Raw genomic sequence first — 49,818 nt, forward strand, 5'->3', positions numbered from 1 at the left:
TGTGGGACTCGACCTTGAAGGTGACCGCGTAGCCCTGGCCGACGTCGAGCACGCCCGCGTTCTCACCGATGCCGGCGAGCATCTTGCCGGCCGGGGTCTCCTGGGGGATCTCGCTGAACTGCTTCAGGTGCACCTTGGAGGACTTGTAGGAGCAGTGCTCCGACCACATCACCGAGTACATCGCCAGCTCCGCGCCGGTCGGCCGGCGGCCGAGGATGCGCCTGATCTCGGCGTACTCGTCCTCCTTCAGGCCGAGCTCGGCCCAGGGCTGCTCTCGGTCGGGGTCACCGGCAGCGTGGTGCACGGTGTCCAGGAGCGGAAGATCGGACGCAACGGCAGCGGACGAAGTCTCGGTCACGGGCAGAAATCTACGTCAGAAGTGCCCAATCCCCTTAGTCGTCAGCGGGGCAGCCCGCGCCACTCCCGCAGGTCGCGGATCTGACCGAACTCGTGGAGCGCCTGCCGAGCCACCTCGCCGTCCCCGGCGTAGGCGGCGACGCTCCAGCCGTGACCCTCCACCATCTCGGCGGTGACCCAGGAGGCCTCGCCGTGCGGGGTGGGCAACCGGCGCGGGCGCCAGGAGAGCGACATCGCGCCGTCGAGGCGCTGCTCGATTCTCGGCGTCGAGCCGGTGGCGGCGTACTTCCTCTGACCGGTCCGCCAATCGCCCCAGTAGGCGTAGTGGAGGTAGACCTGGGAGCCGCGCCAGGACATCGAGCACTCCACGAAGAGGTCACGCGCCTCGGTCTCACCGGGGGCGCACTCGGCGCTCCGGGCAGCGTCCTCGTAGCCAGGGAAGACCCACTTCATGCCATCCGCGCCGCGCGGGTCCGGGCACCGGGTCAGGGAACCGGAGCCGTTGCCGTCCCAGCAGACGTAGGGCGTGTTGACCTGCTTGGTCGTCGAGCTGACCTGGTCGGCGACCGCGAACGGCCCGATCACCTCGCCGCCGTGCGCGACATGGATGATCCCGGCGACCGTCAGCGCGAGCATGACCGTGATCGCGAAGAGGACCGGCGTCACCCGATCGCGTCGTCGCTGCCGCACAGGCCCCCACCCCCTTGGCGATCCATTCCTTTACCAAGGTAACGCCGCCAGGCGGGTTTGGTTAGGGCCCATATATACCGGGACCAACGTCCCGTCGCGTCCGCCGACCGAGACCTCTGCCCACCGGCTGGACCAACCTCTAGTCTTCTATTCGTAGTTATTCACTAAAGAAAGGCCATTCGGTGTCCTCCCCCAGCACGTTCAGCCGACGCAGCCTGCTCGTCACCGGGGCCGGCGCGGTCGCCGCCACCGGCCTCGCCACCCCCGCCAACGCAGCCGCCGAGACTCCGTTCAAGGCCCGCAAGGTCAACCGGCCCAAGCGCAAGCCCAACCTCCTGGTCATCCTGGGCGACGACCTCGGCTGGGCCGATCTGTCCGCCTACGGCTCCCCGGACATCAAGACTCCCCACCTGGACCGGCTCGCCGCCTCGGGCGTGCGGTTCACCGATGCGTACTCCGCCTCCTCGGTCTGCTCGCCCACCCGCTTCGGCCTCTACACCGGGCGCTACCCCGGTCGCCTCGCCGGCGGCCTGCCGGAGCCGATCAGCTCGCCCAACGAGCTGCACGGCATCCCGCTCGACCACCCGACGCTGGCCTCGCTGCTCAAGGACCAGGGCTACCGGACCGCGCTGTTCGGCAAGTGGCACTGCGGCTACCTGCCCTGGTACAGCCCGACCAGGGTCGGCTGGGACGAGTTCTTCGGCAACTTCTCCGGCGGCCTCGACTACTTCTCGAAGGTCAACCACAACGGCGACCACGACCTCTACGAGGACGAGGTGGAGGTCGAGGACCTTCGCTACTACACCGAGATCGTCACCGAGAAGGCCGTCAGCTTCATCGAGCGCGACCACGACGCCCCCTGGCTCCTCAACCTCAACTTCACCACGCCGCACTGGCCCTGGGAGGGCCCTGAGGACAAGGCGGTGAGCGATGAGCTGACCGCCCGGCTCGAGGACGGCGAGAAGGGCGTGCTCTTCCACCACGACGGCGGCTCGCTGGCGACGTACAAGACCATGGTCGAGGACCTCGACCAGTCGATCGGCCAGGTCATCCGTGCGCTCGAGCGCACCGGCCAGCTCCGCGACACCGTCGTCTTCTTCGCCAGCGACAACGGCGGCGAGCGGTTCTCCAACGTGTGGCCGTTCACCGGAGCGAAGTCGGGCCTCAACGAGGGCGGCATCCGGGTGCCCACCATCCTCAGCTGGCTCGGCACCCTGCCTGGTCGCCAGGTGAGCGACGAGCCCGCGGTCACGACCGACTGGACCGCGACCTTCCTGGAGCTCGCCGGCGCCACGCCGTCGCCGGAGTATCCGCTGGACGGCACCAGCCTGGTGCCCCTCCTCTTCGGCGGCCGCCCGCGCGAGACCCAGGACCTCTTCTGGCGCATGCGCGGTCAGCGGGCGCTGCGCCGCGGCTCGCTGAAGTACCTGCAGCTCGACGGCACCGACCACCTCTACGACCTGAGCGAGGACGTACGCGAGCAGGCCGACCTGGCCCGGAAGCGGCCCGAGGATCTGGCGGAGCTCCGTGCGGCCTGGGAGAAGATCGACGAGACCCTGCTGGCGTACTAAGGACGTACGCCTGGCGAGTCCACTGGTAACTGAGTGACGGTTGTGACTACCGTGACGAAATATGGGGGACTTCACCAGGTTCAAGTACGTCAGACGGGCGCTCGGCGCCGGCTTGATCTCGGGCGTCGTCGGCGTCGCGGGGCTGGCAATGCCCAGCCCCGCGGCCGCCGCGAACCGGGTCACGCCGGGCAACTTCACCGGCTATGGCTTCGACCAGTGCCAGGCGCCTTCGCAGACTGCGATGGACCGCTGGTGGAGGCACTCGAACTTCGGCGCGGTCGGCATCTACATCGCCGGCAACTCGCGCGGCTGCCGCAACCAGACCAACCTCAGCTCGACCTGGGTGCGCACCCAGCTGGCGCGGGGTTGGCGGCTGCTCCCGATCACACTCGGTCCGCAGGCATCCTGCAACCCGCACTTCCCGCGCTACCGCGACGACCCGCGGATCAGCGCCAACTCGACCAACCAGTACGCCACGGCGAAGCGCCAGGGCATCAACCAGGCCAACGCGACCGTGGACGCCGCCAAGCGCTACGGCATCGCCGCCGGGAGCACGATGTTCTACGACCTCGAGGGCTTCGACATCGGCAACAAGCGCTGCCGTGAGTCGGCGATGTGGTTCGTCTCGGCCTGGAGCCACCGGATCAAGGCGCTCGGCTACCGACCGGGCATGTACTCGAGCGCGTCTTCCGGCATCAAGGCGATGTACGCCGTCTGGCACGCCCAGCCGCGCGGCTTCGTCTACCCCGCGGACCTGTGGATCGCCGACTGGGACGGCCGCGCCGGCACCTCGACCCGCTACATCCCGGACACCCCCTGGAACCCGCACAAGCGCGTCAAGCAGTACCGCGGCCCGCACAAGGAGACCCACGGCGGCACCACCATCGAGATCGACTCCAACTTCGTCGACCTCGGCCGGGGCTCCTACGCACGGCCGGTGACCCATTGCGGCGGCGTGCCGGTCAGCTTCACCAGCTATCCCGCCCTGAGGCCGCGCACCAGCTCCTACACTCCCTCACCGATCTACACCAAGGCGCTCGAGTGCATGCTCCGCGAGCGCGGGAACTTCGGTGGCGCCATCGACGGGACGTACGACCGAGGGCTGGTGAGCTCGATCAACGCCTGGCAGCGCTCGCACGGCCTGACGGTGCGGAAGACCTGGACGCAGGGCGCTTGGAAGACGCTGTGGGCCGCCAACAGCCGCCCGCTCCTCAAGCGCGGCTCCGCCGGCGAGAGCGTCCGCGACCTCCAGCGCGCCCTCAGTGCCACCTCCGCGCCCGAGCGTCCGAAGATCACCGGCGTCCTGGACTGGAACACCCAGGTCGCCCTCGTCGCCTACCAGAAGCGTCTCGGCCGCACCGCGAACGGCATGGCCACCGAGGTCACCTGGTACGACCTGGCCCACGGCCGCTGACCCGGCGCAACTGTCTCAACCACGACCGCCGAGTCGGCGGTTCCACGCGGGACTGTTGCGCCGAGTCGGCGGTCAGGAGAAGGGGTTGGGGAGGGCGCCGGGGAGGTCGGCCAGGAGCTCGCGGGCACGGGCGGCGACCTTGTGCTCGACGAGGACCTCGTACTTGGTCGGCACGATGACCTTGACGCTCGAGAAGTCGCGGGTGCCGCGGGTGGCGGCATAGCCGATCATCGACCAGATGAGGCCGAACACGACACCGAGTAGCACGGTCGAGAGCAGGATGAAGAGGAAGTTCTCGTTGCCGAAGAGCGACATGATCAGGCCGACGAAGACACCGAGCCAGGCGCCGGAGAGGACGCCGGCGAGGGCGACCTTGCTCCAGGTGAGCCGGCCGGTGATCCGCTCGATCTGCTTCAGCTCGGTGCCGACGATCATGCAGTTCTCGACCGGGAACTCCTTGTCGGAGAGGAAGTCGACCGTCTTCTGCGCGGCGGCGTAGTCGTCATAGGTCGCGAGCGACTGGGGAAACTCCAGCTTCAGCGGGCTCCGCGGGCCGCTGACCGGCGAGGTGAAGGACATACGCCCAGTGTGCCCCAGGCGAGGTCAGTTCTTGAGGACGCCGTTCGCGATGACATCGAGCATGGGACGTACGTCCTTGGCCTCGAGCGAGGAGTGGTCGGCCATGGTCGCGACGCCACCGAGGAGGCGGCACACGTCGAGGTTGTCGACACCCTCGCGGAGCACGCCGTGCTCGGCCATCTCCCTCAGGACGCTCTCGTTGGCGTCGGCGTAGGTCTGGCACTTGGTGCGCAGCGGGGAGTCCTGGCAGCCCAGGGAGGCGGTGATCTTGGCGGCGGCGCCCTGGTGGCGGGTCAGCAGCGAGACGTACTCCTCGAACCAGGCGAGGAGCTTCTCCCGGCACCCGCCCTCGGTCGCCATCGCCTTCTCGACGTGGGCGGCGACCTCCTCGATCCAGGTGGCCATGATCGCCTCGTGGAGCGCCTCGCGGGTCGGGAAGTGGCGGTAGAGGGTGCCGGGACCGACACCCGCACGCCGGGCCACCTCGTCGAGAGGTGCGTCGAGACCGCGCTCCTTGAACACCGCGTGGGCGACCTCGATCAGCCGCTCGCGGTTGCGCTGCGCGTCGGCTCTCATCCGGACCTCCTCAGTCGCTCCCGCCTCGCTGCGGGCGCCTCAGGTTAACAGCAGCCTCCGCCACAGCATCTAAATGCATTGCTAACCGGAGACACTCTCCGGTAGTGTCTTCATCAAGCGGAGACTTCCTCCGCTTTACTGTACTCCTTTTCCGTCTCCAACAGGAGCTCTCGCATGACATCCACCGTGGCACCACCCAAGCCACCTGCGGCCACCAAGGCCGCTGCCGGCGCCGGGATCGCCCTGGTCCTGGTCGCCCAGCTGATGATCGTCCTCGACGCGGCGGTCGTGAACGTCGCGCTCCCCCGGATCGCCGACGACCTCGAATTCACTCCGGCCGCACTCACCTGGGTGCTCAACGGATACACGCTCGCCTTCGGCGGGCTGCTCCTGCTCGGCGGTCGCCTCGGCGACGTCTTCGGCAGGCGGCGCGTGTTCGTGGCCGGCCTCTCCGTCTTCACCCTCTTCTCCCTGGCCGGCGGACTCGCGCCGACCGACGACCTGCTGGTGATCTCCCGCGCGCTGCAGGGCTTCGGCGCCGCGATCGCCGCACCCCAGGTGCTCGCCCTGCTGACCACGTCCGCGAAGGACGAGGGCGGCCGGGCCCGGGCGATCGCGCTCTTCTCCGCGGTCTCCTCCAGCGGCGCCTCGATCGGACTCATCCTCGGCGGCATCCTGACCGACATCGCTTCGTGGCGCTGGACGCTGTTCATCAACGTACCGATCGGGCTCGTCGTGCTCGCCCTCGTCGGCCGTCTCGTCGCCGAGACCGCCCCGCGACCGGGGCGCTTCGACATCGTCGGCGCCGTGACCGCGACCGGCGGCGCGGCCGCGATCGTCTGGTCGCTGATCGGCGCCCCGGAGCACGGCTGGACCTCCGCGCGCACCCTCGGCGGAATCGCGGTCGGCCTGCTCCTGCTGGTCGCCCTCGTGCTCACCGAGCGCCGGGTCGCCCACCCGCTGCTGCAGCTCCACCTCTTCAACAGCCACCGCCGCGTCGCCGCGTTCATCGCCGCGGTCGGGCTGGTCGGGGCTCAGTTCGCGACGTTCTACCTGACCGTGATCTACCTGCAGGGCGTGCTCGGCATGGGGCCGCTCGCCTCCGGGCTGGCATTCCTGCCACTGACGCTGATGATCTTCGCGGTGTCCCGGGTGGCGCCTCGCATCGCGGCCCGGATCGGGATGTCTCGGGTGCTGGTCCTGGGCGCCACCGGTCTCACCCTGTCGTTCGTGTGGCTGAGCACGCTGACGGAGACGAGCACGTACGCCGGCGCCGTGCTGGCTCCGTTCCTCCTCAACGGCGCGTTCGCCTCCCTCGTCTTCACCTCCACCACGGCTCTCGGCCTGGAGGGTGTCGACGCCGCCCACGCAGGCTCGGCCTCGGGCCTGGTGCAGACGATGCAGCAGCTCGGCGGCTCGATCGGACTGGCCGTGATCGCCTCGGTCTACGTCGCCAACGGCACCCCCGGCGAGGTCGTGCCGGGGATGCGCGAGGCCTTCTATGCCGCGGCCGCCTTGGGCGCGCTCGGCATCATCGCCTCGCTGAGCGTGGTGCTCCGGCGCCCCCGGACAGCCCGTTCGTACGTCGGACGAGCAGTGGCCGAGATCGACTGAGGTCGTCACGCACGACAACCGGAGGTCCTTGGACTCTCGACGCGAGTCCAAGGACCTCTGCCATCCGAGACGACACTCTGATATCCAGACACCATGGGGGGTATCACAACGTTTCGGCACGCCCGGCGAATCCTCGTCGTCGGCGTCACCGCAGGCATCATGGCTGTCGCGGGGCTGGCTTCGGCCGGTCCCGCGACAGCCGCAAACCCGGTCACTCCGGGCAACTTCACCGGCTTCGGCTTCGACCAGTGCCAGGCTCCGTCGCAGACCGCGATGGACCGCTGGTGGGCGGACTCGAACTTCACCGGCGTGGGCATCTACATCGCAGGCAAGTCGCGTGCCTGCCGCACCCAGACCTACCTCTCGGCGACCTGGGTGCGCAACCAGCAGGCCCGCGGCTGGCGGCTCCTGCCGATCACGCTCGGCCCGCAAGCATCGTGCAACCCGCGCTATCCCCGCTACGGCGACGATCCGAAGATCAACCCTGACCCGGCCGACGGGTACGCGGCGGCGAGGCGTCAGGCGATCAACGAGGCCAACGCCGCAGTCACCGCCGCCAAGGGCTACGGGATCGCGGCCGGCAGCACGATGTTCTACGACCTCGAGGCCTTCGACATCGCCAACCGCGTCTGCCGCGAGTCGGCGATGTGGTTCATCTCCGCGTGGAGCTACCGGATCAAGGTGCTCGGCTACCGCTCGGCGATGTACTCCAGCGCCTCATCGGGGATCAAGGCGATCTACGACGTCTGGCGCGCCCAGCCGAGCGGGTTCACCTTCCCCTCGGATCTGTGGATCGCCGACTGGGACGGCAAGGCGAACACCTCGACGACGTACATCCCGGACTCGGTGTGGAGCGACCACGACCGCGTCAAGCAGTACCGCGGCGGCCACGACGAGACCCACGGCGGCGTCACGATCAACATCGACTCCGACTATCTCGACGTCGGCCGCGGCTCCTACGCCCCGCCGGTGGTCCGGTGCGGTGGCGTACGCGTCGATTTCGACTACTACCCCGATCTCCGCCCGGCGACGTCGACCTACACGCCTCCCGCGGCGTACGTGAAGGCGCTCAAGTGCATGCTCAGTACCCGCGGCACCTTCGACGGCGTGATGAGCGGCTACTACGGCTCCGCGCTGCGCGCCGCTGTTCACAACTGGCAGCGCAGCCACGGCCTGGCGGTTCGAGACCTGTGGACCCGAGGCGCCTGGAAGACGCTGTGGGCCGCCAACCGCCACCCGATCCTGAAGCGCGGCTCCGCCGGCGACCAGGTCCGCGACCTCCAGCGCGCGCTCAACTCCACCACCCGCACCGAGGAGCGGGTCAAGGTCACCGGGGTCCTCGACTGGACCACCCACGTCGGCCTGGTCGCCTATCAGCGACGCCTCGGGCGCACGCCCAACGGCATGGCCACGGCCGTCACCTGGTACGACCTGTCGCGGGCGCGCTGAGGTGTTCCTCCGTCAAGGCGGTGTCCTGAGCCTGTCGAAGGGTATGCAGCCGAAAGCACACATCCCTCGCGGAATTCCGCGAGGGATGTGTGACCTGACCTGCATACCTTCCCGAAGGAACCGCCTCAGGCGAAGGCCTTCTCAGCCAGCGAGGTGAAGAAGCCGAGCCCGTCGGTGCCGGAGCCGGTGAGGGTCTCCACGGCGTGCTCGGGGTGGGGCATCAGGCCGACGACGTTGCCGGCCTCGTTGGTGATGCCGGCGATGTCGTTGACCGAGCCGTTGGGGTTCACGTCGAGGTAGCGCGCAACGACGCGACCCTCGTCCTCGAGCCGCTTGATGGTGTCGGCGTCGGCGACGTACTGCCCCTCACCGTTCTTCAGCGGGACCACGATCTCCTGGTCCTGGGTAAAGGCGGAGGTCCAGGCGGTCGAGGTGTTCTCGATGCGCAGCTTCTGGTCGCGGCAGATGAACTTGAGGTGGTCGTTGCGCAGCAGGCCGCCGGGGAGCAGGTGGGACTCGACGAGCATCTGGAAGCCGTTGCAGATGCCGAGCACCGGAAGGCCCTTCTGAGCGCCCTCGATGACCTCGGTCATGATCGGCGCGAAGCGGGAGATGGCACCGCAGCGCAGGTAGTCGCCGTAGGAGAAGCCGCCCGGCAGGATCACCGCGTCGACACCCTGCAGGTCGTGGTCGCCGTGCCACAGCGCAACGGCCTCGTTGCCGCCGACACGGACGGCGCGCTGCGCGTCGACGTCGTCGAGCGTGCCCGGGAAGGTGATGACCCCGATCTTCACTTCGCGGTCTCTTCCACGCGTACGACGTAGTTCTCGATCACCGTGTTGGCCAGGAAGGTCTCGGCCAGCTTCTCGATCTGGGCCAGCGCGTCGTCGGTGACCTCGGGGATCTCCAGCTCGAACCGCTTGCCCTGACGGACCTCGGTGACCCCGGTGAACCCGAGCCGCGGCAGGGCGCCGAGTACGGCTTTCCCCTGCGGGTCGAGAATCTCGGGCTTGGGCATGACGTCGACGACAACGCGAGGCATGGCTGCAGTCTAGGTGGGCCATACGCCGCTCACCTAAACCGTTGGCACCCGCCCGGTCCGGTCTTTACGCTCGCTCCTCGTGCGCCAGCTGCTGATCGACATCACCCCGTTGCGTACGTCTCCTGCTTTCCGCCGTTTCTTCATCGGGCGGGCGGTGTCGGGGCTCGGTGGGCAGATCTCGGTGGTCGCGGTGATGTACCAGGTCTGGGAGGCGACCCACAGCCCGTTCTGGTCCGGCAGCGTCGCGCTCGCCCAGCTCCTCCCGATGCTCACGATCGGGCTCTGGGGCGGCGCGGTGGCCGACCGCGCGGACCGGCGCTCGATCCTGCTGGCCACCAACCTCACCCAGCTCGTGCTGGCCCTGCTGCTGATGGCGCAGGCCCTCTGGCTGGGCACCTCCCCGTCCTCGCTCTGGCTCGTCCTGGTGCTGGTCGCGCTCATGGCCGCAGCGGGCTCGGTCGCCGCTCCAGCGGGCATGGGCGTGATCCCGCGGCTGCTCGCCACCGACCAGGTCGCCGCCGGGCTGGCCCTCAACCGGCTGAGCTTCCAGGGCTCGATGCTCCTCGGCCCGGCGCTGGGCGGGCTGATCATCGGCTACGCCGGCCTCGAGATCGCGTACGCCGTCGACGCGGCCTCCTTCGCCGCCGGGTTCCTCGGTGTCATCGGCCTCCCCGCCCTCGCGCCGGCGACGAGGACGACCGGCGGCGGCATCCTCGAAGGCCTGCGCTTCGCGGCCACCCAGCCGGTCGTACGCGGCGTGCTCCTCGTCGACCTGGCGGCCACCATCCTGGCCATGCCGGTCAGCCTGTTCCCACTGGTCAACGAGGCCCGGTTCGGCGGAGACCCACGCACCCTCGGGCTGTTCCTGACCGCGATCGCCGTCGGCGGCGTGGTGGCCTCCCTCTTCTCGGGTTCGTTCACCAGACGCAGCCGGCCGGGACTGATCACGATCGGCGCCGCCGCCGTATGGGGCGCCAGCCTCGGCGCCGTCGGGCTGGTCACCTCACCATGGATGTGCCTCGCCCTGCTCGCGGTCGCCGGCGCCGCCGACTCGGTCAGCGTCGTCACCCGCGGGACGCTGATCCAGCTCGCCGTACCCGAGGACCTGCGCGGCCGGACCGCCGCGGTCGAGATGATCGTCGGCGCCGGCGGACCGGAGGTCGGCAACCTTCGCGGCGGCGCCGTCGCCCAGCTCACCTCGGGCACGTTCGCCCTGGTCAGCGGCGGCATCACCTGCCTGCTCGCCCTGGCCGCGGTCGGCGCCACCTCCCGTCCGATGCTCACCTTCCGGACCGGTGAACTAGCGCTTGAGCGCCCGTAACAGCTGAGTCACCGCTTGCTGTGCGAGCAGCCGCGATCCTCCCCCGGCGACCAGAGCCTGCACGATCTCGTAGTGAGTCGTCAGCTCGATCGGGCGGGCGTCGGGCCGCAGAAGACCGGCGCCCGAAGCCTGCAGGAAGGCCTTCTCGGCAACGGCGAGCACGCGGGCACGCCATCGTGTGGCCACCTCGACCTGCTCGCCGGTGGGGACGCAACGGGCATCGGCCTGGGCATTGGCGAGGATCCGCAGGATGGTCCCCAGTCGATCCAGCGGATCCTGGATCCGTTCGGCCCTGACGATCTCCGTCCACAGCAACGCGGCGCTGCGGTCGGCCACGGCCTGTTCCATCTGTCGCCGGTCGCCCAGGTGACGTTTCACCGTCGCCGCACCGAGCCCGACTCCTGTGGCGACACGAGGGATGGTCACTCGCTCGCCCAGCAGCGCGAGTCGGCGGGCCTCCTCGATGACGACGGCCCGGTTGCGGCGCGCGTCGACGCGCCTGATCTGACCTGGCTCGCGCCCGTACTGGCTCACTTCGCTCCTATCGGGAGTCGTCGCCGAAGGGTCTCCCGTTCTCCGGATGCAACCACTCCCGCAGCGGGATCCTTCCCGGTGCCTATCGCCTCGAAAGGCAACACCATGCGTACCGTCCGATTTCATAGCTACGGCGGGCCTGACGTGCTCGTCGTCGACGATGTCCCCGTCATCGACCCGGCCCCGGGGCAGGTCCTTGTCGACGTGGCAGCGGCAGGGGTCGTTGGTGGAGAACCGGCCATCCGCGCCGGGCGTTATCGCCTCGTCATGCGCCGACCGCTTCCTTCGGGGACCGGGGTCGACTTCTCCGGTACGGTCGCGCAGATCGGTGCCGGCGTGGACCACGTCACGGTCGGTGACCACGTCTGGGGAGTCATGCCCCACGGCACGTTCGGGGCTGCCGCCGAGCAGTTGATCGTGCCGGTCGAGCGGTTGACGCGAGCGCCGTCGAGCATCGACCTCGTCGATGCCGCAGCGCTGCCGGCGGCGGGCACGACCGCCCTTCGCGCGCTCGAGGGCCTGCAGCCAGGTGCGGCACTCCTGGTCCGCGGCGCCGCGGGAGGTGTCGGCAACGTCGTCCTGCAGCTTGCCAGCGCGCAGGGCGCCCACATCACAACTCTTGCGAGCGCGCGCGATGCCGACTGGCTCCGCACCTTGGGTGCGGACGAAACGGTGGACTACCGGACGACGAGAATTCGGGACCTGGCTCGGTTCGACAGGATCATCGACCTCGTCGGAACCGAGCTTCCGACGTTGCGGCGCCGATTGCGGGCCGGCGGCACTCTCGTGGCTTTGGCCCTCGCTGCGCGCAAGCCACTCCGGACGCTCGCGACGATCCTCGGCGGGAGGTACGGGTCCAGACGGATCGTGGCATTCAGCAACAACCCGTCAACCGACGATCTGAGACGCCTCACCCGGCAGGTGGACGCAGGCCACCTGCAACCGGTCGTGGCGGGCCGACGCCCACTCGAGGGCGCGGCTGACGCGCACCGCGACCTCGAGCGCGGCGGAGTGCGCGGGAGAATCCTCCTCATCCCGGCCTGACTCGAAGATCGCAGCCACCGGGTGACTGCGATCTTCGACCTTATGGGGCAGAGTCCGCCGGGCACGCCGAGCAGGGCGCCACCTCGCCTGACCAGCCACCACGCCTGAGCAGCTCACTGATGCGAGCAGCCGTCCGGCACGGGTCGCCGAGCACCTGGCCATAGGTCAGCCGAACGGTCCGAAGGTTACGGACGACGGTGGCCTCCAGGTCGCGAGCATGGTCGGCATCCCGGGCGGCAGCGCTGCCATGGAATGCGCGGCCGTCGAGCTCCACCACCAAGCCGTACGCCGCATAGATGACGTCCCGCTCGACGGTGGCTCCCGCGATCGAGTCGGCGACCTGTCGCTCGCCTGCGGGCAGACCATGGGCGCGCTCGACGCGGCGGAGGTACTCGCGCTCGAGCACCGAGCACGCGCCGTCGTTGAGATCCTCGAGCAGTTCACCGAGGAGGCGCCGGTCGCGCATCCGAGGGCGACGGCGCAACGCTTCGACCAGTGCCGCGGCCCGTACGGCCTTGGCCTGGACGAGGTCGGCGAGCAGCGCGAACGCCTCGTTGACACCACCCGCCTCCGAGGCCGCGTCGATCGCTGCTTCCGCGAGGAGCTGCCGGGGCGGGTACGCGGACCAGTCGACGTATCCGTCGAATCGTGCGCGACGGCGAACGATCACGCCCGCCGGCGCGCTGATCGTCCGGCTCATCGGGATCATGACCTCGATCGGCGCACGCTCCGGCGGCTTCGGCAGCGCCGACCTCCCGCTCAGTGCCGCCGGCCAGCACGCCAGCACCGCCGCCCACGCACGCTGACCCCAGGTCGGAATACCGGTGTGACCGACGTAGACCCCCGGATGGATCGCGGTGAGCTCACGGTTTCGTACGAGGCGACGGATGTCGTGGTCCTGTGCGTGCAGGTCACGCAGCTGTCGCCGCGAGACGACACCGCCCTGGATCTCGTCACGCAGTCGCACCATGCCGTCATGGTCGAACGGCTGCTTCGCGTCCCCCGAGTGCTCCACGAAACCGTTCTACCCCAGATCAGGCCCACGTAAACTCGAAGATCGCAGCCACCGGGTGACTGCGATCTTCGAGCTACGGCTGCCGCCGGCGTACGGAATGTCCTACTTGAGCTCGCGCTTGAGGATCTTGCCGGTGGCGGTCATCGGCAGGGCGTCGACGATCTCGACGATGCGCGGGTACTTGTAGGCCGCCATCTGCTCCTTGCTCCACGCGACGATCTCCTCGGAGGTCGCGGAGGCGCCGGGCTTGAGCACGAGGACCGCCTTGATCTCCTCACCGTGGGAGTCGTGCGGGACGCCGATCACGGCGGCCAGCGAGACCGCCGGGTGGGTCAGCAGGACCTCTTCGATCTCACGCGGGTAGACGTTGAAGCCGCCGCGGATGATGAGCTCCTTGGCACGGTCGACGATGTAGTACCACCCGTCCTCGTCGCGCTTGGCGAGGTCGCCGGAGCGGAACCAGCCATCCTCGGTGAGCACCTCGGCGGTCGCCTCAGGACGGTTGTAGTAACCCTTGAAGATGTTGTGGCCCTTGATCGCGATCTCGCCGATCGCGTCGGGGGTCCACTCGATGTCGTCCCACGACGCCGGGTCGATCAGGCGCATCTCGACACCGGGGATCGGGACGCCGATCGAGCCCGGGCGCACCGGCTGGCCGTAGAGCGAGAACGACGCCACCGGCGAGGTCTCGGAGAGGCCGTAGCCCTCGAGGATGGTGACACCGAAGCGCTTCTCGAACTCCTTGTGGATCTCGACCGGGAGGGCCGAACCACCGGCGGCGGCGACGCGCAGGTTCTTGGCGAGCGTGTCCACGTCGATGTCCTCGGAGAGGGCACCGAGCAGGCCCCAGTACATCGTCGGTACGCCGGCGAAGAACGTGACGCTCTCCTTGAGCATCGTCGCGAGCGCGGCAGCGGCGTCGAAGCGGGGCAGCAGCACGACGGTGCCACCGAAGGCGATCGCGCCGTTCTGCACCACGGTCTGACCGAAGGCGTGGAAGAGGGGCAGCACCGCGAGGTAGGTGTCGGGCCGCTCGGCCGAGGCGCCGAAGAGGTCGGCGCCGGCCAGCGCGTTGTCGCGCATGTTGCGGTGACGCAGCTCGGCGCCCTTGGGCTGCCCGGTGGTGCCGGAGGTGTAGAGGATGACAGCGGTGTCGTCCTCGTCGGTGGCCACGGTGTCGAAGGTCGGCGGCTGGGTCCCGATGCCCTGGCCGAGCGTGGTCACGCCCTCGATCGGCGACGCGGCGGCGGGGTCGACGGTGATCACGAAGAAGTTCTCGACCCCGGCCTCCTGCGCGCCGGCGTGCGCCTCGGCGCCGATGGCGAGCTCCGGCGTGCCCTCGAAGGCGAAGAGGGCCTTCGCGTCGGAGTCCTTGAGGTGGTAGGCCACCTCGCGTCCCTTGAGCAGCACGTTGAGCGGCACGACGGTTGCGCCGGCCTTGAGGATGCCGAAGTAGACCATCGTGAAGTAGGGCAGGTTCGGGCTCATCAGAGCGACCCGGTCGCCCGCGCCGATGCCCTTGCTCGCCAGCAGGTTCGCGACCTGGTTGGCGGCACCGTTGATCTGGGCGTAGTTCAGACGGATGTCTCCCAGCACGATCGCGGTGCGCTCGGGATAGTTCGCCGCGGAGTCTTCGAGCAGCGAAGCGAGGTTGTACGTGGACACATGGCCTCCAGTGGTGTGCGTGTTACGCGTCACAACCTACCCGCAAGTAGCCCCCCAAGAAACACGGTCCGCGTTTTTTAGTGCGACACGTGTCTCAGAATCGGTGACCGGTGAGCTTCTCGTACGCCTCGACGTACTTCGCCCGTGTGCGCGCGACGATCTCCTCGGGCAGCTCCGGCGGCGGACCACCGGCGGCGCGGTCCCAGCCGGACTCGGGCGAGAGCAGCCAGCGCCGGATGACGTCCTTGTCGAAGCTGGGGATCGCGCTCCCGGGATGCCACTGACTCGCGTCCCAGTATCGGGAGGAGTCCGGAGTGAGCACCTCGTCGGCGAGCACGATCGTGCGGATGCCCAAGTCGTCCTGGCGTACGCCGAACTCGAACTTCGTGTCGGCCAGGATGAGGCCGCAGCCGCGAGCGATCTCGTCGGCGCGCTGGTAGACCGCCAGGGTCAGCCGGCGCACCGCGGCGGCGTCGTCCTCGCCGATCAGCTTGGAGACGTACTCGTAGGTGACGTTCTCGTCGTGGTCGCCGAGCTCGGCCTTGGTGGCCGGGGTGAAGATCGGCGGGGTGAGCCGGGAGCCGTCGACCAGACCGGCCGGGAGCCGGATGCCGCAGACCTCGCCCGTCGCCTCGTACTCACGCAGGCCCGACCCGGTCAGGTAGCCGCGCGCGACGCACTCGACGGGCAGCATGTGGAGCTTCTGAGCGACCACCGCCCGACCGGCCACCGACTCCGGGACGTCGGTCGAGAGCACATGGGTCGGCACCAGGTCCTCGAACTGCTCGAACCACCAGAGCGAGAGCTTCGTGAGGATCTCACCCTTGTCCGGGATGACCGTGTCGAAGACGTGGTCGAAGGCCGAGATGCGGTCGCTGGCGACCATCAGGAGCTGGCCGGCGTACGGACCCTCCTCCAGCTCGTAGAGGTCGCGCACCTTGCCGGAGTGGAGGTGCTTCGCGCCCGGGATCGCCGGCGCCGGAGGGATGTTGAGTTCAGCCACGGGATCAGCCTAAGAGATGGGGCGGCGCGAGGTGTAACACGTCGTTCGGAGTACTACTCGCCCTATCGGAACGACCGGATAGTGCTACGAACAGCGTGTTACACCGCCGCTCGCTGTGGCATCGTTCGAGCCATGGCCGAGACAGCTGATCAGATCTACGCCCGAGTCCAGGCCGGCGGCGACCTGCCCGCACCGAGCGTGACCGAGTGGGACATCTTCCCGTGGGTCGTACGCGACGGCGAGATCGCCCCCAAACCGCTCGCTCCCCCGGCTCCCGAGGAGCCGCGCAGCGGCGAGGACGGGGTGGACTGCACGCTGTGCGGCACCGACCTGCCGGGCGTGATCTGGCAGGACGAGAGCTGGCGGGTGAAGCACCTGAAGCAGTCCGGGCTGCCGCTCGTGCTGATCCTCGAGCCGCTCGAGCACTACGACCTGCCCGATCTCGACGAGCACCAGGCGGCCGAGTTCGGGGTCCTCACCGTGCGGCTCGCCAGGATCGTGGAGAGCCTGCCGAACATCGCCCGCTGCCACGCTATGCGGATCGGCGACGGTGCCGAGCACCTGCACATGTGGTTCCTGGCCCGCACGAAGGACCTGCTCTCCGTACGCGGCAGCTTCTCGCCCGACTGGGACGACATCCTCCCGCCCGGCCCCGAGGAGATCTGGCGCGCCGACCTGGCCGAGGTCGCCCGCAAGCTCGCCACCCACGGCGGCGAGGCGCTGGTCTGATGGACCTGACCGACGAGGCAGACGTACGCCGCCTGCTGGACGTGATCGAGCAGGAGATCGTCCCGCTGACCCGTGCCGGCGTGGCCGCGGGCAACAAGATCTTCGGTGCCGCGATCGTGCGCCGCGCGGACCTCTCGACGGTGGTCGCCGAGACCAACAACGAGACCGAGAACCCGCTGTGGCACGGGGAGATCCATGCCATCAAGCGCTTCTTCGAGCTGCCGGCGGAGGACCGGCCGGCTCCCGCCGACTGCCTGCTGCTGGCGACCCACGAGCCGTGCTCGCTGTGCCTGTCGGGGATCGCCTGGTCAGGGTTTCCCGAGTTCGCCTATCTCTTCAGCCACCAGGACTCGGCCGACTCCTTCGCGATCCCCTACGACCTGGCGATCCTGAAGGGCGTCTACGCCGTCCCCGACCCCGACCGCGACGAGGTCGCGCCGGGGCGAGATCTCTACAACCGCACCAACGCCTACTTCGTCAGCACCGGACTCGCCCCGCTCGCCGACCCCGACCAGCTCGCCCGGATCACCCGGGCCTACGACGAGCTCTCGGCGACGTACCAGGAGAGGAAGGGCGGCGGCGCGATCGCGCACCCTTGACTCGGTCAGTCGCCGCTGCGCCAGCGCAGCAGACCGGCCACGGCGGAGAGCACCGCGACGACGGCGCCGTAGACATAGGTCGTGGTCGTGAGACCGATCTGCGGCGTCAGCAGCCCGGCGACCACCGCCGGGATGCCGAAGGCCAGGTAGGACACGATGAAGATCACCGCGAAGACCTCCGCCCGCTCATTCGCAGGGAGGAGCGGCATGATCGAGCGCAGGATGCCGAAGAAGGCGGTGCCGAAGCCGGTGCCCGCGACGACCACCGCGACGAGGTACGCCGTCACCGAACCGGCCAGGAGTGCGGCCAGGCTGAGCACGGTCCCGGTGGCCAGCGCGGCCGTGCCGTAGAGCGTCGTCGTCCGTGCCGAGCGGTGCCGGAAGACGTACGACGCCAGCCCACCCGCGCCGGCGAGGGCGCCGATCGCCAGCCCCTGCAGGATGTGGTTGGTCACGCCCAGCTCGGAGCGCACGATCGCGGCACCGAGGGAGAGGAACAGCCCACCGGTGGCCCAGCCGGCGAAGATCGCCGGGGCGCTGCGGGCGAGCAGGCCCCGGATCGCCGGCGGCACCGCGATCCGCGGACGCAGCGAGGCCACCAGGCCCTCGTGGCGGGGCGCGGTCTCCGGTACGAGCCAGACACCTGCCGCGAGCAGCAGGGAGAGCAGGATGAGGGCGTCGAAGACGAGCAGCCGCGCGTCGCCGGCCATCTCCATGGCCACGCCGGCGACGACGGCGCCGACCGCCAGGCCGGCCATCGGCGCGACGGCGTTGACCACCGCGGCGGACCCGGGCCGCGACGGCCGCTCGAAGTCGGCCACGGCGGCCGACAGGGTCGAGAGCAGCAGCCCGCTCGCGACCCCTTGCAGGATCCGCGCCTCGAAGAGGGCGGCGGCGGCATCGGCGCCGCGGAAGAGCAGGAAGCTGGCCGCCAGGAGGACGAACCCGACGGTCACCACCAGGCGTCGCCCGACGTGGTCGGAGATCGAGCCGAACACCAGCAGCGTGCCGAGCAGGGCGACGGCGTAGACGGCGAAGATCGCCGTCATCACCCAGGGCTGGAGCCCGAGGCCGACCTGGAGGTCGGGGTAGAACGGCGAGGGGGCACTGGCCCCCGCCATCATCAGCACGACCGCCCCGAGAGCCACCCCGGCCCCGAGCCGCCGCCCCGAGACGGCGTCCGTCGTCACACCGCTCACTGCCTCTGCCGACATCACCACTCCATCCATCGTTCGAATTATTTCGAACCTTTCGTTCGAGAGTACGTGCCTTCCGTCGACTGTGCAACTATTATCGAACCATGAGTTCTTCCCCGGACCTTCCGCATCCTGAGCGGTCGGAGATCTCACTGACGACCGTCCTCTTCGCGCTCAGCGACCCCGAGCGCCTGGCGATCGCCCGTCAGCTGGTCGACGGACCGCTCGACATGGCGGAGTGCCACCTGAGCAACCCGGACGTGCCGAAGTCGACCAAGTCGCACCTGATGAAGGTGCTGCGTACGTCAGGTGTGGTCCGCAACGAGGCCAACGGCCGTGGCCGACGCCTCTCGCTGCGGCGCGAGGATCTCGATGCCCGGTTCCCCGGGCTCCTCGACGCGGTGCTCTCCGCCGACGACGGCGGCGCGAAGCCCTAACCTCGGCGCCAGGGCGCCGGGCGGCCGTGCAGGAACCACTCCATGTTGCGGGTGATCCACGGCAGCCCGAAGTAGGTCATGAACGGCAGTGTCACGACCATCACCCCGAGCACCTTCAGCGGCAGCGCCCACTCCGCGACCAGCGGGCCGAGCAGCCAGTTGGCGAGCAGGCTGACCGGGTAGAACATCAGGAAGATCGTGATCGTCTGCTTCCACCGCGGCGGGGCCGTCGCGACCCCGGAGACCTGCTCGACGTCGTAGGTGCTCGGCGGGTCGAACCAGCCCTCGATGCCGGTGCGCCGCTCGATCCGGGTCTCCTCGACGAACGGCTCGCCCGCGCCGAGCCACCAGCCGCGCTGCCGGCTGTTGTCCCAGCTGCCCAGGGTCTCGTGGGAGTCGAAGCGGTAGAGCAGGTGCCACTGGTCGGAGTCCGGTGACGGCCGCACCCAGCCCGCTCCCAGGAAGCCGGGGAACTCGCTGGCCAGCCGGATCCCCGCCTGCATCCAGGCGACCATCTCGTCGCGGCGCTCCACGGAGACTCGACGGGCGATGGTCACGGTTACCGGCTCGGACATGCCGTCCATCGTCGCAGGCACGTACGCCGCCTCCCCAGCCCTCGCATAGGTTTGCGGCATGTCTGTGGTGAAGATCAATGCAATCCAGGTTCCAGCCGAGGCGGGCGCGGAGCTCGAGAAGCGGTTCGCGGCGCGGGCCGGTGCGGTCGAGAAGTCGCCGGGGTTCCTCGGCTTCCAACTGCTGCGCCCGGTCGCAGGTGACGACCGCTACTTCGTCGTCACCCACTGGGACTCCGAGGAGTCCTTCGCGGCCTGGCGCGACGGGGATGCCCGCGCCGCGCATGCGACTCCCCCGGGTGAGGCGCCGCGCAAGCCCGTCGCCACCGGCGCCGATCTGCTGGAGTTCGAGGTCGTGCTGGACGTCAAGCCGGCGTGACGTCGGAGACGCCGGGAATGCTGACGCCACCTCGGCGCACCAGCGCCTGCTCACCCTGCTGGACGACCTTGTAGAAGTGCTCGCTCCGCCCGCGCAGCAACGGCGTGGACCCGAGGATCGAGAGGCGGCCGTGGGCGAGCCGGCTGGCGGTGCGTACGGCCTGCCATCTCCTCTCGGCGGCAGCCGACCACGGGATGCCGTAGTGCTCGCGGACCAGCGCCGGCAGGCTGCCCTGGACGACGGTCCGGAGCGTCTCGGAGGTCGGCGGCCCGCCAGGGAGGTGGTAGCCGGCGGTGCCGGCGATGTGCCGGCCTACCAGGCGCGCCTCGTCCACGAGATACGGCTCGTCCGAGGCGAGCCAGGCGTCGAAGCGGCGGCGGAAGTCGGGATAGGACGCCGGCGCGGCCGAGGCCGGCATGCCGAAGAGACCGGCCCAGGTCACGAACCCGTCGAAGAGCTCCTCGCGCTCGTCCGGGCCCAGCGGGCGGACCAGGGCGTCGTACATGAACTCGACCGAGTCGAGCGCGAACGCCGCCGTCCACCACATCAGCCCGGGGTCGGCGGCCGAGTAGGGCGACCCCTCGGGATGCGCGGGACCGCCGGGGACCTCCATCGTTCCCTCGACGGGCACATGCCGCTTCGCCGTGAAGGCGAGCGCCCGGTCGGCCTCCTCCTTGGTGCCGAGGAAGACCGTCTCCATCAGCCGAGCGGTCAGCGCGAGCCGGGTGTAGGGCGTCGCCCGATGCACCGTGTGCTGGGCGGTGCCCACGAAGAGCCGTGGGTGCAGGCCCCCGATCACCAGCGCCCGCTGTCCCCAGCTCAGCCCGACGACCCGCTGACGCATGGCACGGACGACCATCGAGTCGGCGGCGAAGTACCCGGGCACGCCAACAGTCTGACACCGCGCCGCGACCGGCCGCGACGGTTCAGGCAGGTTCGAGCGCAGGGACGACGTACTCCCTGGTCAGCGGGGCGAAGTCGGCTCCGCCGGTGATCTCAGCAAGCGTCGCCCAGCGCAGCTCCGCGATCTCGGCGGCGGCGTCCGGGAGCACCTCGCCGGCCCAGGTGAAGACCGTCGAGCGCACCAGGTGACCCGGCTCGTTGGCGGCGTCCGCCTCGAACTCGCCGAGCAGCGCCAGATCCTCGACCCGAAGCCGTACGCCGAGCTCCTCCGCCACCTCGCGGACGGCCGCCTCCGCGGCCGACTCCCCCGGCTCCAGCTTTCCGCCGGGGAGCATGAACTTAGTGGTGCCGTTCTTGCGGACGGTCAGCATCCGCCCGTCACCGTCGCGGAAGACGACCGCCGCGACGGTGATCACGGGACTCAGAGGATCTCCCCGGGCACGTAGGCGGCGGCCTCGGGGTGGCGGGCGGTGACGGCCTCCACGCGGCGTACGACCTCCTGGACCTGCGCGACGGCGGCACCGGTGAACTCGATCGGCTCGGCGACCAGCGACTGGATCTGGTCCTCGGTCAGACCGAGACGGGAGTCGGCGCCGAGCTTGGCGAAGACGTCGTTCTCGGCCTGCCCCTTGCGCATCGAGAGCGCGGTGCCGACGGCGGCCTCCTTGATCGCCTCGTGCGCCTCCTCGCGGCCGACGCCGTTGCGGACGGCGGCCATGAGCACCTTGGTGGTCGCCAGGAACGGCAGGTAGCGGTCGAGCTCGCGCTGGATCACGGCCGGGAAGGCGCCGAACTCGTCGAGCACGGTCAGGAAGGTCTGGAAGAGACCGTCGGCGGCGAAGAACGCGTCCGGGAGCGCGACGCGGCGCACGACGGAGTCGGAGACGTCGCCCTCGTTCCACTGGTCGCCGGCCAGCTCGGAGATCATCGAGAGGTAGCCGCGGAGCACCACCGAGAGGCCGTTGACCCGCTCGGTGGAGCGCGAGTTCATCTTGTGAGGCATCGCGGAGGAGCCGACCTGGCCCTCCTTGAAGCCCTCGGTGACCAGCTCGTTGCCGGCCATCAGCCGGATCGTGGTCGAGAGGTTGGAGGGGCCGGAGACGAGCTGGACCAGCGCCGAGACGGCGTCGAAGTCGAGGGAGCGCGGGTAGACCTGGCCGACGCTGGTGAAGACGTTCTCGAAGCCGAGGTGGGCCGCGACCCGCTCCTCGAGCACGGCCAGCTTGTCGGCGTCACCGTCGAGCAGGTCGAGCATGTCCTGCGCCGTGCCCATCGGGCCCTTGATCCCGCGTAGCGGGTAGCGGGCGATGAGCTCCTCGACCCGCTGGAGCCCGACGAGCATCTCGTCGGCGACCGTCGCGAACCGCTTGCCGAGCGTCGTCGCCTGAGCAGCGACATTGTGCGAACGGCCGGCCATGACGGTGGTCTCGTGCTCGGCCGCAAGCCGCGCCAGGCGGGCCAGCGTCGCGACGGCACGGTCGCGGATCACCTTCAGGCTCGAGAGGACCTGGAGCTGCTCGACGTTCTCGGTGAGGTCCCGCGAGGTCATGCCCTTGTGGATGTGCTCGTGACCGGCCAGCGCGGCGAACTCCTCGATCCGCGCCTTCACGTCGTGGCGGGTCACCCGCTCGCGGGCCGCGATCGAGTCGAGATCGACGTCCTCGACGACCTTCTCGTACGCCTCCACGACCCCGTCGGGGACGTCGATGCCGAGATCCTTCTGGGCCTTGAGCACCGCGATCCAGAGCTGACGCTCCAGGACGATCTTGTGCTCGGGACTCCAGATCCCGGCGAGGTCGGCCGCGGCATAGCGGTTGGCGAGAACGTTGGGCACCACAGTCACGGCGGACATTCTCCCATGCTCCGTGCCCACCCCCACTAACGTGGCGGTATGGCCCTGCGGATCCTCGCCAGCCGGCCCGATCCGGCGATCTACACCCTGCCCTGGTCATTTCCCCTGGAGGACTGGCCGGATGATGTCGTGGTGCCGCTGGCCCGCGGGCTGAGTCGCCATGTCGTACGCATCGTGCGGGTGCGCAACAACATCTACGCGGTCAAGGAGACCCAGGCCGACATCGCCCGGCGTGAGTACAACATGCTGCGCGAGCTGCAGCGCCTCGGCCTGCCGACCGTGGTCGCCAAGAGCGTGGTCACCGGTCGCAAGGACCGCGACGGCAACGACCTCGGCGCAGCGCTGATGACCGAGCATCTCACCTACTCGCTCCCCTATCGCGCGCTGTTCGAGCGGGGCCTGGCCGCCGACCGGCTGCCGGCGCTCATCGACGCGCTGGTCGTCCTGCTCGTACGCCTCCACCTGGCCGGCTTCTACTGGGGCGACGTGTCCTTGTCGAACGTCCTGTTCGTGCGCGACGCGGCCGGGTTCGCCGCCTACCTGGTCGATGCCGAGACCGGGGAGCTGAAGCCGGAGCTCTCCGACCGACTGCGGGAGTACGACCTCGACGTCGCCTACCAGAACATCTACGGCGAGCTTCTCGACCTGCAGGCGAGCGAGTCCCTGCCCGAGGCCTTTCCCATCGATGCGATCGTCGAGCGGCTGCAGAGCCGCTACGACGCGCTGTGGCGCGAGCTCACCGAGGAGCAGGTCTTCTCCGCCGAGGAGATGTGGCACATCGAGCAGCGCATCGAGCGCCTCCACGACCTCGGCTTCGACGTCGAGGAGCTCGACATCACCACCAGCGAGGACGGCGACACGGTGGCGTTGCGGCCGCGGGTGGTCGAGCTGGGCCACCACCGCCGCGAGCTGCGTACGCTGACCGGCCTGGACGTCCAGGACGCCCAGGCTCGGCGGATCCTCAACGACATCTCCGCCTTCCGCGCCACCCGGGAGCTCGGCGACCAGCCGATCGAGGTCGCCGCGAGCCGCTGGCTGCGCGAGGTCTACGAGCCCATCGTCGCGATGCGCCCGCCCGGTGCCGCAGCCAAGCTGACCCCGGCGCAGATGTTCCACGAGATCCTCGAGCACCGCTGGGTGCTCTCCCAGTTCGCCGGCGAGTGGGTCAAGCTCATCAACGCCGCCGAGTCCTACTACGAGGACGTCATCGAGCACCGCCCTGACGAGGCCGTCACCCCGCCCGCCGAGGACGTTCCCTGATCCCGTCGAGTCGGCTCGTTCTGACGAGCCGACTCGGCGTCTCCTGGACGTCTCATGCCCGCCGGATGGTGACCCGGCCGGCCTTCAGGTCGACCCCGTGGGGCGGGTCGTCGCCGTCGGGTGACGGGATCACGTGACCGACGTTGTCCTGCTCCTTGAGGTCGCGCGCGGCGCGGGCGTTGCCGGGATCGAAGACGTCGATGAAGTTGCCGAGGCCGTCGCCGAGACCAGAGGAGGCCCCTCGCCGGGAGGACCGCAGTGCCTTGTGGCACGCGGCGATCATCAGGCCGAGCACGGCGACGACAGCGATCCCGAACACGACCCAGGTCATGTTCGGCAGACTACGCCGATGCTCAAAGCAGCGAGGCGCCCTCGACGACGCCGAGCGGCTCGGCCGCGATGTCGGAGCGCCGCTGGAGTCCGTCGAACGTGATCAGGTCGGCGGCTGCGTACGCCCGCGAGCGCGCGTCGTCGATGTCGTAGCCCTTCGCGCGGACGGCCAGCACCCGGCCTCCTGCGGTGACCAGGTGACGGTGGTCGGGCTCCTCGGGCGTGGAGGCGTCGACGATCGCCGTGCCGGCGTGGATCACGTCCACGTCGTTGATCGAGTTGGCGTTGCCGGCGCCGGTGATGACGTCGCCCTTCGAGGACGACTCCGGGTAGCCGGCCGAGGCCAGCACGACGGTCACCGAGGCACCGTCGGAGAAGGTCGGCGCGTCGACGGTGTCCAGCGCGCCCGTGGCCGCCGCGAGGAGCAGGTCGCCGAGGGAGGACTCCAGAAGCGCGAGGACCGGCTGGATGTCGGGGTCACCGAACCGGCAGTTGAACTCGATCACCTTCGGACCCTTGGCGGTCAGCGAGAGCCCGACGTAGAGGCACCCGACGAACGGAGCGCCGCGCTTCTCCATCTCGACCAGGGTCGGCTGGACGACGGTCGTCAGCACGACGTCGGCGAGGTCCGGCTGCGCCCACGGCAGCGGCGAGTAGGCACCCATCCCGCCGGTGTTGCCGCCCTTGCCGCCGTCGAAGATCCGCTTGAAGTCCTGCGCCGGCTGCAGCGCGTAGGCCCGCGTCCCGTCGCAGATCGCGAAGAGCGAGACCTCGGGGCCGTCGAGGAACTCCTCGATGACGACCCGCGCGCAGGCGGCCGCGTGGGCCAGCGCCTCCTCACGGTCACGGGTCACGACGACGCCCTTGCCCGCGGCAAGGGCGTCGTCCTTGACGACGTACGGAGCGCCGAACTCGTCCAGCGCGGCGGCCGCCTCCTCGGGCGTGGTCGCCACCCGCGAGCCCGCGGTCGGCACGCCGGCCACAGACATCACGTCCTTCGAGAACGCCTTGGACCCCTCGAGCTGTGCGGCAGCCTCCGACGGCCCGAAGACCGCGATGCCCGCCTCACGGACCGCGTCGGCGACCCCGGCCACCAGCGGCGCCTCGGGCCCGACGACGACCAGGTCCACGCCCAGCTCGCCGGCCAGGGCGGCGATCGCGGGACCGGACATGATGTCCACGTCCCGGAGCGTGGCGAACGCCGCGATCCCGGGGTTGCCGGGCGCGGCGTACACCTCGTTCCCCTCCTGGGAGAGCTTCAGCGCGAGCGCGTGCTCACGACCACCGGTGCCGACGACGAGGATCTTGCGAGAAGTCACGCGCCAACCTTAGGTCAGCGAGTTGATGATGACCGTCTCGTCGCGGGCCGGGCCGACGCCGATGACCGACATCGGAGCGCCGGAGATCTCCTCGACGTACTTCACGTACGCCTGGGCGTTGGCCGGGAGGTCGGCGAACGACCGCGCACCCGAGATGTCTTCCTTCCAGCCCGGCAGCATCTCGAAGATCGGCTTGGCGTGGTGGAAGTCGGACTGGTTGACGGGCATCTCGTCGTGACGGACGCCATCGACGTCGTACGCCACGCACACCGGGATCTCCTCGAGGCCGTCGAGCACGTCGAGCTTGGTCAGGACGAAGTCGGTGACGCCGTTGACGCGGGCCGCGTAGCGGGCGATGACCGCGTCGTACCAGCCACAGCGACGCGGGCGTCCGGTGGTCGTGCCGAACTCGTGGCCGTTGTCGCGCAGGTAGTCGCCCGACGCGTCGAAGAGCTCGGTCGGGAACGGCCCCTCCCCCACGCGGGTGGTGTAGGCCTTCACGATCGCGACGACCCGGTCGATCCGGGTCGGCGGGATGCCGGAGCCGGTGCAGGCGCCGCCCGAGGTGGCGTTGGAGGAGGTCACGAACGGGTAGGTGCCGTGGTCGACGTCGAGCAGGGTCGCCTGGCCGCCCTCGAGGAGCACGGTCTCGCCCCGGTCGAGCGCCTGGTTGAGCAGCAGGCCGGTGTCGCAGACCATCGGCGCGATCCGGTCGGCGTAGGACAGCAGGTCCTCGACGACCGCGTCGACGGTGAAGCCACGGCGGTTGTAGACCTTGGAGAGCAGCTGGTTCTTCAGCTCCAGGGCACCCTCGACCTTGCCGCGCAGGATCGACTCGTCGAAGAGGTCCTGGACGCGGATGCCGATGCGGTTGACCTTGTCGGCGTAGGTCGGCCCGATCCCGCGGCCGGTGGTGCCGATCTTGCGCGAGCCGAGGAAGCGCTCGGTGACCTTGTCGAGCTGGCGGTTGTAGTCGGCGATGACGTGGGCGCTGGCGGACAGCTTCAGCTTGGAGATGTCGACGCCGCGCTGCTCCAGACCGCTCAGCTCCTCGAAGAGGACCGCGAGGTCGACGACCACGCCGTTGCCGATCACCGGCGTCACGCCGGCGGTCAGGATGCCGCTGGGCAGCAGGTGGAGGGCGTACTTCTCCTTGCCGATGACCACCGTGTGGCCGGCATTGTTGCCGCCGTTGAACTTCACGACGTAGTCGACGTGCTCACCGAGCAGGTCGGTCGCCTTGCCCTTGCCTTCGTCGCCCCATTGGGCGCCGATGATCGTGATCGCGGGCATGTGTTGCTCCTTCGCTCCGGACGGAGTCCCTCCGCCCTGCGGCGGCTGCTCAACGCACCATTACCTAGTGTGTGCTGGATCCATCAAATGCAGAAAGCCCTGGCAAGACCAGGGCTCTTGCGACCACACGCTAGCAAATTCGGACTCGTACGTCACAGCCAGGCTCGCCGTGCGGCCTCCACACCCGCCTCGAACCGTGAGGTCGCACCGAGCTCCTCGAGCAGTTCGGCGACCCGTCGCCGGACCGTACGCAGCGAGACCCCCAGCCTTCGGGCGATCTGCTCGTCCTGGGCCCCGCTGGCCAGCTCGGCGAGCAGCAGGCGGCGCTCGGCGCTCGGCAGGTCCTCGAGCTCGGCCGCCGGGAGGGCGCGGCGCCACAGCTCCTCGAAGTAGCTGGTCACCACCTCGACGATGCCCCGCTGGCGTACGTTGATGATCGGCTGCTCCACCGGCCCGAGCGGGTCCGGGAACATCGCGTGCGTGCTGCCGACCACCATCAGGTGGGTGCCGACGCGTGGCAGGATCCGGATCTCCTCGCCGATCTCGACCCGCATCCGCAGCACGTCGGGTGAATGCTTCAGCGCGGCCACCGGGTAGATGCCACGGCACCGGCGACCCGACTTGATCGTGGACTCGATGACCGAGATGAACCGCATCTCCGAGGGATGCACGGTCACCGCCGGGCGCAGCCACATCATGTCGCCCGAGGTCGCCGAGACCAGCCGCTCGAACGTCTCCGGCGTGAACTCGGTCGCGATCACCTCGCCCTCGATCGGGTGCTCCTCGCCGATCTGGGCCGGGAGGCGCGCGGCGGTGCCGGCGACGTACGGCACCGACTGGGAGATCTTCAGCAGATGGTCGTGGGCGTCCTGGGCCCTGGTCGCGGCCCGCTCCAGCATGTGGGCGACCACCGCTGTCGGGCTGAGCACGGTCAACGTCTCGCCGCAGCTGATGACGCCGCTCTCTATCAGCGGCGCGGCCTGCGCCTTCAGGTCACCCTCGGACGAGGACAGCGTCGCCGCGACCACCATGCACGGCCATCCGGTGAGCGGGAGGAGGCGACTGTAGAGCTGCGCCGCGCTCGGGTCGAACCCGAGCGCGGTCATCAACGTCTCCGACTGGCCGTTCTCCATACCTGGCACTTTAGTACCGGATACGGCGGCAGACCTTTGATCAAGGACGAGCCGCCGCCTCAGGCCTCCGGCTTGAGCAGCGGGAAGAGGATCGTTTCGCGGATCCCCGCGCCGGTGAAGAGCATGATCGCCCGGTCCAGGCCGAGCCCGAGGCCACCCATCGGCGGGGCGCCGTACTCCAGCGCGCGCAGGAAGTCCTCGTCGAGCTGCATCGCCTCGGGGTCGCCGCCGGCGGCCAGGAGGGACTGGGCGGTGAGGACCTCGCGCTGCACGACCGGGTCGATCAGCTCGGTGAACCCGGTGCCGCGCTCGACGCCGCCGATGATCAGGTCCCAGGCGAGCACCTTGCCCGGCTCCTCGTCGTTGATCCGCGCCAGCGGCTGGGCGATCGCCGGGAAGTCGCACAGGAAGGTCGGCTGGAGCAGGTGGGGCTCGACCAGCTCGCCGCACAGTTCCATGACGATCTTGGCCGCGTCCCAGGCCGGGTCGAGCTCGACGTCGTGCTTGTCGGCGAGCGCCTTCAGCGTGTCGACGTCGGTGTCAGGGGTGACCTCGACACCGACGGCCTCGGAGACGCCCTCGTAGACCGGCAGCCACTTCCACTCGCCGTCGAGGTCGATGACGCCGGCGTCCGTCTCCACCTGGCGCGAGCCCACCGCGTCGGCGGCGGCCAGGTACATCTGCCGCATCTCCTCCGCGATCGTGAACTGGTCGCCGTAGGCCTGGTAGGCCTCGATCATCGTGAACTCGGGGCTGTGTGTGGAGTCGACGCCCTCGTTGCGGAAGATCCGGCCGATCTCGTAGACCTTGTCGACGCCGCCGACGACCGCCTTCTTGAGGTTGAGCTCGAGCGCGATGCGCAGCGTCATCGGCTGGTCGAAGGCGTTCATGTGGGTCTTGAACGGCCGCGCGTGCGCACCACCGTGGATGAGCTGCAGGACCGGCGTCTCGACCTCGAGGAAGCCGTCGTCCTCCAGACGGCGGCGGATCGCCTGGGTGATCTTCGCGCGCGTACGCACCATGTCGCGCGCCTCCTGGCGCACGATCAGGTCGGCGTAGCGCTGCCGGACCCGGGCCTCCTCGGAGAGGTCCTTGTGGAGCACCGGCAGCGGCCGCAGCGCCTTGGACACCATCTGCCAGCTCGAGGCCATGATGGAGAGCTCACCGCGCCGCGAGGAGATCACCCGGCCGGTGACGGCGACGTGGTCACCGAGGTCGACCAGGCTCTTCCACTCCGCGAGCGACTCCTCGCCCACCTCGGCGAGCGAGAGCATCACCTGGAGCCGGGTGCCGATGCCCTCCTGCAGCGTCGCGAACGCGAGCTTGCCGGTGTTGCGGACGAACATGACCCGGCCGGCGACGGTGACCACGTCCTGGGTCTCGTCGCCGGCCTCGAGCTTGTCCTCGTAGGCCTCGCGCACCTCCGCGAGCGTGTGGGTGCGGCCGACCTCGATGGCGTACGCCTTCTTGCCCTCGGCCAGCAGGCGCTCACGCTTCTCGCGCCGGACGATCATCTGCTCGTTGAGGTCCGGTTCGGGCGCGTTGGTGGTCTGCTCAGTCACAGGGGCAAGGCTAGGCGAAATCGCTGGTCCTACGCGATTCGGTAATCAGCCGAGCAGGGTGTCGTACGCCGTCGGGCTGCTGTCGCGCAGGAACTCGCTGCAGCGCTCCCACTCGTCGGTCTCGCCGATCGCCTTGGCCTGCTCGGCGAGGAGGGCGAGGCTGGTCAGGAAGCCGCGGTTGGGCTCGTGCTCCCACGGCACCGGGCCGTGGCCCTTCCAGCCGTTGCGGCGCAGCATGTCGAGCGAGCGGTGGTAGCCGACGCGGGCGTAGGCGTAGATGGTCACGTCCTCGGCGCCGGCCTCCTTGGCGGCCGTGGCGAGCGCGGCCCAGGCAGAGGGCGAGGCCGGGTGGCGGCGTACGACCTCGGCGGGGTCGGTGCCGGCGGCCAGCTCGTCGGTCGCGGGGTCGGCGGGGAGGTGGGTCGGCGGCGGTCCGGCCATCAGGTCCTGGTGGGTCATGCGCACCATTGTGCCCGCAGCCACCGACCGTCTTTCCCCGGGCAGACCGATCAGGGAGATGTCGGCGCGCGGGTGTTGACTGTGGCCATGACCCAGCCCGTGACGCAGACGACCGCAGCGCAGACGACCGAGCACCCGTGGCGGGCGCTGGTCGCGCTGTGCATCGGCTTCTTCATGCTGCTGGTCGACATGACGATCGTGACCGTCGCGACGCCGGACATCATGGCCGAGCTCGACGCGAGCGCCAACGCGGTGCTGTGGGTGACCAGCGCCTATCTGCTGGCCTACGCCGTACCGGTCCTGATCATGGGCAGGCTCGGTGACCGGTTCGGACCCAAGTGGGTCTACATCGCCGGCCTGGCTGTCTTCACGGCCTCGTCGCTGTGGTGCGGGCTCGCCGGAAGCATCGAGTCGCTGGTCGCGGCGCGGGCGGTGCAGGGGCTCGGCGCGGCGATGATGACACCGCAGACGATGGCGACCATCACCCGGATCTTCCCGGCGGAGCGGCGGGGCTCGGCGATGGCCCTGTGGGGCGCGACCGCCGGCGTCGCGACGCTCGTCGGTCCGCTCGCGGGCGGCGCGCTGGTCGCGGTCGGCGGCTGGGAGTGGATCTTCTTCGTCAACGTGCCGATCGGCATCATCGCGATCGTCCTCAACTGGCTGATGGTCCCTGCGCTGGAGACCCACGCGCACGTCTTCGACTGGCTCGGGGTGGCGCTCAGCGGCATCGGGATGTTCTGCGTGGTCTTCGGTCTGCAGAACGGCGAGCAGCGCGGCTGGGACGCCGTCACCTGGGCGCTCGTCGCCGGGGGCGTCGCGATCATGGCGCTCTTCGTCTGGTGGCAGGCGCGCAACCGCAAGGAGCCGTTGGTGCCGCTGTCCATCTTCACCGACCGCAACTTCTCCGTGTCCAGCCTGGCGATCTCCTGCATGGGCTTCGCGGCCGTCGCGCAGGGCTTCCCGCTGATGCTCTACGCCCAGCTCGTCCGCGGCTACACCGCGCTCGAGGCGTCCCTGCTGATGGTCCCGATGGCCTTCGTCTCTCTCCTCGCCGCGCCGCTGGTCGGCCGGCTGAGCGACCGGATGCATCCGCGGCTGCTGACCGGCGTGGCCTTCTTCCTCTGCTCCCTCTCGCTCTTCTGGCTCGCCGTCCCGATGACCGTCGACTCCCAGCTGTGGCAGCTGCTGGTGCCGATGGCCGTCTTCGGCCTCGGCTCCGCCGCCGTGTGGGCGCCCCTCGCGGCGACCGCCACCCGCAACGTGCCGATGCGGCTGGCCGGCGCGGGCGCCGGCGTCTACAACGCCACTCGGCTCGTCGGGTCGGTGATCGGCTCCGCCGGGGTCGCCGTGCTCATCGACCTCCGCCTCAACGCCCACGGCCTCGGTGGATCACTCGCGGGCGGCCACGAGACCGCGGCAGGCTCCTCGGTCCCGCCCGCGGTGGCCACGGAGTTCGCCGAGGCGATGTCGGAGGTGATGCTGCTGCCGGCGGCCGCCCTGGCGGTCGGCTTCGTGGCGGTGCTCTTCTTCACCACCCCGCGTCACATGGTGAAGCCGTCAGCCTAGGGCGACCGAGAGCGGCAGCCCGCGGCACGGGATCATGTCCCGGGCGGTGGTGAGCGGGGCGCCGGTGGCCAGCTGCGGGTCGGCGGAGACGATCGCCTTGCCGTGGCCGTTGACCAGCGTGGCGCCGGCCTCGCGCAGTCCCGGCAGCAGCATCGTCTCGAGCGTCTCGACCAGAGTGTCTGCCCCCGCGACGCCGACCATGCGGCCCCCGGCGTAGACCGGCATCGTCGTGGTCATGACGTACTCGTCGGTGCAGACGAAGTCGACGTACGGCCCGACGAGCGTCAGCTCCCCCGTGCGCTCCGGGGTGCGATACCAGGGCTGGCGGGTGTAGTCGATCGCCTCTCCGGTGCCCGGCGCATCGGCGTCGCCGAGGAAGTCACGCTCCTCGCCCTGCCACCAGACGAGGTAGAGCCGGCGGTCGCTGAGCACGCCCGGGGCCGCGACGAAGCCACCACCGATGAGGTTGGGGTTGCGCAGGAACTCCAGCGAGCCGGGCTCGAGGCGCTCGCGCAGGGACGCGGTGGTGACCGGGCCGGCTTCGAAGAGGGCGGCCACTTCGCTGCGTACGCGCTCGAGCTCGGTCACGATCGGCCCGAAGTGCTGCTCGACCTGAGCCACACAGTCGATGGGAGTCATGGTGTTCGTCATCGTCGCACCGCCTCATGGATCTCGGCCAAGCGTTCAAGGGAGTGGGCGACGTGCTCGCGTACGCTCTCCCGTGCCCGGACAGCATCTCCTGCTGCGAGGGCTTCGACAAGCTCCTGGTGGCGGGTCGCCGTGGCCTCCCGGAAGCCCGGCTCGTTGAGCGGGATCCGGAGCAGCGCGCCGAAGTCGGCCTCCTGGCGCACCACCTCGCGGGTCATCCGGGCCGACTGGGTCAACGCGGCCACCGACAGGTAGAGCTCGCTGTCGGCGCTGCGCCAGCGGGCCACGTCGCTGACGTTGAGCGGGATCAGCAGGTCACGCAGATCCTCGACCTCGTCAGGATCCGTACGCTCCGCCGCGATCTCCGCACACCCCGTGAGCACCACCAGGTAGACCGTGGCCCGGTCTCGCAGCTCGACCCGCGACATCGACGCGAGCCGGTCCTCGACGAGGTCGCCGCTCTCGGGTGCACGTACGAACGAGCCACCGCCCCGCCCCCGGGTCGTCACCACCAGGCCCTTCGCGCGCAGTGCGACCAACGCCTCCCGTGCGGTGACGGTCGCGACGCCGAGCATCTGGGCCAGCTCCGGCTCGCTGGGGAGCCGCTCGCCGTGCGCGAGCACGCCGGAGCGGATGGCCTCCGCGAGCCGGTTCTCGACGCGCGCCGCCCGGCCTTCGTCGCCGATCGGGGCGAAGATGGCCGCGCGAGCTCGGGACGTCATCACACGCACACCGAAATCCTAATGTATGGATCTAGATGATTCGGCCCCCAGATCTGTTCGAATCTGTTCGAATGAGCACAGAAAGTTCATGAATTTCGTCTTAACCATCTGGATCCATGGGCGTTTCTATGCCTAACCTGAGCCCACGACTGACGCACACTTGTGTCGGTCACCCAAGATCGTCGGATGTCCAGGGCTTGTGGGGGGCGCTGGGCATCCGACTCCTTGGTTTTGGGTCGTTTGCGCCCGGGCGGGCCCGGATGCCCACCGAGGTACCTCGGTGAACGGTCGCTTCCTTCGGCGAACTCCACGAAGTCAGTGCGTGTTCGCCGAGGCACCTCGGTGAGCATTCGGCGTGCTCTCGACCGTCCCGGGATGCGACAGGGCGGGGAGAGCCTCTCGGCTCTCCCCGCCCTGTTTCTCGGCTTGTGTCGGCTAGAACACCGCGGCCACGGCGCTGGTCAGCGCGTCACCGATGTCGTCCAGCAGGCCACCCTCGTCCTCCTCGGCGGGAGCTTCCTCGGTCGCCTCGTCAGCAGGCTCCTCGGTCGTCGGCCGCGCGGCTGGGGACTCCGACTCGCTCGGCGTCGCCTCCGGCTCGGCCGGCTCCTCAGCAGGAGCCTCAGCGGTGTCCTCGCCGCCCGGGAGGATGTCATCCAGACCCGGCAGCAGCGGCGAGTCTTCCTCGGCCGGCTTGTCCGACGGCACCTCGACCGGGGCCTCGGGCAGCGCCGGCTTGTCGGCCGGAGCATCGGACTTCGCCCTACCCGGAGTCTGAGACCTCAGGGGGACCTCGGATCCCTGCGTCGTCACGCCCAGCGCACTGACGTTAAAGGTGATGGACGCTGCGTTCACCGACGCTTGATCTTCAGTGTCAAGAGTCTTGACCCGAACAGTGTGGTCGCCGAACTGCAGAATCCCCGAGGTCCAACTGTCCGCACCTTCGTCCGTAACCTCTGGCTCAGCGGCATCGTCAACGAAGATCTGATAACGCAGTTCGTTGGCTGAGTCTTCCTTGTCCTCACCCGGGATCGCCCATGCGACCGTGTACGCGCCCGCAAGCGGCGTGCTCGAGACAGACAGGTCTCCTGGCGCCTTCGCCGGCGGCTCGTCCTTCGTGGTGGTACCAGCCTTCGTCACCGACTGGCCAGACTCCTTCGGCGGATCGGCGATATCAACGGCCTCTACCGTGTACTCGTAGGTCGTCTCCGGCTCCAGGCCATCATCGACGAACGTGGTGCCAGCGATGCGCCCGATCTCAGAGCCATCGCGGCGGACGATGTACTCGCGAATAGCCGAGTCGTCCTTCGAGGGCTTCCAAGTAACAGTCAAGGAATCGCCGGTCGCCGCGCCGACCGAGATGATCTCCGGAACAGTGGGCTTCTCTACATCCTCGAGAGTCGAGCATTCCGCCACGTCACTGCGTCGAGACTCGTTGTCGTTCTCGTCCCATGCCGTCACCCTGAAGCTGTAGTCGGAGCCGGGAAGCAGTTCGCCGATCGTCGCCTCGGACTTCTTGAGACCAGTTACCGTCCTGTCGTCCTGCCCCGGACCCGAAACGCTCACGCTGTACTCCGCGAAGTCATCCTCCGTGTTGTCGGCCCAGTTGAGCTCGACGGACGTGGTCGTCTCCTTACCGATAACGCAGGTGACACCCTGGGGCTGCGCCGGCGGATCGAAGTCATCGCCAGGCTCTAGGGTGAAGCTCTTTGAGCCGCAGCCTTCGCTCGTCACATCGTTGTTGACCGCACGGACAGTAACGTCGTGCGTCACCCCGGGAACGCGGAACCGAAGTCGCGTGCTGAGCTGATCAGCACCAAACGTCTCCCGCTGTTCCAAGAGTCCAGGATCGACTACAACCACATACGCATCGGCGTTGCGAACAGCCGACCAGCTGACAGTGGCTCCGCGGCTCTTGACCTTGCTGACCTCGAAGGTTGGGCACGCAGGCGGGGCCGTTTCGTCGTCGTCGCAGTCCGGGAGGGGCCAGATGCCGCAGATCGGACCACCGTTGTCGCCATCACCATCGCCGTCGTCGCCATCTCCGCCACCGGGCGGCGTGGTGGGCGGCGGCTGGCACTGGGTCAGGTCCGGGCGGATCTCGCAGATGTCCACACCGGCACCCGGCGGACGAGTGTCCTCGCAGGCGCTCGGGTCGAGCTCACACGTGGGCGTGCTGCCCGACGGGACGTTGCCCGCGGGGATGAAGGTGACACCGGTGTTCGCGGCCGGGACGATGTCGTCGTCGACGACCTCCGGCTCGTCGGAGTCCTTCTCCGACGGCTTGTCGTCGGGCTCGAGCGTGTCAGGATCACTGGGGAGCGATGACTCCCCCGTTGTCGGATCCTTCGTCGGCGAGCTCTCCGGGTCGCTGTTAACGGTGCAAGAGAACAAGACGAGAAGCAGGATCAAGATGATCGCGCCTATGACGATCCCGCCGATTGTGCGGTTTCGCGCAGTGGTTTCCATACCGAGGATGTCCCTCCCAAGATCAACGCCGAAGGGACGGTCCGACCTTGTTACCCGAGGGTCGCCGTCCAGCTAGGGCATTGAATCGCTTTACCAATGACCGGCACAACGACATAAGCCCGAGTTTGCTATGCCGTGCACCACAACGTTTTCCGAACCGGGACCATTGGCCCATCCCCGGCGTGTGATCAGCCGATGGAGTTGCCCGCAGAACCGAGATGCTGGGCACCCTCGACGACCCGAGTGGCCATACTGGCCTCAGCGAGCTTGCCCCACGCGCGAGGATCGTACTGCTTCTTGTTTCCGACCTCGCCGTCGACCTTCAGAACGCCGTCGTAGTTGGCGAGCATGTGGCCGGCGACCGCGCGGGTGTAGGCGTACTGGGTGTCGGTGTCGATGTTCATCTTGACCACGCCGTAGGAGACCGCCTCGGCGATCTCCTCGGCGCTCGAGCCGGAGCCGCCGTGGAAGACGAGGTCGAACGGCTTGGCGCCGGCCGGGAGGCCGAGCTTGGCGACGACCGCGTCCTGGGCGTCACGCAGGATCGATGGACGGAGCTTGACGTTGCCCGGCTTGTAGACGCCGTGCACGTTGCCGAAGGTGAGCGCGGTCAGGTAGCCCTCGACGCCCAGCGCGTCGGCGGTCGCGATGGCGTCCTCGGGGGTCGAGTAGAGCTTGTCGTCGATCGCTCCGACGATGCCGTCCTCCTCGCCGCCGACCACGCCGACCTCGATCTCGAGCACGATGTGGGCAGCCTTCGCCGCCGCCAGCAGCTCCTCGGCGATCTGCAGGTTCTCGGCCAGCGGCACCGCGGACCCGTCCCACATGTGGCTCTGGAACAGCGGCGCCTCACCGCGCTGGACGCGCTCGGCGGAGAGCTCGAGGAGGGGACGTACGAAGCCGTCGAGCTTGTCCTTGGGGCAGTGGTCGGTGTGGAGCGCGATGTTGACGTCGTAGGACTTGGCGACCTCGGTCGCGTACGCGGCGAAGGCCACCGAGCCGGTCACCATGTTCTTGACCGTGGGGCCGGAGAGGTATTCCGCGCCGCCCGTGGAGATCTGGATGATGCCGTCCGAGCCGGCCTCCGCGAACCCGGCCAGCGCCGCGTTGAGCGTCTGCGACGAGGAGACGTTGATCGCGGGGAAGGCGAAACCCTTCTCCTTCGCGGTCGCGAGCATCTCGGCGTACTTCTCGGGGGTGGCGATGGGCATCTGGAGGTTCTCCTTGAGATCCGTTGTCGACCGGTGCGCTGGTGGCCAGCGTAATGCGCCTCCGACCACCCGTTGCCAACGCTCGGAGTTGGATCGATCAAGCAGGACAACCGATCTGCCGCGCGATCCGTATCCACGGGTGAGACTGACCTTGGAGGAACCATGGACTGGCACGACGTCCTCGATCGGGCGATCCCGCAACCCCCACCCACACCCGCGGATCCGGCTGCCCTGGTGGCCGCCGGGAAGAAGGCCGTACGCCGTCGACAGGCCGTCGCCGTCGCCGGGACTGCTCTCCTCGTCGCCGCGGTGATCGGCCTGGGATCTGCGTACGCACCCTGGCGCGACCGGGCGGCACCCACCCCACCGATCGCGACCCAGTCGGACGCCGACGAGGCACCCGGCGTCTACCCGACACAGCCGCCGTTGAGCGACGCCTCCCCCCTCAGGTACGACTTCGACACGAAAGAGGTCACCTTCCACGACGGCTGGGAGGAGGCCGGCCGGATCGAGCGGAAGGAGATCCGCCGACTCCTCGGACACGACTATGCCCAGCTGTTCCTCGCCGCGACCGACGGGAGGAAGACGATCTATGCGAACTTCATGAACCCGACCGAGATCGCCTACGCCGATGCGGCGCAGACCAACGGGAAGAGCCTCAGCGAGTGGGCCGAGGACGTGGCCGCGCACCACGTCAAGCCCCGATGGTCGGTCGGCGGGTCGATCCGGGTCGGCGGCGGCTGGACGGTCACGCGCGAGATCGACAACCCGCTCGACTATGACCTGCCCTGGGACTCGGACGCAGCCGTCGCGGAGCGCGAGGGCATGGAGGTGTGGATCCTCTTCAGCGGCGACCGGCCGAAGAGCGGTGGCGGCGGTCAGGGCTACGGGGTGGCGTACGCCGCTCCGGGGCAGACCATCGACGAATACCTCGCTCACGAGAAAGAGCGGATCGACGGGGAGATGGCCGCGTCGGCGGGCGGATACAGCGCGGCCATGTCCGAGGCGGTCGAGTTCGGAACCGGGTCGGAGCTGGTCCCGGCCGAGAACGGCGTGGAGATTCTCGAGCAGGTCACCGATCCCGATCTCGGAGAGAAGTTCGCCGAAGGCGCCACCCGGTCCGCGGCGGCTCGGATCACCATCAAGGGGAAGGAACGGGTCGCCATCGCCCGTGAGAAGGACGGCCTCGCCCTCGTCTACACCATCGAGGTGGCGGAGGAACGCCGATCCGAGGACCGCAGCACACGTTCCCTCGAGGACGTCCTGGCCATCGTCAAGGCGAACGAGACCAACGAGGAGACGGGCGGGGGGTCGTTGTTCCCGTGAGCACACGTGATGAGGCATTCTCCGGGTTCGTCGCCGCACGACGCCCGCATCTGCTGCGAACTGCCTATGCCTTGTGCGGCGACTGGCACCGGGCGGACGACCTGGTGCAGACGTCGCTGCTGAAGCTGTACGCCTCCTGGCGCCGGGTGGAGCCGGGGTCGGAGGAGGCGTACGTCCGGACGATCCTGGTCCGCGCCCACATCGACCAGACCCGGCGGCAGTGGTGGAAGCGGGAACGCTCGGGCGACATCCCGGAGCGGCCCATGCCGGCCGCGCGGTTCGAGGAGCGGTCGGAGCTGTTCGCGGCGCTGCAGGCGCTGCCCGAGATGCAGCGCAAGGTGGTCGTCCTGCGCCACTGGCTGCAGCTGTCGGTCGCCGAGACCGCGCGCGAGCTGCGGATCAGCGAGGGCACCGTCAAGAGCCATTCCTCGCGCGGGCTCACCGCGCTGCGTACCTGCCTGGAGTCGGGAGACGCCTCCCGGACCTGACCCGCCACCAGGAGGCAGAGCAAGAACGGTCGGGCGGGCATGCCTCTGACGCGCCTAGCGTCGGGGGCATGCCCAAGGTCACCTACTTCACCGCGACATCACTGGACGGCTACGTCGCCGATGAGAACAGCTCGCTGGACTGGCTCTTCGAGACAGAGCACGGCGACGATGAGACCTCCTGGGAGCGGCTGATGGCGGAATCGGCTGCGCTGGTGATGGGTGGCACGACGTACCGCTGGATGATCGACCACGATCCGGAGATGCTGACGGGGCCGGAGAAGTGGCAGGAGTACTACGACGAGCGGCCGGTGTGGGTGTTCACGCACGCGACCGACCTGCCGAAGGTCCAGGGCCCGCAGGTGCAGTTCGTGCAGGGCGACGTGAAGCCCGTCTACGACGAGATCGCGGCCACCGTCGACGGCGGGATCTGGCTCGTGGGCGGTGGCGACCTGGTCGGCCAGTTCGACGACGCCGGTCTGCTCGACGAGGTCGTCGCAGGGATCTGCCCGGTCACCCTCGGCGCCGGAGCGCCATTGCTCCCCCGCCGCATCACCAGCAAGCGGATGAGCGTCATCGACGTCCTGCAGACCGGCCAGCAGGTGCAGATCCGCTACCGGATCGAGAGGCGCTGAAAGCCCCCGCTGCCGCCCGGCCCCGAGGCCACGCACCCACGAAAGTGGAGCACATCCGGGCGACCCGGGAGTTGACTTTAGCGGGTCCTGTTCTCCTGGGTGACACCGGGTCGTAACCGGTTTACAACCACCCGAATTGACTATGCCCCGCTGGGCATCTCGCTGCGAGGATTCAGCGGCCACATCCCACCCATTCGAAAGCACGATCATGTCTCGTCTTCGTGCCGGCGCACTCGCGCCTGCGCAGAAGCCCATGACGGCTGCCCTCATCCTCGGGCTCGTCATCGGCGTCTTCTCCCTCATCGGACTCACCGCCACCAAGGCCGACGCGGCAGTGCCGCCCAAGCCCACGGTCGGCACCTGCTACAACTACGGCTGGACCGCCTACAGCGCTTGGTCCCAGACCGGCAAGAAGGTCTCGTGCAGCGATGCCCACACCGCGAAGACCATCGCGCTGGGCACCCTCGTCGCCGGTACGACGCGCACCGAGGCGTCCATCACCCGCGAGGCCAACTACTCCCACATGGTCAAGACGTGCGTCCGTGCGCTCAGGGACAAGCTGGGCAGCACCTACTCGAAGCGGAACCAGTCGGCGTACGACGCGGCGTTCTTCGTGCCGAACGTCGAGCAGTTCAACGCCGGCCAGCGCTGGTTCCGTTGCGACGTCGTGCTCCCGGGCAAGGGCACCCTCAAGAACCTGCCGACCAACCGGGCGAGGTTCCTCGAGGGCGTATCCCTCACCCAGCGGACCCGTGGCTGCATGAGCTCGACGTACGCCGGGCCGTACTCCTGCCTGAGCTCGCACACCTACAAGTCGATCTCCGCCTTCAAGAAGGCCGGTACGACCTACCCGACCAAGGCCTCGTTCGAGCGGGCCGTCGGGCTCAACTGCCCGGCCCGGACCCGGGCCTACAGCACGCCGTCCAGGTACGAGTGGCAGACCGGCGACCACTGGGTCGTCTGCTACGAGCGGAACAGCAACTGATCCGCTGATCGGTCACGACGCGTCGATCCCCCGGGGTGCTCCCCGGGGGATCGGTGCATCTGCGGGTGGTCCGGTCAGCCGCGCCACGCCTGCTCGGAGGAGAGATCGGCGTGCTGGACGACCCAGGAGTGCATCGCGATCGCCGCGGCCGCGGAGGCGTTGATCGACCGCGTCGAGCCGAACTGGGCGATCGAGAAGGTCCCGTCGACGCTCTCGCGGGCCTGTTCGGAGAGCCCGGGGCCCTCCTGCCCGAACAGGAAGCAGACCGACTTCGGCAGCTCCATGGTCTCCAGATGGAGCGAGCCGGGCAGGTTGTCGATGCCGAGAAGGCGTACGTCTCGTTCATGGAGGTACGCCGCGAGCGCGGGCACGTCCGGGTGGTGATGGACGTGCTGGTAGCGGTCGGTGACCATCGCGCCGCGGCGGTTCCAGCGGCGGTTGCCGACGATGTGCACCTCGGCGGCAAGGAAGGCGTTGGCGGTGCGGACGATGGTGCCGATGTTGAAGTCGTGCTGCCAGTTCTCGATGGCGACATGGAAGCCGTGGCGGCGCCGGTCGAGGTCGGCGACGATCGCCTCGAGCGTCCAGTAGCGGTAGCGGTCGACCACGTTGCGGCGGTCGCCGTTGGCCAGCAGCTCAGGGTCCCAGTGCTCTCCCTCGGGCCATTCACCTTGCCACGGACCCAGGCCGACCTCCGGCTGCCCATGGGGCATCGGGTCGTACGGCGCTCGGGATTCAGCCTCGGACGGTCGTGTCTCGTTCATCGGCTGATAAGAATATTCGACAACAAGAGTTGTTACCTATGGGTACCGTAGGGCGGGTGACAGGTGCAGGGAATTTTGCGCCGATGTTGGCCGGTCTGGAATGGATGAGCCCCGATTTTCTGCTGGCCACTTTCGGCGAGCCGCTCTTCTGGATCAGCCTGATCATCATCTTCATCGAGTGCGGTCTCTTCTTCCCGTTCCTCCCCGGTGACAGCCTGCTGATCGCGCTCGGAATCTTCATCGCCACCGGCAAGATCGACATCTTTCCCGGGCCTCCCGGCGTCGAGATCGTGCTCGCGATGCTCTTCTTCGTCGCGGCGGCATTCGCCGGCAACGTGACCGGCTATGAGATCGGCCGAAAGATCGGTCCGCGGCTCTATGAACGCGACGGCCGCTTCATCAAAAAGAGGCATTTCGACCAGACCCGTGAGTTCTTCGACAAGCACGGCAACAAGGCGTTGGTGATCGGCCGGTTCATCGCTTTCGTACGCACCTATGTCACCGTCGTCGCCGGAGTCACCCACATGGACCGACGACGGTTCTACTTCTGGAGCCTCGTCGGCGGCGTGCTGTGGGTGCTCTCGGTGACGCTGTTCGGGTTCTTCGTCGGGTCCCGCTGGCCCTGGCTGGCCGACAACATCGACTACCTGATCCTGCTGCTCTTGGCGCTCGCGTTCCTGCCCGCGATGGTGGAGTGGTGGCGCCGGCGGCGTACGGCCTCCCGGCTCGCCGGGGACCTCGACCACGACGGTCACGCGGACCGCGACATCCTCGGCATGGCGGTGCAGCCGCGCACGCCGGCGGACGACGACGCCGACACCCGGGCGGACCGCTAGCGCGTCAGGCGCCCCCGGGCGAGTCGCTCCAGGGCCTCCTCGATCACCTCGCGCTGCTTGGTGAAGGTCCACCTGACCAGCTGCTTCCCCGCGTCCGTGTCGTAGAACCCCTGCAACGGGATGGCCACGACGCCGGCCCGCTCGGGCAGCGCCCGGCAGAACTCCAGCCCGTCGTCCCAGCCGAGGTCGGTGATGTCGGAGACGGCGAAGTAGGTGCCCTCCGGGATCGTCACGTCCAGGCCGATCCCCTTCAGCCCGTCGCAGAGCAGGTCGCGCCGGCTCTGCAGGTCGAGGGCGAGCTCCTTGGGCCAGTGGTCGAGATGCTCGAGCGCGTACGCAGCGGCCGGCTGCAGCGGGGCACCGGAGGTGAACGTCAGCCACTGCTTCGCCCCCAGCAGCGCCTGGACCAGGTGCTCGGGGCCGGTCGCCCAGCCGACCTTCCAGCCGGTGAAGGAGTAGGACTTGCCGATGCTCGACAGGGTCAGGGTGCGCTCGCGCATCCCGGGGAGCGTCGCGATCGGGATGTGTGGCGTCCCGTCGAAGGTCAGGTGCTCGTAGACCTCGTCGGAGACCACCGTCAGGTCGTGCTCGACCGCGAACGCGGCGACCGTCCCCAGCTCCTCGCGGGTGAGCACCGTGCCGGTCGGGTTGTGCGGGGAGTTGAGCAGCAGCACCTTCGTCTTCGGCGAGACAGCGGCCTCCAGCGCCTCGCGCGGCAGTCTGCCGCCCGCCGCGGACGCGTCCAGACTCAGCGTCACCGGGCGACGTACGCCGCCTGCGAACTGCACCATGGCCGGGTAGCTGTCGTAGTAGGGCTCGACGAGGATCACCTCGTCGCCCGGGTCGATCAGGGCCAGGATCGCCGCCGCGATCCCTTCGGTGGCGCCGGTGGTCACCACGACCTCGCGCGCCGGGTCGAAGGTCAGGCCGTAGTGGCGTTCCTGGTGGGCCGCGACCGCCTCACGCAGCGCCGGGACACCCGGGCCGGGGGCGTACTGGTTCCGTCCGCCTTCGAGGGCAGCGACGGCTTCCTTGATGACCTCGTCGGGTCCGTCCACGTCCGGGAAGCCCTGACCGAGGTTGACCGCGCCGGTGGCGGCGGCCAGGGCGGACATCTCGGAGAAGATCGTCGGCGGGATGCCGTGGAGTCGTCGCGCAGTCATACGACTTAGGCTAGGGGCCGTGACCACGGACCAGACCCTTGCTGCCGACATCGACGCCACCTGCCGCCTGCACGGGGAGTTCACGCTCCGCTCGGGGCAGGTCAGCGACACGTACTTCGACAAGTACCTCTTCGAGGCGAACCCGGCTCTGCTGGACCGCGTCGCAGCACGGATGGTCGAGCTGCTCCCGGAAGGGACCGAGCTGCTCGGCGGCCTCGAGCTCGGTGGCATCCCGATCGTGACCATGGTGTCGGCCAAGACCGGCATCCCGGCGATCTTCATCCGGAAGAAGGCCAAGGAGTACGGCACCGCCAAGCTCGCCGAGGGCCCGTCCTTCGAAGGCAAGCGCGTGACCCTGATCGAGGACGTGATCACCTCCGGTGGTGCCGTACGCGACGCCGTCAACGCGCTCCGTCCGCTTGGTGCGGTCGTGGACACTGTGGTGTGTGCGATCGACCGGTCGCCCGAGCCCGGCGAGTCCCTGCGCGACGTCGAGCTGGAGATCCGGTCGGTGCTGACCCGGGCCGACCTGGACGCGGTCAACGCGGCCTCCTAGGGGAACCACAGCTCAGGTCGCTAGGCTTCGGCCGCCCCGGCCCACCCACACACTTCGAAGAGAGCATCATGATCCTCACCGCCACGCAGCCCGAGGAGCTCACCGGCGTCGCCGGCTGGGCGGTCGACCTGATGGACAAGCTCGGCCCGGTGGGTGCGGGGCTCGGCATCGCGCTGGAGAACCTCTTCCCTCCGCTGCCCTCGGAGATCATCCTGCCGCTGGCCGGGTTCACCGCCGCGCAGGGCCGCTTCACGATCGCCGAGGCGCTGATCTGGACGACGCTCGGCTCGGTCGTCGGGGCGCTCGTGCTCTACCTGATCGGTGCCGCCATCGGCCGTGAGCGGGTCTACTGGGTCGGCGAGAAGCTGCCGCTGGTCAAGACCTCCGACCTGGAGAAGACCGAGGCGTTCTTCGAGAAGTACGGCGCCTGGACGGTCTTCTTCGGCCGCTTCATCCCGATCTTCCGGTCGCTGATCTCGGTGCCCGCCGGGGTCACCCGGATGCCGATCTGGAAGTTCCTGCTCCTCACCACCGTCGGCTCGGCGATCTGGAACACCATCTTCGTCGTCGCCGGCTACCAGCTGGGCGACAACTGGGAGAAGGTCGAGCCGATCGTCGGCCGCTTCCAGAACGTCGTCATCGTGGTCGTCGCGGTCGCCGTCGTGGCCTGGATCGGCCTGCGCGTCTACAAGATCGTGCGCGGATCCGACAACGGGGCCAAGGACGACTCGCTCGTCTCCTGACCCCGCTGTCGGGATCGGCGTCAGTCGGTGAGCTCCTTCATCTGGACGTTGCGGTAGTAGACGGTCTCGCCACCGCCGTGGTTCTGCATGCCCACGAAGCCGGCCAGGTCGCGGGCGGGATCGGTGCTGGTGAAGTCGTTCACCAGCTTCCCGTTGAGGAAGATCCTGACGTTCGATCCCTCGACGCGGATGTCGTACGAGTTCCATGATCCGACCGGCTCGAGCGCGGCCGAGATGGCCTCCGGATCGGCTCCCTGGAAGGTGTAGATGGCGCCGGTGGTGCGGTCCGGGGCGTCGCTGGCGTCGATCTGGACCTCGTAGCCCTGGTTGACCGCGACCCACGGGTCGTTGCCGGGGTTCGGGAAGCCGATGAAGACGCCGCCGTTGTCATCGCGGACCAGCTTCCAGTCCAGCCTCAGGCTGTACTCGCTGAACTCCTTCTCGGCGTACCACAGCAGACCCAGGCCGTTGGTCGTACGCAGCGAGCAGTCGTCCTGCCGTCCGAACGATCCCGGTCCGGCCATGCGCCACGAGGCCAATGACCTCAGGGTGCCGTCGAAGAGCGACGTGTAGCCCGGCGCGGGTCGCTGCGGCGTACAGATGTCCTCGCCGCCGCCGACCTTGAGGGAGTCGAAGTTGACGTTCCCCTCGTCGCCCTGGTCATAGCGCAGGGTGATCCGGTTGACCCCGGCCTTCAGCCGCATCGACCGGGTCGCGGTGCCCCAGGTCTGCCAGTCGCCGGTGGACTCCAGCGCCCACGGCTCGACCTCGATGCCGTTGAGGTAGACCGAGACCCGCTTGGTGCCAGGCGCGGGGTGGGGGCCGTTGGCGTAGCGGAGCCGGACCGGGTAAGTCCCGGCGCGATCCACCTTCGCGTCGAAGGTGACCGAGGCGCCGACGTTGCCGAAGCCCGCCACGAACCCGGAGCCGGAGTAGCCGTTGTGCTCGACGGCGACATCGGCGCTGCCTCGCAGGGTCGCCTGCTCCGCCTCGAGGTAGTTGCGGTCGGCCGGCGAGACGTACCCCGGGATCTCGTTGAGGGTGTACCAGGCCTCGGTGTTCCACAGCTCCTCGCCGCCCACGCCGGTGAACGGCCGCGGCGAGCGCAGGTGCACGACCCGGCCCTCCTCCAGGCCGTCCACGGTGAGGGTCACCGAGGTGCGGTCGTCGGACACCGTGGCCCGGGAGACGAACAGCGGTCGCTCGTCGACCTTCGGACCGCCGTACGACGGGCGCGGGGCGTAGCGCCAGTGGGTCATCCGGAACGCCGCGTTGGGATCCGCGGCGATCTTGTCGACCGTCTCCTGGGACAGCGCCTGGGTGTAGCGGATCTTGAAGCCGTTCTTGGTGGCGCGCATCTGGTGCATGTCGAACGCCTTGCCGTCGGTCGGGCTCATCCGCTGCAGTCCGTAGCGGAGCTTGCCCGGCTCGCTCCAGTTGCCGGCCTCGCCGATGCCGCCGACGTAGATCGATCCGTCGGGGCCGAGCAGGGTGCGGTTCACGCCCGCCTCGAGGCCGGCGGACCAGCGGAAGACCGCGCCCTGGTACTCGCCCTCGACCTTCTCCAGGAAGCCGCGCTGCAGGCCGCCGTAGGTGACGTCGCCGAAGAGCATCTGACCGGCGTACGCACCCTTCTCGAGCATCATCGGGCTGCTCGGGGAGTTGCCGATCTCGCCCTGCGGCACCCACAGGGCGGGGCCGGTGACGGGCTTGTCATCGAACGGGCCGGACGGGTTGGTGTAGTGGTTGAAGAACCTTCCGGGCTTGACGTGCACCAGCTTGGAGCTGGGCAGCCAGGCACCCTGGTTGTCCATCACGAACAGGTCGCCGCCGGGCCCGCGCATCATCCCGTTGGGCGTACGCAGCCCGCCGGCGAGGTAGGTGACCTCACCGGTGTCGCGGTCGATCTTCAGTGTCGTGCCGCGGTTGCGCGCCGGCTGCGGGTCGGTGGTCGCGCCGCCGAAGTTGATGGCGACGGACAGGTTGACGTAGAAGCTCTCCTCGTCGTGGAGGAGGCCGAAGGCGAACTCGTGGAAGTTCTCGCCGAAGGGCCACTCCGCGACCTTCCGGTGCTGGTCGTAGAAGCCGTCTCCGTCGGGGTCGGTGAGCTCGGTGAGCTGGTCGCGCTCGGAGACGAAGATCGACTCGCCGATGACGGCGACGCCCATCGGGTTGAACAGGTCGGTCGCGACCTTCTCCACCGTGACGTCCTCGGGCCCGGTGGCGGTGCGGGGGTTGCTGAGCAGGAAGATCTCGCCCGGCTCGGGGTCCTCGACCCAGCCAGAGGGGCTCACCGACCCGGAGGTCACCACGGCGAGCCGGCCGTCCGCGGCCCAGTCCATCGCGGCCACCATCGGCTCGAAGCCCTCCGGCCGCAGGTCGGTCAGGTCGTACCCCGGGTGGACGCTGTCCAGCTGCATGCCGTCACCGGCCGTGTCGTCCTGTCCCTCGCAGTACTTCGTGCCGGGCGCGGTCACGCGCACCACCCCGGCCTCGGTGCTCAGGACCTCGGTCGGCACCAATGCGAAGTCAGCGGCACCCGGCGGGCGCCACTGCAGGCGCAGCACCTCACCGCCGCCGTCCTCGAAGTGCTCCACGCGCAGGTCGTGGTAGCCCTCGCTCAGGGTGACGGTGCCGTCCTTGGCGGTCTCCCCGTGGAGGCCGTCGTGGTCGATGACCTCGTCGCCGTCGATGACCAGCCGGGAGCCGTCGTCGCTGATCAGCCGGAAGTCGTAGGACCCGGCGGTGGCGATGTTCAGGTTGGCCAGCGCGTGGGAGATGAACCGGTCGGCGAGGCCGAAGTCGGCGGGCGAGTCGTAGTCGATCAGCGAGGTGAGCTTGTCGACGTTGGGCGTCTGACCGGCGCGCAGCGTGCACAGCTGGTCGATGGGTCGTGCCATGTCGTAGGTGCGCAGCGTGACTCCGGGCTCCTGCGGTGGCAGGTCCGCCTGCTCAGCGGCGGTGGCCGGGCCACTGCCGAGGAGCGCGGCCACGACCGACAGGCCGGCGAGTGAGCCGAGCACGGCCCGGGACGGGGGGATATGGATCATCGGGGCCTCCACGAGGGGATGTGACGAGTGCCACACCTGAAGGTAGGGGCGCCGACGAACTTCGTCAAGAAGTTTTGGAACTTTCGCAAGTCAGTTTGCAATGTCCTGACTTGGCTGGGCCCTCGGTCGTCAGAGCTGCTGGTGCGTCGGCGGTCCTGCGCCCGGCATCGACGGCGGCTGCCAGGGGTCGGCAGGCTTCTTCCGGGCGAACCAGTTGCCTGCCCTGCCGACGAACAGCATCAGCAGCGCGGCGATGATCAGCGCGGGATAGAGCACCACGAAGAGCGAGAGCAGCGCGGCGACCGAGCCGACGACGGTGAGCAGGATCCGGGCCACCTTGGAGCGGAACAGCACCATGATCCCGAGCGGGATGGCGATCAGGCTGAGTACGCCGCAGACGGCGAACCAGATGATCATCGCGAGCGTCACGCCCTTGTCCGAGGACGTCGGGTCGTTGTAGTCGGCGATCCCCGCGGGCACCATGAACACCGAGATCAGCAGAGCGATCACCGACCCCACGATCGTCATGACCGACGCCGCGACCACCGTCCCCGGCCGGGTGTCGGGATCGGGCTGCGGATAGTGAGGGCGAAGGTACGCCGGGGGCTGCTGACCCATCGCGTACTGGCCGTAGGCCGGCGGCGGCTGACCCCATCCCTGCGTTTGCGGGGTGGCGTACGGCGTAGGCGGCGGCTCCTGGCCCTCGAACGGCGGCTTGCCGCCGTAGGGGTTGTCGAAGGAGCCGTACTGATCGGACATGCCCGGAGCCTATCCGGCCGAAAGTCTCACCCGCCCTGCCTTATCGCCTCGGACTCTCGCTTCGGCCGCGGAACCAGGCCGCGACCTCGGGGCGCAGCATGAACGTGAAGGTCGCGACCGCTGCAAGCGAGAGGACGACGGCATACAGAAAGGCAAGCGCGAAAAGGAGCAGGGACAGCGCCGAGATGCCAGCGGAGATCGTCAGCGCAATCCGGGCCCAGGAGTGGCGGCGGAGCGCGAAGGCGGCGAACACGGCAGCAGCGACGCAGACGAGTGCGACCAGCACGGCAGTGATCCAGACCGAGGCGACGATGATGTCGGTGGTGTAGAGCCCCGCCATCTCCCGCATCCTCGGGTCGCTCTCCGCCTGCTTGCGCACCTGCTCGAGGATCAGGTCGGGGTTGGCGGTCGCGGTCACCGCCGAGGCGAGCATCATCAGCGCGGTCAACCCGGAGCCGATCCAGGTGAGCACCGCCGCCGCCGTCACGGCGCCCGGACGGCGCTTGGGCGCTGCCTTGGTGGGCTGGGCGATCGCACCGGTCCACGGCGGCGGCTGCTGCTGTGAGAGCCGGGCCGGTCCGGAGGTCGAGCCGGTCGCGGTGGTCGATGCTGTCGGGGCGGACGACGCGGTCGGGGCCTCAGACGGAGCCGGCGCGACGTACGACTCCTGGTCGGAATCGCCGCTGTCGAGCGCCTCCCGCTTCGTGGGCGAGACGCCGTCGAACCAGTCGCGGGTGGGCGACATCCACAGGAGTACGACAGCCACCGCGGACAGCGTGGACCAGAACCCTCCGCCGAACATGCCGGCGAAGAAGAGCGGCGCCGCGATGACCGTGAGCGCGAGCCTGGCCTGCTTGTTGCGCTGCAGCACGTGCCAGCCGAGGATCACCCCCGCGGCCGCCATCGCGCCGGTCACCAGCGCCATCACGTGCATGAGGTCGAGGATGTTGTCGAGGCCGATCCCCGAGCCGGCCAGCGGCCGCTCGGCCAGCACCTCCTCCACCCGCTCCCGGGTGTCCAGGCTGCGCAGCCCGGAGATCTGGTCCCAGGCCGTCACCACGGTGAGCAGTGAGCCGAGCACGATGAGCCACCCGGCGAGGGTGGCCTGACCGGGGCGGGGAAGCTTCGTTTCAGACATGTCGGGAACCATTTTCTCATCCCTGCCAACCCCACCAGTCGAGAGGGCGGCCGCGTCGGCCGAGACGTCGCCTACGTCGGCCGAGAAGTCGCTCGCGACGGCCGAGTGCGCACGGCGGTGACAGCTCGGCCGACGCGGGTGACGCTTCGGCTCGCGCAGGCGACGCCTCGGCCGACGGGAGCGCCTATTCGGCGCGCAGGCGGTCGAAGGCCTTGGGTGCGGTGAGACTCGGAAGGGCCTCGGCGATCTCCTTCGCGCACGCGGCCGGGGTCGCGGTGGTGGAGTCGACGCGGATGTCGTACGCGTGCGAGTAGACCAGGATCTGCGAGCGGGCGAGGCCGGCGGGACGGTCGCCGCGGGCGGCCTCCCGGCGTTCGAGCTCCTCCGGCGAGCACCAGACCTCGATGAGGGTGACGTCGTAGCCGTCGAGCACCTCGAGCAGGTCCTCGAGCCGCCACGCCTCGCTCAGCGGGTAGTCCATGATCACGTCGTTGCCGACCGACGCCAGGGCCGCGACCGCGCGGTGGTAGCCGAGCCGGGTCCGCCGCAGCATCTCGGCGATCCCGGCGTCGTCGAGCTCCCGCGTATGGACCGTCGACCGCATCCCGCTGATCCCATCGACCGGCACGAAGAACCACGGGTCCTCGAGCAGCGGCAGCAGCTCCTGTCCGATGCTGCTCTTGCCCGAGCTCGACGCACCGTTGAGCAGGATGATCCGACCGTTGCGCACGCGAGGAGCCTACTGCCGAGGCGTCACGTACGTCGGGCGGGGGGGGGGCGGCGTAGCGCCGCAGGCGGAGCGGGTGGGGGCACCCCCAGGTAGAATAAGGGGATGGCGGCGCGGACCGCGGCGGGGCGGGAAACG

The 49,818-nt window shown here is 69.1% G+C and carries 50 protein-coding genes (1 of these 50 only partly in view); 19 read left to right on the top strand and 31 right to left on the bottom strand.

Going from position 1 to position 49,818, the window contains the following annotated elements:
• Both purL and ABT304_RS13355 read right to left on the bottom strand, forming a co-directional pair.
• Positions 1-358, bottom strand: partial view of a phosphoribosylformylglycinamidine synthase subunit PurL gene (purL, locus tag ABT304_RS13350; RefSeq protein ID WP_350715791.1) — the beginning only. Its footprint begins 1,931 nt before the window's first position; the window shows 358 of its 2,289 coding nt (coding positions 1-358); it begins with the start codon at positions 356-358; its stop codon lies off the left edge, out of view.
• 41 nt (positions 359-399) lie between these two features.
• Complete coding sequence (locus ABT304_RS13355) at positions 400-1,047, bottom strand: hypothetical protein (RefSeq protein ID WP_350715792.1); 648 nt, start codon at positions 1,045-1,047, stop codon at positions 400-402.
• Between the two features lie 182 nt (positions 1,048-1,229).
• On the opposite strand from ABT304_RS13355, the gene ABT304_RS13360 reads away from it, so the two are divergent.
• The gene (locus tag ABT304_RS13360) at positions 1,230-2,618 is read left to right on the top strand and encodes a sulfatase-like hydrolase/transferase (protein WP_350715794.1); all 1,389 of its coding nucleotides are present in this window, start codon (positions 1,230-1,232) and stop codon (positions 2,616-2,618) included.
• A gap of 61 nt (positions 2,619-2,679) precedes the next feature.
• Positions 2,680-4,032 carry a glycoside hydrolase domain-containing protein gene (locus tag ABT304_RS13365; protein ID WP_350715796.1) on the top strand — a complete coding sequence of 451 codons (1,353 nt, stop codon included), beginning with the start codon at positions 2,680-2,682 and terminating at the stop codon, positions 4,030-4,032.
• A 72-nt stretch (positions 4,033-4,104) separates the two neighbouring features.
• Here the strand turns inward: ABT304_RS13365 and ABT304_RS13370 are convergent, their stop codons facing one another.
• On the bottom strand, positions 4,105-4,611 hold the full coding sequence (locus ABT304_RS13370; protein WP_350715798.1) for a YflT domain-containing protein: 507 nt from the start codon (positions 4,609-4,611) through the stop codon (positions 4,105-4,107).
• A 24-nt stretch (positions 4,612-4,635) separates the two neighbouring features.
• Positions 4,636-5,187: a TetR/AcrR family transcriptional regulator gene (locus tag ABT304_RS13375; RefSeq protein WP_350715799.1), complete on the bottom strand. Its 552-nt coding sequence runs from the start codon at positions 5,185-5,187 to the stop codon at positions 4,636-4,638.
• 174 nt (positions 5,188-5,361) lie between these two features.
• On the opposite strand from ABT304_RS13375, the gene ABT304_RS13380 reads away from it, so the two are divergent.
• The gene (locus tag ABT304_RS13380) at positions 5,362-6,801 is read left to right on the top strand and encodes an MFS transporter (RefSeq protein WP_350715801.1); all 1,440 of its coding nucleotides are present in this window, start codon (positions 5,362-5,364) and stop codon (positions 6,799-6,801) included.
• Positions 6,802-6,894: 93 nt separating this feature from the next.
• The gene (locus ABT304_RS13385; RefSeq protein ID WP_350715803.1) at positions 6,895-8,250 is read left to right on the top strand and encodes a glycoside hydrolase domain-containing protein; all 1,356 of its coding nucleotides are present in this window, start codon (positions 6,895-6,897) and stop codon (positions 8,248-8,250) included.
• 125 nt (positions 8,251-8,375) lie between these two features.
• On the opposite strand, the gene purQ is transcribed toward ABT304_RS13385, so the two are convergent.
• Together purQ and purS are read right to left on the bottom strand one after the other, a co-directional pair.
• On the bottom strand, positions 8,376-9,044 hold the full coding sequence (gene purQ, locus ABT304_RS13390) for a phosphoribosylformylglycinamidine synthase subunit PurQ (RefSeq protein ID WP_141801401.1): 669 nt from the start codon (positions 9,042-9,044) through the stop codon (positions 8,376-8,378).
• A complete protein-coding gene (purS, locus tag ABT304_RS13395; protein WP_160026681.1) occupies positions 9,041-9,292 on the bottom strand; it encodes a phosphoribosylformylglycinamidine synthase subunit PurS in 252 nt (83 codons plus the stop codon). The genes purQ and purS overlap by 4 nt, the downstream gene beginning before the upstream one ends.
• A 79-nt stretch (positions 9,293-9,371) precedes the next feature.
• On the opposite strand from purS, the gene ABT304_RS13400 reads away from it, so the two are divergent.
• A complete protein-coding gene (locus tag ABT304_RS13400) occupies positions 9,372-10,613 on the top strand; it encodes an MFS transporter (RefSeq protein ID WP_350715805.1) in 1,242 nt (413 codons plus the stop codon).
• Here ABT304_RS13400 and ABT304_RS13405 read toward each other — a convergent pair.
• Positions 10,593-11,147, bottom strand: a complete 555-nt coding sequence (locus tag ABT304_RS13405) for a hypothetical protein (RefSeq protein WP_350715806.1) — start codon at positions 11,145-11,147, stop codon at positions 10,593-10,595. The two genes, ABT304_RS13400 and ABT304_RS13405, sit on opposite strands and share 21 nt — an antisense overlap.
• A gap of 105 nt (positions 11,148-11,252) precedes the next feature.
• On the opposite strand from ABT304_RS13405, the gene ABT304_RS13410 reads away from it, so the two are divergent.
• Positions 11,253-12,191 carry an NADP-dependent oxidoreductase gene (locus ABT304_RS13410; RefSeq protein WP_350715808.1) on the top strand — a complete coding sequence of 313 codons (939 nt, stop codon included), beginning with the start codon at positions 11,253-11,255 and terminating at the stop codon, positions 12,189-12,191.
• 40 nt (positions 12,192-12,231) lie between these two features.
• On the opposite strand, the gene ABT304_RS13415 is transcribed toward ABT304_RS13410, so the two are convergent.
• From ABT304_RS13415 to ABT304_RS13425, 3 genes are all read right to left on the bottom strand, one after another.
• The gene (locus ABT304_RS13415) at positions 12,232-13,206 is read right to left on the bottom strand and encodes a hypothetical protein (RefSeq protein WP_350715809.1); all 975 of its coding nucleotides are present in this window, start codon (positions 13,204-13,206) and stop codon (positions 12,232-12,234) included.
• A gap of 102 nt (positions 13,207-13,308) precedes the next feature.
• Entirely contained in the window at positions 13,309-14,871 is a 1,563-nt protein-coding gene (locus tag ABT304_RS13420; protein ID WP_350715810.1) for a long-chain-fatty-acid--CoA ligase, read from the bottom strand.
• 94 nt (positions 14,872-14,965) lie between these two features.
• Positions 14,966-15,874 carry a phosphoribosylaminoimidazolesuccinocarboxamide synthase gene (locus ABT304_RS13425; RefSeq protein WP_160026677.1) on the bottom strand — a complete coding sequence of 303 codons (909 nt, stop codon included), beginning with the start codon at positions 15,872-15,874 and terminating at the stop codon, positions 14,966-14,968.
• Between the two features lie 132 nt (positions 15,875-16,006).
• Here ABT304_RS13425 and ABT304_RS13430 point away from each other — a divergent pair, with 132 nt between their 5' ends.
• Positions 16,007-16,603 (top strand): HIT family protein, encoded by a 597-nt coding sequence (locus ABT304_RS13430; protein ID WP_350715812.1) that lies wholly within the window; start codon positions 16,007-16,009, stop codon positions 16,601-16,603.
• The gene (locus ABT304_RS13435) at positions 16,603-17,202 is read left to right on the top strand and encodes a nucleoside deaminase (protein WP_350715814.1); all 600 of its coding nucleotides are present in this window, start codon (positions 16,603-16,605) and stop codon (positions 17,200-17,202) included. The genes ABT304_RS13430 and ABT304_RS13435 overlap by 1 nt, the downstream gene beginning before the upstream one ends.
• Before the next feature lie 5 nt (positions 17,203-17,207).
• On the opposite strand, the gene ABT304_RS13440 is transcribed toward ABT304_RS13435, so the two are convergent.
• Positions 17,208-18,416 (bottom strand): MFS transporter, encoded by a 1,209-nt coding sequence (locus ABT304_RS13440; RefSeq protein ID WP_350715816.1) that lies wholly within the window; start codon positions 18,414-18,416, stop codon positions 17,208-17,210.
• 86 nt (positions 18,417-18,502) lie between these two features.
• On the opposite strand from ABT304_RS13440, the gene ABT304_RS13445 reads away from it, so the two are divergent.
• Positions 18,503-18,835 carry an ArsR/SmtB family transcription factor gene (locus ABT304_RS13445; RefSeq protein ID WP_350715818.1) on the top strand — a complete coding sequence of 111 codons (333 nt, stop codon included), beginning with the start codon at positions 18,503-18,505 and terminating at the stop codon, positions 18,833-18,835.
• Here ABT304_RS13445 and ABT304_RS13450 read toward each other — a convergent pair.
• Positions 18,832-19,410, bottom strand: coding sequence for a putative antibiotic biosynthesis monooxygenase (locus tag ABT304_RS13450; RefSeq protein ID WP_350715820.1), 579 nt, complete (start codon positions 19,408-19,410; stop codon positions 18,832-18,834). The genes ABT304_RS13445 and ABT304_RS13450 overlap by 4 nt on opposite strands.
• A gap of 58 nt (positions 19,411-19,468) precedes the next feature.
• On the opposite strand from ABT304_RS13450, the gene ABT304_RS13455 reads away from it, so the two are divergent.
• Complete coding sequence (locus ABT304_RS13455) at positions 19,469-19,786, top strand: antibiotic biosynthesis monooxygenase family protein (protein ID WP_160026672.1); 318 nt, start codon at positions 19,469-19,471, stop codon at positions 19,784-19,786.
• On the opposite strand, the gene ABT304_RS13460 is transcribed toward ABT304_RS13455, so the two are convergent.
• From ABT304_RS13460 to purB, 3 genes are read right to left on the bottom strand one after another with little or no spacing between them, the layout of a single operon-like run.
• Complete coding sequence (locus tag ABT304_RS13460; protein ID WP_350715821.1) at positions 19,773-20,672, bottom strand: oxygenase MpaB family protein; 900 nt, start codon at positions 20,670-20,672, stop codon at positions 19,773-19,775. The two genes, ABT304_RS13455 and ABT304_RS13460, sit on opposite strands and share 14 nt — an antisense overlap.
• Before the next feature lie 40 nt (positions 20,673-20,712).
• Entirely contained in the window at positions 20,713-21,105 is a 393-nt protein-coding gene (locus tag ABT304_RS13465; RefSeq protein WP_350715822.1) for an NUDIX hydrolase, read from the bottom strand.
• Positions 21,106-21,110: 5 nt separating this feature from the next.
• Positions 21,111-22,541, bottom strand: a complete 1,431-nt coding sequence (purB, locus tag ABT304_RS13470) for an adenylosuccinate lyase (protein ID WP_350715823.1) — start codon at positions 22,539-22,541, stop codon at positions 21,111-21,113.
• Positions 22,542-22,580: 39 nt separating this feature from the next.
• Between purB and ABT304_RS13475 the strand changes: the two genes are divergently transcribed.
• On the top strand, positions 22,581-23,801 hold the full coding sequence (locus ABT304_RS13475) for a DUF4032 domain-containing protein (RefSeq protein WP_350715825.1): 1,221 nt from the start codon (positions 22,581-22,583) through the stop codon (positions 23,799-23,801).
• A 52-nt stretch (positions 23,802-23,853) separates the two neighbouring features.
• Here ABT304_RS13475 and ABT304_RS13480 read toward each other — a convergent pair whose 3' ends face one another.
• From ABT304_RS13480 to ABT304_RS13505, 6 genes are all read right to left on the bottom strand, one after another.
• Positions 23,854-24,132: a resistance to Congo red protein gene (locus tag ABT304_RS13480; protein ID WP_350715827.1), complete on the bottom strand. Its 279-nt coding sequence runs from the start codon at positions 24,130-24,132 to the stop codon at positions 23,854-23,856.
• A 22-nt stretch (positions 24,133-24,154) separates the two neighbouring features.
• Positions 24,155-25,450, bottom strand: coding sequence for a phosphoribosylamine--glycine ligase (gene purD / locus ABT304_RS13485; protein WP_350715829.1), 1,296 nt, complete (start codon positions 25,448-25,450; stop codon positions 24,155-24,157).
• 9 nt (positions 25,451-25,459) lie between these two features.
• Entirely contained in the window at positions 25,460-26,743 is a 1,284-nt protein-coding gene (locus ABT304_RS13490) for an adenylosuccinate synthase (RefSeq protein ID WP_160026666.1), read from the bottom strand.
• Between the two features lie 152 nt (positions 26,744-26,895).
• Positions 26,896-27,876, bottom strand: a complete 981-nt coding sequence (locus tag ABT304_RS13495; protein WP_350715831.1) for a helix-turn-helix transcriptional regulator — start codon at positions 27,874-27,876, stop codon at positions 26,896-26,898.
• A 59-nt stretch (positions 27,877-27,935) separates the two neighbouring features.
• A complete protein-coding gene (gene lysS / locus ABT304_RS13500; protein WP_350715832.1) occupies positions 27,936-29,438 on the bottom strand; it encodes a lysine--tRNA ligase in 1,503 nt (500 codons plus the stop codon).
• A gap of 45 nt (positions 29,439-29,483) precedes the next feature.
• Positions 29,484-29,897, bottom strand: a complete 414-nt coding sequence (locus ABT304_RS13505; protein WP_160026663.1) for a DUF3151 domain-containing protein — start codon at positions 29,895-29,897, stop codon at positions 29,484-29,486.
• 87 nt (positions 29,898-29,984) lie between these two features.
• Between ABT304_RS13505 and ABT304_RS13510 the strand changes: the two genes are divergently transcribed.
• The gene (locus ABT304_RS13510; RefSeq protein WP_350715833.1) at positions 29,985-31,463 is read left to right on the top strand and encodes a DHA2 family efflux MFS transporter permease subunit; all 1,479 of its coding nucleotides are present in this window, start codon (positions 29,985-29,987) and stop codon (positions 31,461-31,463) included.
• On the opposite strand, the gene ABT304_RS13515 is transcribed toward ABT304_RS13510, so the two are convergent.
• The 4 genes from ABT304_RS13515 to fbaA all read right to left on the bottom strand — a co-directional run bounded on the left by ABT304_RS13515 (position 31,455) and on the right by fbaA (position 36,687).
• Positions 31,455-32,114 carry a cache domain-containing protein gene (locus tag ABT304_RS13515; RefSeq protein ID WP_350715835.1) on the bottom strand — a complete coding sequence of 220 codons (660 nt, stop codon included), beginning with the start codon at positions 32,112-32,114 and terminating at the stop codon, positions 31,455-31,457. The genes ABT304_RS13510 and ABT304_RS13515 overlap by 9 nt on opposite strands.
• A complete protein-coding gene (locus ABT304_RS13520) occupies positions 32,111-32,833 on the bottom strand; it encodes a FadR/GntR family transcriptional regulator (protein WP_350661264.1) in 723 nt (240 codons plus the stop codon). Before ABT304_RS13520 ends, ABT304_RS13515 begins: the two co-directional genes overlap by 4 nt.
• 435 nt (positions 32,834-33,268) lie before the next feature.
• Positions 33,269-35,302, bottom strand: coding sequence for a fibronectin type III domain-containing protein (locus ABT304_RS13525; RefSeq protein WP_350715836.1), 2,034 nt, complete (start codon positions 35,300-35,302; stop codon positions 33,269-33,271).
• Between the two features lie 188 nt (positions 35,303-35,490).
• On the bottom strand, positions 35,491-36,687 hold the full coding sequence (gene fbaA / locus ABT304_RS13530) for a class II fructose-bisphosphate aldolase (protein ID WP_350715837.1): 1,197 nt from the start codon (positions 36,685-36,687) through the stop codon (positions 35,491-35,493).
• Here fbaA and ABT304_RS13535 point away from each other — a divergent pair.
• The 4 genes from ABT304_RS13535 to ABT304_RS13550 all read left to right on the top strand — a co-directional run bounded on the left by ABT304_RS13535 (position 36,676) and on the right by ABT304_RS13550 (position 39,944).
• Positions 36,676-37,839, top strand: coding sequence for a hypothetical protein (locus ABT304_RS13535; RefSeq protein ID WP_350715838.1), 1,164 nt, complete (start codon positions 36,676-36,678; stop codon positions 37,837-37,839). The two genes, fbaA and ABT304_RS13535, sit on opposite strands and share 12 nt — an antisense overlap.
• On the top strand, positions 37,836-38,327 hold the full coding sequence (locus tag ABT304_RS13540; RefSeq protein WP_350715840.1) for a SigE family RNA polymerase sigma factor: 492 nt from the start codon (positions 37,836-37,838) through the stop codon (positions 38,325-38,327). Before ABT304_RS13535 ends, ABT304_RS13540 begins: the two co-directional genes overlap by 4 nt.
• A gap of 68 nt (positions 38,328-38,395) precedes the next feature.
• Positions 38,396-38,959, top strand: coding sequence for a dihydrofolate reductase family protein (locus ABT304_RS13545; RefSeq protein ID WP_350715842.1), 564 nt, complete (start codon positions 38,396-38,398; stop codon positions 38,957-38,959).
• 253 nt (positions 38,960-39,212) lie between these two features.
• Positions 39,213-39,944 carry a septum formation family protein gene (locus tag ABT304_RS13550; RefSeq protein WP_350715844.1) on the top strand — a complete coding sequence of 244 codons (732 nt, stop codon included), beginning with the start codon at positions 39,213-39,215 and terminating at the stop codon, positions 39,942-39,944.
• A 74-nt stretch (positions 39,945-40,018) separates the two neighbouring features.
• Here the strand turns inward: ABT304_RS13550 and ABT304_RS13555 are convergent, their stop codons facing one another.
• Positions 40,019-40,708 carry a TrmH family RNA methyltransferase gene (locus ABT304_RS13555; RefSeq protein WP_350715846.1) on the bottom strand — a complete coding sequence of 230 codons (690 nt, stop codon included), beginning with the start codon at positions 40,706-40,708 and terminating at the stop codon, positions 40,019-40,021.
• A 104-nt stretch (positions 40,709-40,812) separates the two neighbouring features.
• Between ABT304_RS13555 and ABT304_RS13560 the strand changes: the two genes are divergently transcribed.
• The gene (locus tag ABT304_RS13560) at positions 40,813-41,544 is read left to right on the top strand and encodes a DedA family protein (protein WP_350715847.1); all 732 of its coding nucleotides are present in this window, start codon (positions 40,813-40,815) and stop codon (positions 41,542-41,544) included.
• Here ABT304_RS13560 and ABT304_RS13565 read toward each other — a convergent pair.
• Positions 41,541-42,707, bottom strand: a complete 1,167-nt coding sequence (locus ABT304_RS13565) for an aminotransferase class I/II-fold pyridoxal phosphate-dependent enzyme (RefSeq protein ID WP_350715849.1) — start codon at positions 42,705-42,707, stop codon at positions 41,541-41,543. The two genes, ABT304_RS13560 and ABT304_RS13565, sit on opposite strands and share 4 nt — an antisense overlap.
• A 19-nt stretch (positions 42,708-42,726) precedes the next feature.
• Between ABT304_RS13565 and pyrE the strand changes: the two genes are divergently transcribed.
• Both pyrE and ABT304_RS13575 read left to right on the top strand, forming a co-directional pair.
• Positions 42,727-43,263, top strand: a complete 537-nt coding sequence (gene pyrE, locus ABT304_RS13570; RefSeq protein ID WP_350715851.1) for an orotate phosphoribosyltransferase — start codon at positions 42,727-42,729, stop codon at positions 43,261-43,263.
• 68 nt (positions 43,264-43,331) lie between these two features.
• Positions 43,332-44,006, top strand: a complete 675-nt coding sequence (locus ABT304_RS13575) for a DedA family protein (RefSeq protein WP_350715853.1) — start codon at positions 43,332-43,334, stop codon at positions 44,004-44,006.
• 20 nt (positions 44,007-44,026) lie between these two features.
• On the opposite strand, the gene ABT304_RS13580 is transcribed toward ABT304_RS13575, so the two are convergent.
• The 4 genes from ABT304_RS13580 to ABT304_RS13595 form a co-directional block, all read right to left on the bottom strand.
• A complete protein-coding gene (locus ABT304_RS13580) occupies positions 44,027-47,056 on the bottom strand; it encodes a 3-keto-alpha-glucoside-1,2-lyase-like domain-containing protein (protein WP_350715855.1) in 3,030 nt (1,009 codons plus the stop codon).
• A gap of 129 nt (positions 47,057-47,185) precedes the next feature.
• Positions 47,186-47,815, bottom strand: a complete 630-nt coding sequence (locus tag ABT304_RS13585) for a hypothetical protein (RefSeq protein WP_350715856.1) — start codon at positions 47,813-47,815, stop codon at positions 47,186-47,188.
• A 40-nt stretch (positions 47,816-47,855) separates the two neighbouring features.
• Positions 47,856-48,953, bottom strand: coding sequence for a hypothetical protein (locus ABT304_RS13590; protein ID WP_350715858.1), 1,098 nt, complete (start codon positions 48,951-48,953; stop codon positions 47,856-47,858).
• A gap of 184 nt (positions 48,954-49,137) precedes the next feature.
• The gene (locus tag ABT304_RS13595) at positions 49,138-49,683 is read right to left on the bottom strand and encodes a chloramphenicol phosphotransferase CPT family protein (protein WP_350715860.1); all 546 of its coding nucleotides are present in this window, start codon (positions 49,681-49,683) and stop codon (positions 49,138-49,140) included.
• Positions 49,684-49,818: the final 135 nt, after the last annotated feature.

It is taken from the genome of Nocardioides sp. NPDC000445 (assembly GCF_040300245.1).
Lineage (GTDB): Bacteria > Actinomycetota > Actinomycetes > Propionibacteriales > Nocardioidaceae > Nocardioides.

Coding starts and splice junctions, on each gene's coding strand:
- ABT304_RS13365 (WP_350715796.1), top strand. CDS start 2,680: ATGGGGGACTTCACCAGGTTCAAGTACGTCAGACGGGCGCTCGGCGCC.
- ABT304_RS13370 (WP_350715798.1), bottom strand. CDS start 4,611: ATGTCCTTCACCTCGCCGGTCAGCGGCCCGCGGAGCCCGCTGAAGCTG.
- ABT304_RS13375 (WP_350715799.1), bottom strand. CDS start 5,187: ATGAGAGCCGACGCGCAGCGCAACCGCGAGCGGCTGATCGAGGTCGCC.
- ABT304_RS13380 (WP_350715801.1), top strand. CDS start 5,362: ATGACATCCACCGTGGCACCACCCAAGCCACCTGCGGCCACCAAGGCC.
- ABT304_RS13385 (WP_350715803.1), top strand. CDS start 6,895: ATGGGGGGTATCACAACGTTTCGGCACGCCCGGCGAATCCTCGTCGTC.
- purS (WP_160026681.1), bottom strand. CDS start 9,292: ATGCCTCGCGTTGTCGTCGACGTCATGCCCAAGCCCGAGATTCTCGAC.
- ABT304_RS13410 (WP_350715808.1), top strand. CDS start 11,253: ATGCGTACCGTCCGATTTCATAGCTACGGCGGGCCTGACGTGCTCGTC.
- ABT304_RS13430 (WP_350715812.1), top strand. CDS start 16,007: ATGGCCGAGACAGCTGATCAGATCTACGCCCGAGTCCAGGCCGGCGGC.
- ABT304_RS13435 (WP_350715814.1), top strand. CDS start 16,603: ATGGACCTGACCGACGAGGCAGACGTACGCCGCCTGCTGGACGTGATC.
- ABT304_RS13440 (WP_350715816.1), bottom strand. CDS start 18,416: ATGTCGGCAGAGGCAGTGAGCGGTGTGACGACGGACGCCGTCTCGGGG.
- ABT304_RS13445 (WP_350715818.1), top strand. CDS start 18,503: ATGAGTTCTTCCCCGGACCTTCCGCATCCTGAGCGGTCGGAGATCTCA.
- ABT304_RS13450 (WP_350715820.1), bottom strand. CDS start 19,410: ATGTCCGAGCCGGTAACCGTGACCATCGCCCGTCGAGTCTCCGTGGAG.
- ABT304_RS13455 (WP_160026672.1), top strand. CDS start 19,469: ATGTCTGTGGTGAAGATCAATGCAATCCAGGTTCCAGCCGAGGCGGGC.
- purB (WP_350715823.1), bottom strand. CDS start 22,541: ATGTCCGCCGTGACTGTGGTGCCCAACGTTCTCGCCAACCGCTATGCC.
- ABT304_RS13475 (WP_350715825.1), top strand. CDS start 22,581: ATGGCCCTGCGGATCCTCGCCAGCCGGCCCGATCCGGCGATCTACACC.
- ABT304_RS13480 (WP_350715827.1), bottom strand. CDS start 24,132: ATGACCTGGGTCGTGTTCGGGATCGCTGTCGTCGCCGTGCTCGGCCTG.
- ABT304_RS13490 (WP_160026666.1), bottom strand. CDS start 26,743: ATGCCCGCGATCACGATCATCGGCGCCCAATGGGGCGACGAAGGCAAG.
- ABT304_RS13495 (WP_350715831.1), bottom strand. CDS start 27,876: ATGGAGAACGGCCAGTCGGAGACGTTGATGACCGCGCTCGGGTTCGAC.
- ABT304_RS13505 (WP_160026663.1), bottom strand. CDS start 29,897: ATGACCCACCAGGACCTGATGGCCGGACCGCCGCCGACCCACCTCCCC.
- ABT304_RS13510 (WP_350715833.1), top strand. CDS start 29,985: ATGACCCAGCCCGTGACGCAGACGACCGCAGCGCAGACGACCGAGCAC.
- ABT304_RS13515 (WP_350715835.1), bottom strand. CDS start 32,114: ATGACGAACACCATGACTCCCATCGACTGTGTGGCTCAGGTCGAGCAG.
- ABT304_RS13520 (WP_350661264.1), bottom strand. CDS start 32,833: ATGACGTCCCGAGCTCGCGCGGCCATCTTCGCCCCGATCGGCGACGAA.
- ABT304_RS13525 (WP_350715836.1), bottom strand. CDS start 35,302: ATGGAAACCACTGCGCGAAACCGCACAATCGGCGGGATCGTCATAGGC.
- ABT304_RS13535 (WP_350715838.1), top strand. CDS start 36,676: ATGGACTGGCACGACGTCCTCGATCGGGCGATCCCGCAACCCCCACCC.
- ABT304_RS13545 (WP_350715842.1), top strand. CDS start 38,396: ATGCCCAAGGTCACCTACTTCACCGCGACATCACTGGACGGCTACGTC.
- ABT304_RS13550 (WP_350715844.1), top strand. CDS start 39,213: ATGACGGCTGCCCTCATCCTCGGGCTCGTCATCGGCGTCTTCTCCCTC.
- ABT304_RS13555 (WP_350715846.1), bottom strand. CDS start 40,708: ATGAACGAGACACGACCGTCCGAGGCTGAATCCCGAGCGCCGTACGAC.
- ABT304_RS13560 (WP_350715847.1), top strand. CDS start 40,813: ATGAGCCCCGATTTTCTGCTGGCCACTTTCGGCGAGCCGCTCTTCTGG.
- ABT304_RS13565 (WP_350715849.1), bottom strand. CDS start 42,707: ATGACTGCGCGACGACTCCACGGCATCCCGCCGACGATCTTCTCCGAG.
- ABT304_RS13575 (WP_350715853.1), top strand. CDS start 43,332: ATGATCCTCACCGCCACGCAGCCCGAGGAGCTCACCGGCGTCGCCGGC.
- ABT304_RS13580 (WP_350715855.1), bottom strand. CDS start 47,056: ATGATCCATATCCCCCCGTCCCGGGCCGTGCTCGGCTCACTCGCCGGC.
- ABT304_RS13585 (WP_350715856.1), bottom strand. CDS start 47,815: ATGTCCGATCAGTACGGCTCCTTCGACAACCCCTACGGCGGCAAGCCG.
- ABT304_RS13590 (WP_350715858.1), bottom strand. CDS start 48,953: ATGTCTGAAACGAAGCTTCCCCGCCCCGGTCAGGCCACCCTCGCCGGG.